The sequence below is a fragment of the Paenibacillus eucommiae genome (genome assembly GCF_017874215.1).
In the GTDB taxonomy this organism is placed as follows: Bacteria; Bacillota; Bacilli; order Paenibacillales; family NBRC-103111; genus Paenibacillus_AI; species Paenibacillus_AI eucommiae.
In genome coordinates this window covers 57,672-115,342 of the sequence record NZ_JAGGLB010000018.1, presented here as the reverse complement: position 1 = coordinate 115,342, position 57,671 = coordinate 57,672, and the positions used below count along the sequence as shown (strand labels likewise).

The window sequence follows — 57,671 nt, the reverse complement described above, 5'->3', positions numbered from 1 at the left end:
ATCCATCTGCCCTACAGGTTGGTGACCAAGTCAAAGTACGCAGCTACAATAATCTCGTTATTTTTGTAGAGGTTGTAAAGCAGGGTGCTGTAAACAACAACTTTAGTGCTGTTGGAACACTCAATGCAACTACGCTGAATACTAACGGTTCAATCGCAACCATTTCCATTACACAAAATATTAATGGCAACAACCAGACTACTTTTTACAATGTAAGTCCGAATGTGCAAATCACTGGCAACCTCGCCCAATTTGTCCAAGGACATCTGATTGAATTGAAGGGCAAGGATCAAGTGGTAACGACGATTGAGGTTAAGTAAGAACAACAAATAGATATCAATATAACAAATATAAGGCATTACTATGAAAATGGTTAGAATCGAAAAGCGCAGTCTCATGCTGTAACAGCATGGGCTGCGTTTTTCTTTTTTTCTCAGAAAATCCATGGTAGATGTATATTTCTAAACCTTTTGCACAAAATAAACAAGTATTAGCAAATTCAATCCCAGTTAGTTTCCTCTTCGATGGGGATTAGCCAAGCGGTAAGGCAACGGACTTTGACTCCGTCATGCCTAGGTTCAAATCCTAGATTCCCAGTTAGTTGGACAATAAAGATAAGCTGATTTCTATGTCTTCATAGAGTCAGCTTATTTTTGTTGATAGTTGTGCTGGTCATGTAACGATTGCTCCTCAATAAGAAAGAGACTGGTCCAGACGGGGACAGAGCATATCAAAAGCAGCTTACGGACAGGAGGTACGTTATCTGTGAGTTTTAAGGTTCTTTTTGGTTTTTACGGGCATGAGGTACGTTAATAACCTTGGCTGGGGGGAAATGGGATCTTTTTTATCCAAATAGAGGATCTGATGTCCGTTAGCTTTCCTAAATAGGAGGAATTACGGCAAATAAGCTCTCTGGTGTCCGTAACGATGAATACCGTACCTTGAATTTTGATCAGTGAATGAGTATACTATATTTATGATATTGATAATCATTATCATTATCATTATGAATAAGACATTATTACCCAAATTTATATCATATATCTAGATACCAATATCAATATCATTACATCATCATCATCACAGTCATCATCACCACAAGTCATCATCCAAACTTTCATGTTAATGATAATAAATAGATGAGGAGCGTTGAAGAATGGGCAGATTTGAGTTGAACGAAATTGAAATAAAAGGCTTGGTGAAGCAGCACTGGAATGCCCGGGCCGCTGAATTTGATCAAGTCCCCCAGCAGGGGCTGCATAACAAAGCCCAGCATCAAGGCTGGTTACATATATGGAATGAATTAACGGGAGACAAGAAGCTGCGTGTGCTCGATCTGGGCTGCGGGACAGGCTTTTTGTCGTTGATGCTGGCTGAGCTGGGCCATCAGGTTACTGGTGTTGATTTCGCACAGGAGATGCTGTCGATGGCCAGGTGGAAGGCGGAGCAGGCGAACCTATCGATTGAGTTTCGCTTCGAGGATGCGGAAAGTTTGCATTTGCCGGACGGGGGCTTCGATCTCGTTGTGGCCAGGCATCTGATCTGGACGCTTCCGAATCCAGCCAAGGCGATGGGAGAATGGTGGCGTATGCTGAAGCCGGATGGAAGAATCGCACTCGTTGAAGGACAGTGGGATCATCAGGATAATAAATCGGATTATGAGCTTATTCGTGGGCGGCTTCCTTTTTATTCAGGACAGCCTAGTGACCAGCTAGCGGCTTTACTCAAGCAGCAGGGCTTTACGAGTGTAATCGTTGAGCCATTGATGGATGCAGCGCTATGGGGGGAGACACCAACACAGGACAGATATATCGTTATTGGCCAAAAGCGAACAAAAAATGTTTGAATAGAACTTTTATTATCTTTTCATAGACAAATTCATGTTTAAATAGTACAATTAAATTGTATCAATCGAACATGAAGTTCGGTTAAAATGATAATGGGAGCGTGTCTGCATGTCTGTTCAACCAAGATTGAATCGTTTGTTTGGCGAGGATGGTAAATGCTTTGATGTTGCGATTGACCATGGTTTTTTTAATGAGTATTCCTTTTTAGCTGGAATTGAAAATATAGAGCAGGCAATCAAAACGATTGTACTGGCTGATCCGGATGCGATCCAGTTAAGTGCCGGTCAGGCTAAGCTGCTGCAAGCTATTCCTGGCAAGAAGAAGCCATCGCTTGTAGTTCGTACGGATATTGCTAATATTTATGGCAACAAGCTGCCATCTCATTTGTTCAGCCAATTGATTAACAACCCGGTAGAGCAAGCTTTAGCCCTGGATGCGGCATGTGTGGTAGTTAACTTGTTGCTTTTGCCAAATCAGCCTGAGCTGTATCACCAATGCGTTCAAAATGTTTGTGCACTGAAGCTGGATTGTGAGCGTTATGGCATGCCGTTAATGGTAGAGCCTTTAGTTATGCTGCCGAATGAAAAAAGCGGTGGTTATATGGTAGATGGCGATTTGACCAAGATTCTGCCTCTGGTACGTCAGGCAGCTGAGCTTGGAGCCGATATTATTAAAGCAGATCCATGCGATAACATAGAAGAATACCACAAGGTTATAGAAGCAGCTTCCGGTAAGCCTGTACTGCCTCGCGGCGGCGGCAGAGCTTCAGATGAAGAGATTCTATCCCGTACTTACACATTGATGCAGCAAGGCGCATCCGGAATTGTTTACGGACGCAACGTTATCCAGCATCCAAACCCGGAATTAATGACGCGTGCATTTATGGCTGTTGTACATGATGGCGCTACGGCTGAGCAAGCACTGGATATTTTGAAAGGGGCGTCAGCTTAAATGTCGAAGAAAATTATCCGCTTTGGAGTTATCGGCTGCGGCTTGATGGGCAAGGAATTCGCTAGTGCTGCTGCAAGATGGTGTCATTTGAATGTCGATTTTGAACCGAAGATTGTTGCGGTTTGCGATGCTAATCCTGAGGCAGCCAAGTGGTTCCAGGAGAAGGTTCCAAGTGTTGTGAAAGCAACAACAGATTACAAGGAGCTGCTTGCAGATCCTGAGATTGATGCTATCTATTGTGCAGTGCCGCATAACCTGCATACCCAGATTTATGTGGACATTATCCGCGCAGGCAAGCATCTTCTAGGTGAGAAGCCGTTCGGTATCGATAAGGAAGCCAATCAAATTATTGTTGACGAGGTTGCCAAGCATCCTGATGTTCTCGTTCGTTGTTCCTCGGAATTTCCTTTCTATCCAGGAGCTTACCGCTTAGGACAGTGGATTCGCGAAGGACGCTTCGGTACGATTATGGAAGTTGAAGCTGGTTTCTGGCACAGCAGTGATCTTGACCCGCGTAAAGCCATCAACTGGAAAAGACGGATCAGCACGAATGGCGAGTATGGCTGTATGGGGGATCTGGGTATGCATGTTATGCATATGCCGCTCCGTTTTGGCTGGAAGCCAAGCAATGTAAGGTCTCTTTTGACAAAAGTAGTGAAGGAACGTCCAGATCATACAGGTAACTTAGTACCGTGTGAAACTTGGGACAACGCCATATTAGCTTGTGAAGTGAAAACGGAAGATCAGCAGTTCCCGATGATTTTATCAACGAAAAGAATTGCTCCTGGTCATGCCAACACTTGGTTTCTGCGTGTAACGGGTACTGATTTCTCAGCAGAATTCTCCACCAAAAATCCGAAGCAGATTGCATCCCTTCCTTATACACCAGGCAGCGAGCAGGCTTGGCATATTACAGATGTACCTTATCAATCAGGCTATTCTACAATTACTGGCGGCATTTTCGAATTTGGTTTCTCGGACTCGATTCTGCAAATGTGGGCGGCTTTCTGCGACGAAATCGTCAATCGTGATGCGATGCAGCAGCCATTTCGCTGTGCGACTCCTGAGGAAGCTTTGGCCAGTCATGAAGTTTTCACTGCCGCACTTGAATCGGAGCGTACGGGTCAGACTGTGACCCTCAGCGGGAGGGATTAGCTTGAGAAAGCCCTCTGAAGCTGATACAGAAGTGATTGTTGCCGGGCATATTTGCCTGGATATTATCCCGAATTTGAAGGGGAATGGTTTGGACGCCTTGCTTATTCCCGGCAAGCTAGTCAATGTCGGTGCCGCTATCACGGCAACAGGCGGAACGGTAGCGAATACGGGAGTAGCCCTGCACCGGCTAGGCTTGCAGACGAAGCTGATGGGCAAGGTTGGTAATGATCTTTTTGGCCGTGCTATCGTCGATGAGCTGAAACGCAATGGACAAGGTCTCGACGAAGGCATGATCGTCTGTGAAGGCGAGCAAAGCTCTTATAGTATCGTCATTAGTCCGGAAGGCGAGGACCGTATTTTCCTGCATTGTCCTGGAGCCAATGACACGTTTGTGGCGGATGATGTCAGCCTTGAGGAACTGGGCAGCGCGCGGTTATTTCACTTTGGCTATCCGCCGCTGATGCAGCGCATGTATGAGAATGAAGGTAGTGAGCTGGAAAGCCTGCTTTCCCGTGTGAAGCAAAGCGGACTCACGACTTCGCTTGATATGTCCAGGCCTGATCCTGCGTCGCCAGCTGGACAGGTGGATTGGAAGCAACTATTAGCGCGTATACTACCTCATGTGGATATCTTTTTACCGAGTTTGGAAGAAATTCTGTTTATGCTCGATCGGGAGCGTTATGATCAATGGACGCTGGAAGGCGATTTATTAGATCAAGTTAACGAGGCATTGCTCGCAGATCTTGCTAAACAGCTATTGGACTTGGGGGCTGCGATTGTTGCGATCAAGCTGGGCGATAAAGGTTTATATGTAAGGACTACAGATGATATAGCCAAAATTTCTGATATAGGCAGATGCGCTTTAACAGCACCTGAGTCCTGGGTTAGCCGTGAGCTGACGGTTCCTTGCTTTGAAGTGAAGGTTGCTGGAACTACTGGGGCGGGGGATTGTACGATTGCTGGATTTTTAAGTGGCTTGCTGCATGGCATGTCTGTTGAGGAATCTATGGTTGCTGCGGTTGGAGTAGGTGCCTGCAATGTTGAGGCCGTGGATGCGACTTCAGGAATTCCAAGCTGGAACAAGCTGCAGGAGCGAATTGCCGGTGGCTGGAAACACTTGCCGGCTTCCCTGCCTTTACCAGGCTGGGTGCGGTTGGGTTCGTCGGCCATCTGGGCAGGACCGCGTGATTCTCTTAACCAACAAGGAGGCTAACGATTATGTTAACCAAAGAGGAATTCAGCCGGGTTCAGGAGCGGACTGCGGAAATGTTCCGTCAATTGGGTGTTGTCTTGACACCTGAGGAAAGAGAACAAATCGAAGTCGCGGATTTCGGGCTTGGCGAGTTGGAGCGAACGGGTCTGGAGCTTGTTACTTATATCAATACGGACCGGTATTGTGCGAAGGATCTGGTCTTGTTCCCAAGACAGACCTGTCCGGAGCATAAGCATCCACCTTTTGATGGCGGGCCTGGCAAGATGGAGACGTTCCGCTGCCGCTCGGGACAAGTATTTCTTTACGTTGAAGGGGAGCCTGCGGAGTCTCCACAAGCAGTAGTTCCAGAGGGCAGTGAGCCTTATTATACGGTTTTCCATGAAATCGAGTTGAATCCGGGTGAGCAGTACACGATTAACCCCAATATTCTTCATTGGTTTCAGGCTGGAGACCAGGGAGCAATCATTTCCGAGTTTTCCAGTACTAGCCGGGATGACCTGGACATTTTCACGGATTCGCGGATTAAGCGACAACCAGAGGTACTGTAATGCGTCCAGGACTGAATGAGCGTCAGCATCAAATCATGGACCGTATCCAGAATGAAGGCGAGGTCAAAGTCAGTGATCTGAAGGATTACTTTCAGGTGACGGAGATGACCGTCCGCCGCGACATGGAGAAGCTCGAACAGCTCGGGCTGATCCGCCGCACCTTCGGAGGTGCGATTCCGGTAACGCCGGATATTTCCCTGAAGGAGAGGGATACGGTCCAAACGCAGGAGAAAATGAAGATTGGCCGGCTTGCTGCTGGCTTGGTGCTTCCTGGACAGGCTATTTTTATCGATGCGGGTACAACAACGTTGCAGGTGGCCAGGTATCTTCCGTCAGGTAGCGGGATCACAGTTGTGACTAACGCCTTGAACGTGGCTGCCGAGCTGATGGAGAAGCATATCCATACCATCGTTGTAGGCGGGCTTTTGCTTGAGCAAACGATGTCGCTTGTTGGCCCTCTGGCCGTGGAAGCTTTGCAGAAAATGGCCTTCGATCAGGTATTCCTGGGGGCAACCGGGTTTACCCTGCAGCATGGCTTCAGCAATTCCAATGTATTTGAAGCGGAATTGAAAAAGAAGGCTATCCAGCAGGCAACTACAGTTAATATGGTCTTAGACGACAGCAAATTCGGGGCCAAGCTGCTCATTTCATTCGCTGAATTAACGAACGTGAGCCGTATCATTTCGAATATTTCACCTGAAGCCTCCTTTATGGAAGCCGCGGCGGAAGCGAATGTGGAGATCGTGGTTTAACAAACAGGATGAGGATCAGTAATTTATATAAAAAACCGTCAGGAGCTTTTCGAATCCTGGCGGTTTTTTTTGAACACAGAAAGTTTAAGTGCTTTTCAAGATTTCCTCCAGAGACTCGTTTCCGTACAAGTTACATAGCCGTTCAAGAGGTTTACTGAAGCTCTGCCAAGCCGTCCAAAGCCAGGCGGGCAGCACCAAGCATACCCGATTTAACCCCAAGCTGAGCTGGAAGCAGCTCAAGAGGCTGTGAGGCTGTTTGCCGGACGGCAGCAAGCAGATGATCCCACCACAGGATGTGGGTATCCATAATGCCGCCGCCGATAACAATCCTTTGGGGTTCGTACAGGTTATTGAGAGAGGCGAATGCTGTACTTAGATCGGTAATAAACTTCTGGATAATCTGGCTGCTTTTCGGTTCGGATTCGGTGTATTTATCCATCAGTATTCGACTGTTCCATTGCGGATTTACTTGCCGTGCAAACAGGTTCAAAGCCGTTCCGGATACATATTGTTCAAGACATCCCCGCTGACCGCAGTTGCAAGGGTGGCCACCTGGATAGAGAATCATATGGCCGATGTCACCAGCGCCACCTTGCGGGCCGGCAATGACTTGCCTATTGTGAATGAGGGCACCGCCAACGCCTGTTCCAAGCGTCACGAACATGAAATGATCCAGATCACACGCGGATCCGAGCCAAATCTCACCAAGCGCCGCTGCATTGACATCATTGTCGACATATACGGGCAGTCTATGTGCAGCTTCAAGCAGCAGTTTCACTTCTGTTCCGGTCCAATTTGGCAGGTTGTCGGTCGCATAGAGCACGCGCCCGGTGGCGCGGTCTATACGTCCGGCTGAACCAATTCCAATTGCTTGAATATCCTCACGCTCTCTGGAAAGCAGCTGCTCAATAATATGATTCAATGCATTGAGGATGCCTTCTCTGCCAAGCTGAGTCGGGGTAGGCACAGCGATGGGCTGTTCCATGTTCCCAACTTCATCTATTATGCCGCCTATTATTTTGGTGCCTCCGAGATCAATGCCGATGACCTTCAAGCTCATTCCTCCTGTAGCTGTCCATTTGTTCAGAGAAGCTTGCCGTAATGAGATGCGGCCTAGTGATTGCCTTGCCTACAACAACAAGGCTGGCCCCAAGCCTCAACGCTTCGACAGCCTGGTCGGGAGTGTTAATTCTGCCTTCTGCGACAATAGGCAGGTTAACCCTGCCGGCGAGAGAAGCGACCAGCTCAAGATCGGGGGCTTCTTGCTGTCTGCTATAGGAGGTATAGCCAGATAAAGTCGTGGAAATATAGTCGGCGCCGAATTCTTCGGCGGCAAGCCCTTCTTCAAGTATAGAAACATCCGCCATTACCGGAATGCCCCTTGATTTAAGCTCGCGTATCGTATCACTCAAGCTCAATCCGTCGGGCCGTTGGCGAGTGGTAGCGTCAATAGCTACTATGTCAGCTCCTGCCGCGTGGACGGCTAGAGCAATTTCCAGGGTTGGAGTAATATAAATTTCATACCCTTCTATATCCACTTTGTTAAGCCCGATTACGGGCAATCCAACTTCCTTTTTGATAGCCGTAATATCGGCTGCCCCTTTTGCCCGAATGCCCACAGCACCACCGATTTTAGCTGATTGCGCCAAGGCTACCATAAAGGGTGTTCCGTGCAAAGGTTCACCTGGGAATGATTGGCAGGATACAATTAATCCTTTATTCGGAAATAAATTAGTCATTTGTGGTCTCCTAATCTGATAGTGATCCTTGTGATGATAGGTGAAGGGCTTCACGAACGCGCCTTCCTGCTTTTTCCATATAGGCTGAAGCCTCTTCGAGGGATAGATCAGCCGACAGCAGCAGGATGCTTAGACCGATATCATTGCCCGATTGCTTATAAGCTTGTGCGGCTTTTTCCGGGCTAGCTCCTGTAATTTGTTCAATCATGCGCAGGGAGCGGATTCGCAGCTTTTCATTGCTGGGAACGAGATGAACCATATAATTGCGGTATACTTTGCCTTGACGTACCATAGTCCCTGTGCTTAGCATATTCAAAACCATTTTCTGCGCGGTGCCTGCCTTGAGACGAGTGGAACCTGATAAGACTTCGGGGCCAACGACTATTTCTATAGCCAAATCAGCAGCTTGCCCCACAGCTGAATGTTTATTGCAGCTTAAGCCAACCGTTCGGGCACCTAGCGATTTGGCATATTTCAAGCCACCTAATACATAAGGTGTACGGCCGCTGGCTGCTATCCCGATTACAATATCGGCTGCCGTTAAATCGTGGCGTCGCAAGTCCCATTCGCCCAATGCTTCGTCATCTTCGGCCTCTTCCGATTGTATAGGATCCTGGATGCCGATTCCTGCACAAACGCCTACGACAAGTGAAGGATCCACTCCAAAAGTAGGTGGAAATTCATAAGCATCAAGAGCTCCAAGCCTACCGCTCGTACCTGCGCCAAGATAAAATAGTCTGCCCTGACCTTCCATTGCCGATGTGATCAAATCGATCGCGGCTGCAATTTCTGGAAGGCATTGTTGCACCGCTTGCGCGACTGTTTGATCCTCCCTGTTCATACTTTGTACGATTTCCAGCGAAGACATCAGGTCTAATTCATCGGTTTGCAGGTTCGTTCGCTCTGTTTCCCAGAGGTTGTCTGTATCATTCACGGTTTCTATTTTCCTCCCATCTTAATTACGAGTTTACGAGAGTTTGTATTCTTGCATTTATAGAAGCTTCTAATAAAATTTAGTCAGAACAGCTCTGGATGTTTTTTCTTTAGTAAGCCGGGTGGTTTCCTTCATTCTCATGGTCAAGCCCATGCATAAAATATCGATAACGATTAATTGTGCGATTTTTGCTGAGAGCGAGCTGCCCTGCAGCGGATTTTCCCTTGCCGACATCAATAAATCGATATCGGAGATTTTGGTAATTGGGGATCTGGCATTGTGGGTGATGCAGATGATTTTGGCCCCCGATTGGCGGGCGATCGTCAAATTGTCTATCGTATCCTTGGTACTCCCTGAAACAGACATCCCAACGACAACATCGTGTTCGGTGAGAAGTGAGGCGCTCATAGCCTGGAAATGTGTATCCCGCGGTGCTTCACAATATTTGCCGATGCGCATGAAGGTTGAAGCGGCTTGCTCTGCAATAATCCCAGAGGAGCCCACTCCGTAAAAAGCAATTTTTCCAGCTTGATCTAGCAGCTCGATAGCACTATACAGCTTGACCGGATCCAATAAGTCTCTAGTTTCTTCAAGGGTTCGGATGTGTGAGGCGACGACCTTATGGGATATTGCCATCTCATCGTCATCATCCTGGATTTCTTTGTCAAAGGAGAGAACTGGTTGAACGACATCCTGGGCGAGAGAAAGCTTGAACTCCTGAAAGCCGCGAAAGCCAATGTGCCGGCAAAACCGCAGCACGGTAGTTTCCCCGACGCCTGCCCTATCCGCCATTTCCGTTATGGATAAATAGATGGCTTCCGAAGCGTGATTCAAGACATAATCAGCAACCTTTTGCTCTGTTTTGGTAAATGCGTTCACCAGACTTCTTATCATTAGCAGCGTATTACCTGCTTCTGTGATTTTCATTGATAGCGATCCTCGTTCCTATATAGAATAGTGCTTAGTATTCCGGTCTGAAAAAGAAAACATCTCCTTTTTGAGTGGAAAGAAGAAATATTTTTTCTTTTATAAAAATATAATGAATATTTTTTCCTTTGTCAATATTATTATTGCTTGCATGCCCTGATAGGGCTGGCGCTCCCAGCAGCCCAATGTTGTCAGGTTAACGAGGGGCAGCGGACGCGAATGGGAAGCCAGTAACTGTAACGGACACCAGCGCTCCTTAGCGCCCCCCAAAAGCCCAGCTGGAATTCTAACGGACATTAGCGCCTCTTACAGCCCTAACGGAGCGTATTTTCCCCCTGTTGAGCGTGTTAAGAGTCGCTGATGTCCGTTAGGATGGGCGAAGGATGAAAAAAACGCGTCTAAGGTGCAAAATTGTCCGTTAGAAATCCGTCCCCTCTCCGCGTGCAATTGCTCGAGCTGCTCGTCGTATCGCCTGAGAAGTTGCTTAACCTGACAACATTGCCCCAGCAGCCCCCCCGGCCACTGAAGGGGGTGATGAGTTAACGATGTTTTTGATCGTTAACGCAAGGATTTTCAGGTGGATCAGCATTTTAATGATGATTTTCATCGCTATGTGAGGACTGAAGGCTCCTTCGGGCTGAAAAAAGGGGGTTTTAACGATGTTTTTCATTGTTAACTCAAGTATATGGAGACGATCCAGCGTTTTAACGATGAAAAACATAGCTAAAGAAGCCGCCCTTCATCCTCCGTGCCCACTCTTGCGCCTTGCCTATGCCCATGCCCATGCCCTTGTCCTCGTCCTCGCCCTTTCCGCCCCGAAAGGGGAATCTCCATCTCCTTCTGCCAAGAGGAAAAATCCTAGTTGGCAGTCCGTTTGAGGTAGCAGTGTTCCTACTGAGCAGGCTGAAAGAGGAAATGGACGATGGGGTGGAGAGTGGTAACGTCCGCATTTAAAGATGGGTTCCTTCCGCTGGTTGTCTACATTCAGGGAACCCATCTTTAACAGCGGTGGAACCCATCGTTCATTTCCTCACTCCGCACAAAACTAGGAACAAGCATATCAAAGGACGCCGCTAGGCATTTTCCAAAAATATGGTCCAGATCGCATATGTAATTGTCCCGATCGACCGCGAAATAGGGTGAGCACTCAACTATAATGAAATCATAATTCCAATAAGCAATGAGGGACAGCTGAAAGGAGTGTATATGAAAACGACAATGAGAATAGGCATATTAGGATTTGCGCACGGGCATGTAAATGCCTACTGTGAGGAGTGGAGTAAGCATCCGGAATATGGGATAACCGTTGCTGCAGGCTGGGACCACGATGCAATACGGTTGGAAAAGGCCCGGCAGGCGTTCTCGCTGAAAGCGTATTCAGATTTGAGGGAACTGCTAGCCTGTGAGGATATTCAGGCAGTCGTCGTGGCTGCGGAAACTTCCATGCACGCGGAGTTGGTTGAACTGGCTGCTGCTAGTGGAAAAGGAGTAATCCTGCAGAAGCCGATGGCATTGACACTTTCTGAGGCTGACCGGATCGTCGCTGCTGTTAACCGGCATCAGATTCCGTTCACCCTGGCCTGGCAGATGAGAGTAGATCCGCAAAATCTGCAAATGAAGCAGCTGCTTGACAGCGGCGAGCTGGGCCGGGTATTTATGGTCCGCCGCCGGCATGGACTTGGCGTTGCCTTGGACCCTGCTTTCGCGGACTCTTGGCATGTAAAGCCCGAGCACAATCGGGACATGTGGGCAGACGATTCGGCCCATCCGATCGACTTCCTTCATTGGCTGCTTGGGGTACCACAGAGCGTCACAGCTGAAGTGGAATCGCTCTACAATCCGCGAATTCCAATGGATAACGGTATTGCCATTTTCAGATATTCACAAGGCCCAATAGCCGAGGTCAATTGTTCATTTACCTGCACAGCTGGCGAGAATACAACGGAAATCATATGTGAACGTGGAACGATCGTACAGAATTTCGGGGATGCTGTCAGCTGCAACATTCCCCGTGCGGAAGGAGCTCAAGGGCTTAAGTGGTTTACATCGGCAAGCGGGAGCTGGGAGTCCAGCGATATCGAAAGTCCGCCAAATCACAGCTTCCGTATCCGCGGACTGGCGAAGCCATTGGCAGATTTTCTGCATGGTGAAGCTGGGCCAATCGCTACGGCAGAGGAAGGACGGACTTCCCTCCGTATGGTGCTGGCGAGTTATGTATCGGCAAGGGAAGGCCGCCGTGTTTCGTTAGATGACCCCGCCATATTCGGGATATAGGCTAAAGATTTAGCCGGGATGTACCGGGATGTAGGGTATTTGTTGAATAGATAAATTTCAAAGCTGCATACATTTCAATTAATGAAAGGAAGGTGAACATTCCGGTGCTTGGTAAGTGTAGGTGTAAGGACCGGGATACATTATGGCGCTTAAAATTGGGATCGTAGGTTTAAATGGGATCGGTAATCATCATGCCCGCTGCTATCAGAATGAGGAGCTGGCGGATCTGGTAGCTGTATGTGATGTCGTAAAAGAAAGAGCCGATGAAGCCGCTGCGAAATACGGGGTTAAAGCGTACTACAGTGTTGCTGAAATGATCGAAGGTGAGCCAGATCTGCAGGTGGTGGACATCACAACAGGCGGAATCGATAATGGCAGCTGGCACTTCGAACCGGCTATGCAGGCGATTGGCTATGGGAAGCATGTCCTTGTAGAGAAGCCGCTTGGTCATGATATTCATGAAGCGAGGGAGCTAGTTGCTTTTGCAGAGAAAAAGAAGGTGTACCTGGGCTGCAATTTGAATCACTATTTCACCCCTCCTGCTGATAAGGCCAAACAGTATGTGGATAACGGAGAGGTTGGAGAGCTGGTTTACTGCCTGCACAAAATGGGCTTTAATGGCGGCGAAGAGAATTATGCCCCTGCTGGCTCGCCAAAAGTGAAGGGTCATCCTTATTTCCATATGAAAGCTTTCTTGACCCATCCATTCAGCGTTATGCGTTACTTCTGCGGTGATATTACGCATGTACAAACATTTTCGGACCGTCCTGGTTTCCGGCGCAGTGCAGGCGATGTTATGGTTTCAATCAACAGCATTCATGTTAAATTCGCTAACGGCGGAGTCGGTTATTTGCTAAGCCAAAGAGGTGACGCTGTTTATGGTCTTGGCGGCTGGTGGAGCTTTGAAATGGCAGGCACCAAAGGGACCTTCACTATCGAGAATTGCGTAGAAAAGGTGTCCTATTGGAAAGCGGCCAAAGGTATTCCTGCGATCAGTGTCCAGCCTGAGCCTGAAGTTACTGATTTTGGAACAAATGATTTCGATCAAACATTCAACAACCGTCTGCATGCTTTTCTGGAGGATATTGAAAATGGAGTTCCTCGCGAGCAGCTGCGGGCTAACGGACGGGATGCACTAGCCGTACTGGAATATACATTTGCGGTTATCGAATCCTACGAACGAGGCGGCGAAGTTGTCAGGCCGCATGCACTTCCGCCACTGCATGGCGATCCGCTTGCGATGAAATAAACAAGAAATTTGATTTGAATTATTTGATTTGAATTAACTTGATCTGAATTATTTGATTTAAAATATTCGATTTCTATTTCGATTTCCATTATTGGAGGGGAAAAAACTGATGATTAAGTTAGGCGTTAATTCTGTCCTATTTAAAGAGTTTGATTTTGCCACTGCGGCCAAGCAAATAGCACTTTGCGGGTATGATGGTGTGGAAATCGCGGCGATTCAAGGCATGTGTGAGCATCTTGACCTGAGACGCTGGAAAGAGCAAAAAAATGAGCTTCAAAGCATCGTAAGTGAAAATGGCCTGGAGTTTTTATCCACAGAGGTTGCATCGTTAAGTGAAGAACGGCTGCTGCCTGCTTTTGAAGCGGCTGCAGAAATCGGGATCCCGATCGTAAACGTGGGTCCTGGCGGAAAGTCGGACTCTGAAGAAGACCTGCAGGCTTCGATCGAATCTTTAGCCAAAATGGCAGAGAGGGCTGCCTCCTACGGAATCACCTTGTGTGTCAAAGCACATGTGGGCAGCTCTATCTATCATACGCCTTCGACATTGCGAGCGATGCAAGAAATCACCTCGCAAGCATTCGGTATCGATATGGACCCAAGCCATATCCACCGTGCTGGCGAGAATGCAGAGGAAGCGCTCCCCGCTGTGCTTAGCAGGGTTAAGCATGTTCATATCCGCGATTGCAAAGGCAGGGCGCAGGGACCTGGGCCGATCGGGCTGCAGGCCTGTGGACGCGGCGATATCGATTTATTCGAATACTGCAAAGCTATGGTTGATGGCGGCTACAGCGGACCGGTAGTGCTTGAAGTGATTGGAGCGGGTCCTGGGCATTCACTTGATCAGGTATCGATTGTGGCAGCAGAATCTTACGGCTATCTGAATGCCTGTCTGAAAAGAATAAATTCCGTGAAGGAAAAGGCAGCCGAAATCAGCCTTACAAGTGCAAAGCTATAGCCGGCCAAATCGGCATAATCTAAGGAGGAAACCTACATGGCACGCAAAAAATCTAATGTTATCTTTTTTGGTATCGATAGTTTACGCAGGGATCATATGAGTTCATACGGCTATTCCAAGCTGACAACTCCGCATATGGATAAGCTGGCAGCCGAGGGTGTTTTGTTCGAGCAGCATTTCAGTCCCAGCATTCCGACTACACCCGCTTATGCGGCGATGCTTACGGGGATGGATGTTTTCGGTACAGACGTAGTAGCGCTGCGTCATGAAGGGCCTATGGGCGATCATCTGCAGACACTTGCCGAGGTGCTTGGCGAGCAGGGCTATAACACAACCTGTATCGGTTTTACTGGAAATCCGTCGTCGAGGGGCTTCCAAACTTATCTGGACTACCAGTCTTGGCTCCCGGATGAATCGGGACGCGCTCCGAAAGCACAGAACTTGAATGAAACGGCCATACCTGAGCTAGAACGTCTGGCAGCTGAAGATAAGCCGTTTTTTCTCTTTATGCGCCATATGGATCCGCACTCCCCTTATTTACCGCCACAGCCGTATGATCGGATGTTTTATGGAAGTGATGAGCTGGATCCGGCTAATTCTTCGATGGAGCCTGTGTATAACTTTAAGCCGTTTGCTGATTATTTCAAGTCATGGATTCCCGAAGGAGTTACTGACTATGAATATGTTAACGCTCAATACGATGGTTCAATAGCGTATATGGATGCTTGTATTCAGAGCATTTTTGCGAAGGTTGAGGCGCTCGGTCTGGAAGAGGATACGTTAATTGTGATCACATCCGACCATGGCGAGACGCTATACGAGCACGATTGTTATTTTGACCATCATGGGTTGTATGATTGTACATTAGTTGTGCCGTTAATTATCAAGTACCCAGGGAAAGTACCTGCCGGAACGCGTAATTCCGATGTTTCTCTGATTCAGGATATTATGCCTACTGTTCTCGACCTGCTTGGTATCAAAAGTGGCATCAAATTTGACGGCCGTTCCCTGACCGGACCGATGAATGGAAAGAAAACTACACGTGTCAGCGAATTTTATATTTCGGAATGCACCTGGATGCGCAAGCATGGCTGGCGGACACCGGAGTGGAAGCTAATTCTTGCGCTGGAGCCCGATTTTCACGACAAACCGGAGGTAGAGCTGTATAATTTAATACAGGATCCGGAGGAAAATGTTAATTTGGCGGAGCAGGAACCAGACGTTGTTGCTTTACTGGAAAAAAGGATGCTCGCTCATATCGCCAAGCGGGAGAAGCTGACCAAGCGCCGCAACCCGATCTACACAAATTTGAACTGGCATGGTAAAAACAAAAACTTCACCTCCTCGAAGGAGATTTACGAGGCACTGCATATTGGTTCCATTGGCAATGCGCGTTCCTTGCAGGAGAAGAAATAGAAGCCGGCTGGACAGTGAGAAAGGAAGGTTACCGATGATCAAAGTAGCCGTTGTGGGTGTGAATCATATCGGGAAAATTCATTGCCAGACCTACCGGAAGCATCCGCAAACTGAGCTTGCAGCTGTGTGCGATCTTATGGGAGATCGCGCTGCTGCGGTAGGTCTTGAGTTCGGGGTGCCAGCTTATACGGATCTTCGTATACTGCTGGACAAGGAAGCTATAGATGTTATCGTTGTTGCAACTGCTGGAGTGGAGAAAGGCAGCCATCACTTTCAGCCTGTTATGACAGCGATTGAAGCGGGTAAGGATGTGTTTGTAGAGAAGCCAATCTCGAACTCGATTCAGGAGGCCAGGCAGATGGTCTCATCAGCTCGGGAGAGAAATGTGCGGCTTGCTTGCAATCTGAACCACCGCTTCACACCAGCTGCGTATCGTGCAAAGAAGCTGGTGGCTGAAGGTGAGCTTGGGGAGCTGCTTTTTATTAATATGCGGCTGACTATTGATAATCCGTCTGAGGAAAGCGAATGGCTTCATATGCGGGCGCTGCACCCTCATTCGATCGATGTCATGCGTTACTTTGGCGGTGATATCAGGCGTGTGCAGTCCTTCATGACTAAAGCGCCTGGACGCAGCTCCTGGTCTACGGTTTCGGTCAATATGGAGTTTGCCTCTGGTGCTGTGGGACATTTGACAGGAAGCTATGATATGTCGATGCGTCATCCGATCGAATACTGCGAGGTAGCCGGGCATACGGGACGCATCGTCATTGATAATGTATATGAAAGCATGACCTTTTTTCCTCACAAATCGGATGATCTTCAGGTCTACAGGAATCCATTGTTTGGAGGCATGGAGGGCTTTAACGATACGTTCCGGCAGCGGATTGGCAGATTTATTGAACAAATAGAAGCGGGTACGGCTCCAGCCGATATAGAAGCGTCTGGTGCAGATGCACTTGCCGCACAAGAGGTTATAGAAGCTGCAATCCGTTCACATCAGCTTGGCGGAGAGCCAGTGGAGGTTATTTAGAACCGATGATACAGGAAGCGAATGCAACAACCAAGAGCAAGAAACAACAGGCAGGAGCAGTGCTTTGGTTTACCGGATTATCCGGAGCTGGCAAGACAACGACGGCTCAAGCAGTGGAGGCACAGCTGCGGGAACGGGGCTGCGCAGTTGAATTGCTGGATGGCGATGTATTGCGGGAAACGATTTGTAAAGGGCTGGGCTTTAGCCGCGAAGAACGGTTCGAAAATATTAAACGGATTGCTTATGTCGCCAAGCTGCTTTCCCGAAACGGGGTTATCGTGCTCGTATCGGCGATTACCCCCTACCGTGAAATGCGGGATTATGTGCGCGGCGAGGTAGCCGGATTTGTGGAGATTTACGTGAAATGCTCGCTTGAGGAATGCGAAAGAAGAGATGTGAAGGGGCTTTATGCCAAAGCAAGAAGAGGCGAGGTAGCCAGATTTACTGGCGTTTCTGATCCTTACGAGGAGCCTCTGCAGCCGGAAATTACACTCTGCACCACCTCATTCCCGCTGGAACAAAATACGGAGGCGGTCCTGAGCTGGCTCGATCAAGCTGCGGCCGGACGTCTTGACGAAAGTGGCTTCACGGGAGGATACTAGATGAAGATCATTCTGATTTCACTCGACACTTTAAGGGCTTCACGGTTAAGCGGTTATGGCTATGGAAAACCTACAAGCCCTTATTTGGATCGGATCGCCGAACAGGGAGTGACTTTTGAGAAAGCTTACGCAGCAGATATTCCAACAGAGGTAGCGCATACCGGTATTTTTACAGGAAAAATTGGATTGTCTACGGGGATTGTATCACATGGCTCTGGCCTTACACATTTGCCCAAAACGACGGCCTGGCTTCCTACTATGCTGCGCAAGGCGGGCTTTACTACAGCAGCTGTGGACAATTTATACCAATTGAAAGAATGGTTCGCCAGAGGGTACCGCTATTATATGAACAGCTCTGGAGAAAAACGATGGATAGACGGGCGTACTGTCAATGATCTGGCTATGCCCTGGTTGAAAGAGCATAAGGACGAGAATTTTTTCTTATTTCTGCATTATTGGGATACCCACACTCCTTACCTGCCTCCAGAGGATTATGTTTCGCGATTTTACGAAAGCGGCCGTGACCCTTATGATTCCCGCCATACAAGTATGGAGGCTGCTTATAATCATTTGGCATACCCCTTCTTCAAGCACCATCATTATGATTTGGTTGAGGGAGTTACGGACAGTGCTTATTATGATGCGCTTTACGATGCTGAAATTCGCTATTTAGACGATCGGCTTCAGGAGCTTGATGAGCATCTGGAGCAAATCGGTATCCGTGAGGAGACACTGGTTATCCTTTTTGGCGATCATGGTGAAAGTCTGACTGAGCATGACATTTATTGGGATCATTGCGGGCTGTATGAGCCGACCGTTCATGTCCCTATCATCATGCGCTGGCCAGGCCGGATGTCAGCCGGGAGACGGGTGCAAGGGCTTGTGCAGCAGGTCGATCTGCTGCCCACTATTCTGGAAGCGGTTCGCCAGGAAGCGCCGGAAGGTATTGATCTTTCCAAGCTGGAAGACCCTGCAGGCTTGGATGGTTTCAGTTTGTGGCCAACGATTCAAGGTACTGCGGATCATACGCATGAGACGATATACCTTAGTGAATGTGCTTGGCAGGCATCACGGGGGATTCGGACGGAGCGTTACAAATATATTCACACCTATGATTCTGGTCCTTTTACCCGGCCTGACTGTGAGCTGTATGATCTGGAAACCGATCCGGAGGAAACCGTCAATTTGGCGAACGAACTGCCGGAGCTCACTGCAAGCTTTGAGCGGCAGTTGAAGGAATGGGTCGCAGCAAAGCTTGATGGACGAGAGGATCCGATGCAGGTACAGCTGCAGGAAGCGGGCCTTCCCTTTCGCAGGCGGATTGAGGAGATCCTGGCCTCTGTGGGTATAACTTGGGAGGAATGGCTTGCGGATCCCCGGCGCGAACGCTTTGACAGCGCTGTAAGGAACAATCATAGTTGACCACCTTCTGGCTAAGAGGGGCAAAATAACGACAGATCTTTTCTGAGTATATTTGCGAAAGGTGGAATATCGGTGTGAAAAGCGTAATAAGCAGCAGCAGCTATATGAAGGAAGAATTTCCATTTTGGGTGAATCGAAGCGTACAGGGGAACATTGAAGAGCACGGCCACGATTTCGTAGAACTCGTCTACGTGGTGCGCGGCAAAGGTATTCATGTGTTTGAAGGTACTGGCTATGAAATACAGACAAGTGATGTGTTTATTATAAACCCCGGAGAAACACATGCTTACTTAGTTGAGAAGGGCGAGCAGATGGAAATTATCAATTGCTTGTTTATGCCTTCTTTTATTCCTAATTCGCTGCTTCGCGAGCTGGAAATTTCGGGCTCGATGGATTATTTTTACGTGCATCCTTTTTTGAAAAGCGATATTCGTTTCAATCACCGGCTTAATCTGCATGGACAGGATGCTGCTTCCGTGCTGTTCCTCTTTGATAGTATGATTCGGGAAAATAGCAACCGCAGCCTCGGCTTTGCAACGATCATCCGACTGCAAATGATTGAGCTTCTAGTTCTGCTCTCGCGCTATTATACACTTTCGCAAACGCAGAAGAGGTCTTCCTCTCCGCGCCAGGCAGACCGGGAGATGACGGCAAGGCGCATCTATGGGTATCTGGAAAGAAATTATGAGAAAAAGATAACGCTGGAGCTGCTTGCCGAGCTTTTTAATGTCAGCATCCGGCAGTTGAACCGGCTTATGGGACAGGAATTCGAGCGAAGTGTAATCGATGTTCTTCATCAAATCCGCATCGAGCGGGCCAAGCATCTGCTTATGGAAACAGACGAGAAAGTCATTGCTGTCGCGACCATGGTCGGGTATGACGATCCTTCCTTTTTCAGCCGTTTATTTCTTCGTCATGTTGGCTGCTCGCCTAGTCATTATCGCACCGGCCTTGAGCTTATTAGACGATAACGTTCAAACGTGCTCATTCCATATACAAATCTCTTCAGAGGACCTGGCATCGGCTTGGTCTTCTTCACTTGTTCAGAACCATAGTCCATTTCCTACCCATGCACCGATGTATGAACAAGCAAATCAAAGGATGCCACAAGGCTCTTTTTTTCTTTCATTTCGTCAACCAATCTTATAGAATGGAAACTAGGGTTCAAGCTAACCCCGTTAACTTGCTGTCAAATTGTGCGCAAATACATGACGGCTAAGAATAGGAGATGTATATACTTATGTCAGCTAACACACAAGTTGGAAACGGAACGCATACTTATGAGGTCGCTACTGGTTGGGCTAAATTGCCGGACCATTTGAAATTCGGATATACGCACGGCGTTGTAGTCGATAAAGAGAATCATGTGTATATATTTCACACGGGGAAACCATCTGTATTTAAGTTTGACAAGGAAGGGAACTATCTCGCATCATGGGGCGAGGAGTTTGAGGGAGGCGCACACGGCTTCTATCTGCACGAGGAGGCAGGCGGTGAATTCCTTTATGTGACGGATACAGTTAAGGGGATAATGGTGAAAACAACCCTGGATGGCGAACATCTGCTAACCCTGGGAGCTCCTGATCATGGAGATATGTATGACGCTGATCGTCAGTATGTGCCAACAGACGTAGCTGTTGCTCCCAATGGAGATATTTATATTGCAGACGGATACGGACAGAGCTGGATTCACCAATACACAGCGGAGGGGATTTACATCCGTTCATGGGGAGGAAAGGGCTCTGAACCGGGGCAATTAAATTGTCCACATGGTATTTCTGTAGATCTACGCGGCAATGAACCCGTGCTGTATGTGGCTGATAGAGGGAATTATCGGATACAGGTATTTACACTGGATGGCCAGTTCGTAAGGATCATCGCAGATGATATGGATATGCCCTGCAGCTTCTATTATTACAAGGATGAGATCTATTTTCCGGATTTGCACAGCCGGATAACCATTTTTGACAAAAACGACCGGCTTATCACTCATTTGGGTGAAGATCAGCAAGCCTATAAGCAGACGGGTTGGCCCAATTTGGCGAAATCGTATTACAAGACGAATAAGTTCAGTTCTCCTCATGGGATTTGTGTCGATTCGGCAGGGGATGTTTATGTGGCAGAATGGATTGTGGACGGAAGGATTACTAAATTAGTACGCAATTAAGTAAAGAGGGTAAAATAACATCATGTTTAAACATTGGAAACCGATTATCAAGTTAGCTTTTCCATCGCTAATTGCTTTTTCAACGCAGACAGTTACAGCAACAATTGGATTAATTATGCTCGGTCATTTAGGTGCGCTGACGATTGCGATCGTTGGCGTGTCTAATATTATTATGTATAATGCTTTTGCGATTTTTTCCGGCATTGGCCATACAGTGAACTACTTGATTGCCCAAAATTTTGGAGCCAATGATATGAAGAAAGGCATAGAGCGTACTTATATCGCTCTTTATTTGAGTGCTGCCTTTGGCATATTTTTGCTCTGTTTAGGCACATTTGGTGCGGAATGGATCATCCGGTTGGTTTCTCCAGAGTTAGTGGAGGGTGGCAGTTTCTATTTGCAGCTCCGCTTCTATGCTATGGCTTGCGGAACCGTTACCTTTGTTTTTCAAGGGTTTCTGCGCGGCGTCAGCCGGACCCGAACTACGATGGTATTGTCCCTGGCAAACGGAGTCACTATGATTTTCTTTACGTATGCATTAACCTTCGGTAATTTAGGATTTCCAGAAATGGGCTTGACTGGTGCAGGGACTGCTGTTCTGCTTGGTGAAGCTGTCGCCTTGCTGGGTGCTTTGTATGTTTACTTTTTTTCGCTTAACAAGGTGTTCCAGACTCGCTCAAAGGTTAAGTTTAATCGTAATGAAGGCAAGCTTATTTTAGTTGAGAGCGGAAAGCTGGGCATGCAGGAGTTTTCGATGAGCGTTTCGATGCTTATTTTCACCATATTCGTTGCCCGCCTCGGAACCAGTGCACTGGCTGCAAATGAGGTTGCGCTCAATGTGATGTCGTTTGGCTTTATGCCGGCATTTGCCTTCGGAGCGACAGCGACGATCCTTGTCGGACAAAGAGTTGGGCAAGGCGATCCGATGCAGGCGAAACGAGCGGGAGTTGACACTGCGATAATCGGGACTCTATGTTTAATCCTGCTAGGTACGATAGAGCTATTCGCCGCTGAACCGATTGCCCGAATGTTCACAAATGATCCTGAGGTTTATAAATTGGCAGCCCATTTAATCATGGTATCAGCCTACCTGCAAATATTTGACGGATTGTTGAATTTCTATGCGGGAGGACTGCGGGGAATTGGGGATACGACATTCCTGCTGCGCGCTTCATTTGTCCTCTGCTGGTTCTTGTTTGTGCCGCTGGCATACCTGATGATTTTCGTTTTTGAATTCGGAAGCATGGGAGCCTGGATTTCCTTCTATACGTTCCTGGTCTTTTTCGGACTGACGGTCATGTATAGATTTCACAAAACTGACTGGATCTCCGTGCGTTTAAAAAACGCTTCGCATGAATAAGCAGTTTAAATGAAAAATTAAAATAAAAGCTGACAGGCAAGTGTCCCTATGATACTATGAAAATTACGAACACATACATCGGACGTGAAGCACACGCCGCTTTCATATTTCCTTCCAGGAAATATGAAGACGGCGTTTTTTGTGTTTGCGGTGTGTTGTATGGTAATTATGGTATAATGGGGGGAGAATTATAACTAAGCAAAAGATGCAGGAGACAGGTCACAGACATGAGAAAATCAAGCTCGACCAAACCTTGCAGCAGTTATTTAAGCTATCGAACAAAGTGACAATTCAACTAATCAATGGGCTGTTTGGTGAGTCTTTTTATGAATTAGATGTCACCGACATTCACTATGAAGATAGCCGGTTTACGCTGGACAATCTGGAACGGCTGGAAGCCGATTTGTATATAACCCTTCGTACCCGTGCTGGCGTGTTTCGTTATCACATTGAATTTCAGACCCTGAAGGACAGCTCGATGATTATCCGGATGTTCAAATATGGGCTTGAGAAAGCGATAAGGGACAGAAATATGGAGATGGTTGTGAAAACCGGAAAAGTTGTCATTAAGTATCCACAGCAGCGTGTGATCTTTCTAGAAGAGAACAAGACGATTTCCGATACACTCTCCATGCATTTGAGATTTGATGATGGGCAGGAACTGGAGTACTGTGTTCCCGTTGTGAAGTATTGGACTTATTCGGCAGAGGAGCTGCGGGCACGACGATTATACGCGCTGCTTCCACTGCAAGTGTTCAATGTGAGAGCGGAGCTGAAAAGGATTCAGCGGAGCAAGCGGCCAGAAGAGGTAAAGAAGCAGAAGATCTTAGAGCAGTTCCAGCGCTTGAAAGATACGATTCATAAGACATTGCATATGCTAAATCAATTATATGAAGAGAACGAGCTACTGTTCAGAGATATGGAGCAGATGATGAAAGCTGCAACCTATATCACAGAGCATTTATATGCTCACTACGATCCATATCCTGAGTTAAGTAAGGAGGTCAATAAGATGTGGGACACACTGATAGATCCCAAAGTCTGGAAGGATGGCGAACGGGAAGGTATGCTGAAAGGAAAGCTTGAAGGAAAGTTTGAAGTCGCGCGAAATATGTTGAAAGAAGGATTAGAGATTTCGATGGTTGCCAGACTAACAAGGCTGAGTGAAGAGGAAGTTGAACGATTGCTTGTTGAGTAATAAAAGTAATTCAATCCGTAAGGACCTTGCCAGGCGGCCAGGTCCTTTTAAGCTTGGTGTTCGTGCGATTGAAGCTGAGAGAGGGAAGGGATGTGGGAGGAAGAGCGATAGCGTCCGCATTTAAAGATTTGTTCCAACCTCCATATCCATTCATTCAAGGGAACAAATCTTTAACAGCGGCTGGAGCCCACATTCCTTTCCTCAGGCGCAATCAACAAAATCGACAACTATCGACAATCATCGACGACCATCGACAGTCTGAATATCACTGTGATACAATAAACGGGAAAAATGGGGAGAGGTTAACTTCGCCAAGGGAGAATGAGTGCCAAGGAGAGAATGACTTATGCAACTGATCAAATATGCCTTATCCCAAATTAATTCCATAGGGAATAAAATATTTTTTTCCATCCTCTTATTTCTAATTATCCCCTTTCTGATCACCTTCAATTTAATCGATAAGCCACTGGAGAAAGTCATTGAACAGAAGATCGGCGAGTCCGCACGAGAAGCGTTAACTTTGATTAATTTCAACGTGGAGATCATTCTGCAGGATATGTTGAAGTCCTCCGTAGAAATATCCAAGAATCCGAACGTGGTTACCTTGTTGAAAAATCCCAACCATTATAGCGATTACGAGAAGCTAAGGCTCAAGGATGAGGTGCTGAACAATATGTTCAGTTCTTTCTATTCGGATACGTATGTAACCTTGACTGACTATCAGGGGAACTGGTATAGCACCAGGTATATCGAGTCCAGCCAAATTCCTAGTTACATTGGTTCACAGTGGTATAAAGACTTGTTGGACAAGCCGAATCAATTAAGATGGATATTCAATTATACAGATTTTATATATATCGATAAAACGCCTATTATTTCACTGATCAAGACGGTTACCGATCATCAGACCAAACAAAATCTCGGACTGCTGATCTATAGTGTGGCGGAAACCGACATCAGAAAATATTTGTCCACGCTGGAGGGTCAAGTGTTCTTGATCGATGAAGAGGGCACCGTAGTTTCCAGTCCGGATAAGGACAGAATTGGTAATAATGTGACTGGCGAAGCGTTTATGACAGGCGTAGGTGAGCGGTCAGAAGGACAGGTTATTGTTACAACAGACGAGACAAAGTGGATCGTCAATTATGATACGGTGGAACAGACGGCATGGAAAATTGTGCAGATCATTCCTTACGACACGGTGTTTAAGCAAATTTTTGATATACGAGAAATGAATATTTGGATTGTTGCTTTGATCTTCCTTATTTTTATGATTATTACACTTACGATTTCATTCGGCATATCCAGGCCGCTCAAGCTGCTGAATAAGCGGATGCAGGGAGCGGAAGCGAAGAATTTTGACAGTATGCTGAGTATTGCTGGTCCCAAAGAAATAGCTACATTGATCGGAACGTACAATAAAATGATTAAGCAGATCAAGGAGCTGCTTATTCGCTTGAAAGAGGAGTTTCAACAAAAGGAAGATATGCGGTTTCAGGCACTTCAGGCGCAAATCAATCCGCATTTTATTCTGAACACGTTGAATAATATTAAATGGATGGCCTATATCAAGCAAGATCGGGAGGTAGGAGACATGCTGTCGAGTCTGGGCATTATTCTCGAATCAAGCATAGGCCGCGGAGGCAGCAGTCTGATTCGGCTTCGCGAGGAAATCCATTATATTGAGAATTATATTTCTTTAATGAAGCTGAAGTATAATGAAAAGCTGTCGGTTCAATACTCCATACCGGATGAGCTTCTTGACTGCGAAGTGATCAAATTTATTTTGCAGCCCATTATAGAGAACAGTATTTATCACGGAATCGAGGCTATAGCAGGGCAGGGGGAAATTCGGATTGAAGCGAAGGTGGAGGAGGGCCGGTTTATTATTTCGGTGTATGACAATGGAGTTGGCATGAGTAAGGACAAGCTGGATCAGGTCAATGATTGGCTGGAGCAAAGATCCAGTGGCAAGCTGCCGCATCGGATCGGCATCAAGAATGTTCATGATCGGATTCGATTGCAGTATGGGGAAAGCTTCGGCATCCAAATCAGGAGTGTGCCAAGCGAAGGAACAATTGTGGATGTACTGCTGCCACTGAAGAAATTGGAGGAGCGAACAGATGAAATTGAAAGTACTTCTGGTAGATGACGAGCTTCTGATTCGCCTGGGTATCAAGTCGATCATAGACTGGGAGAGTCAGGGATTTATTATAGGAGATGCCCCCGATGGGCAGAAGGCACTGGAAATGATGGAGCAGGAACAACCGGACATCTTGCTTACGGATATTGTCATGCCTCGTATGAACGGGCTGGAGCTGATCGAGCATGTAAAAGCGCGTTACCCCCATGTCAGAATCATTGTGCTGAGCAGTCATAACGATTATGAGTATTTGCGCAGGGCGATGAAATTGGGGGTTGACGATTACATCCTGAAAGCATCCATGAAGCCAGAAGAGCTGCTCGAGCTTTTGCTGGAAACGGCAGAGAAAATTCGTGTGGACCAGCAGGAGATGGAACGGCATATGACTAGTCAGCAGCCTGTAGAGGACAGGAGCAAAGCATGGTCAAGGTGGCTTCATCATGTGATAGAGGCGCCTGGTGGATCGGAAGATGAGGCTAATAGCGGCTTGGCGTTATCTAGTGCGAATAGATGTATGGTGCTTCGCATTCACCGCAGCAACCATGTATCCATGGAGCTGGAGCCCAATCAAACGACGCTGCGGAACTTGCTTGAACTGGAGCTGAATAAATGGCTTAAGGGATATGTGATCCCATACCTGGACAACGAGTGGGTCCTGCTCATTCCTGAGGAACGCGATAAAGCTATTCTACTTGAACAAACCAAGCTAATTGCTCAGGATTTAATCAGCGCAGCTAGACGATTTTTGAATGCGTCTGTGAGCATTGGAATAAGTCGCCGGTTTTCAGAGGCCTCATACATTCAAAGCGTTTACTTGCAGACGAGAGATGTTCTCCAGTTATATTTTGTTGAAGGCAAGGAGAAAGTTTTTGCTTGTGAAGAGCATGCCGCGCTTGATCCGTCCGCATTCGTCATTTCCAGGGAAGAGGAGAACCGTCTGAAGACGGAGCTTGATCGTTTGAACGGGGAAGAATTGCAGACGACAATTCGCGCGATATTTGCACGTATGAGGGAAGTAAGAAAGCCTGTCGAAAACTATATTCAGGCATGTCTGAGGCTGCTTCATCTGATCCCAACCTCCAGCTTCGGGGAGGGAAGTCCGCTATACAAGCAGGTACTAGGTTTTGAGGAGCTTGAGGAAGCAAGGCAGTGGTTCGAACGTTTTCTTCAAGACCATATAGAGCGGGCCAAGCAAACAATGCGCGAAACATACCGCGAGGAAATCATGCAATTGCTCTTGCATATGAAGTCACATTATAAGCAGGATCTTTCGCTGGGACAGGCAGCCGGGTTGATTAATATGAGCGAAAGCTATCTTAGCTTCCTGTTTAAAAAAGAAATGAACGTAAGTTTTACAGAATATTTGAATCAGCTCCGCATTGAGAAGGCAGTCGAATTATTATTGGAAACGGAGCTTCCAAGCTATCGGATCGCGGAGGAAGTCGGCTATGAGAACATCAATTACTTCGGACGTGTATTTAAAAAGCAAAAAGGTGTAAGTCCTCAGCAATACCGGAACCAGCATCAATAACAAATTTGTGCTACCTCACCTCAAAAAAATGAACATCATCAAAAACATCCAAAAAATATGAAAAGATAAAGCGGTTTTATTAATGTTAAGATGGCGGGGAGAACGGTATAATCTCATTGTAAGCGTTTCAAAAGACAAGTGAGGTGAACCGGTTGAATGCTTCTCAGACTGCAGCTTCCAAGCGCAGGTCCAATTTACTACCTTTATTGTGGCTCGTTCCGAGCATGCTGCTTATTGCAGTCGTTATTGTTTATCCGATCTATGAGCTTTTTATCATCTCCTTTTCGGAAATTAGCATGTCCGGTATCCGTAAGGGCTATAACGGTTTGGACAACTATCGGGCGCTTTTTGCTGACAAAACCTTTTTTACGGTGGTCAATAACACGTTTGTCTGGACCATCGCCGTTGTCGGCATAAGCACCATTTTGTCCCTGGGCATTGCCAATCTCCTGAATCAAAAATTTCCCGGCAGAAGGCTGGTCAGGTCTGCATTGATTATCCCATGGTCCGTATCCTTGATCATTACATCGGTCATCTGGAAATGGATATTGGATTATAACTACGGCGTGCTGAATTTGATTTTGATGAAATTAGGCTTGATTGAGGAGAATATTTACTGGCTTGCCAAAGCATCAAGTTCCTTTCCAGCTATGATTTGGGTAGGGATCATGGTTACGATTCCATTTACCTCCTTTATATTGCTGGCTGGTCTGCAATCGATTTCAAAGGATTTATATGAATCTGCCGATGTCGATGGTGCCAATGGATGGCAGCGCTTTGTACACATCACCTTGCCGTTATTAAGGAACCCGTTGACGGTGAGTATCGTGCTCAATACGATCTATGTATTTAACTCCTTCCCGATCATCTGGTCCATTACGAAGGGAGATCCGGTCAACAAAACAGACTTGGTTACGACCTATTTATATAAGCTGGCCTTCCAATCGAATAAGATGGGGGAAGCGGCAGCCGTGTCCGTCATCAGCTTTATCATCTTGCTGGTCTTTGCGATCGTTTATGTGTCGTTGTCGCTTAGGAAGGAGGAAGAGAATGAATAAAACCTCCAGATGGAATAAAGGCTTCATTGCTGCAGCAGGTTATGTATTATTTATCGTACTTATTTTTCCATATTTTATTATGCTGATTACTTCGTTAAAAAATAAAACAGAGGTCTACAGCCTGCCTCCGACGTTTTTTCCTACGGATTGGACCTTGTATAATTTTGTTGATATATGGAATAAAATACCGCTGGCGCATTATTTCGTGAATTCTTTGTCGATTTCTGTCGGAACCATGCTGTTAACGCTCATATCTGCTGTTCCAGCGGCCTATATCATGACTCGGTTTCGTTTTTCAGGCAGAAATTTGTACATGTATATCATCATCGTGACCCAGATGTTTTCGCCTATCGTGTTATTGGTAGGGTTGTATCGGGAAATTCACTGGTTTGGCCTTATGGATTCCCTCTGGGGATTAATTATTATTAACACTGCGTTTTGCCAAGCATTTGCGATATGGATATTAAGGGGATATTTCACAACGATCCCGAAAGAACTGGAGCAAGCCGCATGGATCGATGGGTGCACGAGGTTTGGAGCTGTGTGGAGAGTCATCCTGCCTTTGGCCGCGCCTGGCATTATTACGGCTGTTATATTCGTATTCATTATGTCCTGGAATGAGTTTGTAGTGGCGCTTACGTTAATTTCAACAGAAACGAAAAAGCCAATCACTGTCGGGATCTATGCTTTCTTCGGAAAATATGATGTGCAGTGGCAATATTTATTCGCAACCTCCTTAATCGCAACCGTGCCTGTTGTCACCTTGTTCCTAGCTATTGAAAAATACTTGATCGATGGATTGACAGCCGGAAGCGTGAAGCATTAAAACAGCACCGAACTGTTCGGATGAATGCGTAAAGGGGGGATGCCGGGGAAGGTATTTGCAAGTAGCATTAACTTGGCAAGCGCTGACATGTAGACAAATTGAAAGGGGAATTCAAGCATGAATACATCGCAAATGAACAGAAAATCTTTGAAAATATCAAGTCTTGTTTTTGTCATCCTGTTACTTTCTTTCTCGGTTATTGCTGGTTGCTCGTCCGGATCTGGAAAGTCGAAAGAGGATGATAAAGGCCAGATTAAAGAAATACACTTTGTGGCCGCTCAGTATAACGATGAAACAGAGCCTGTCCTGAGAAAGCTTGTAGCTGGTTTTGAGGAAGAGAATCCAGGAGTGAAAGTAAAGCTGGAGGTTGTGGGCTGGGATATGATCGAGCAAAAGGTGAACACCATGGTGACTACACACCAGACTCCTGACATTCTCAATTTGCACCAATTCATTTCCTTCAAGGAGGATGATCTGCTCCTGCCGATGGATGAGCTGATTTCACCCGAATTGAAAGAAAAATTTTATGAATCCCTATATGATGTTGGTGTTATGGATAGCAAGGTATACGCACTGCCTTTTGGTGCAACGATTCGGGCGTTATTCTACAATAAAGATTTATTTGAAAAGGCCGGAGTGAGTGAGCCGCCAGCAACCTGGGATGAGCTGATCCAAACATCGAAGAAGATCAAAGAAGCAACTGGAATTGATGGATTTGGTTTGCCGATGACGACATTTGAGGGTCAAGCTTACTTTTCTTATTTCATCTGGGGCAATGGCGGCGCTTGGAAGAAGGATGGAGAGTGGGTGCTGAATTCGCCTGAAAATGTGGAAGCAGTTGAATTCCTCGCCGACCTGGTTCACAAGCACAAGATCACGAATCCGGAGCCGACGGCCATTAATCGTGATGAACTGCATAAAGTGTTCGGCGCAGGAAAACTCGGTATGATGATTTCTCCGAACTACCTGACAGCTATTTTGAAATCGGAAGCACCCGATCTGAATTATGATTTAGGTGCTATTCCAGTGAAAGAAGGCATAGCTCCAATAAACCTTGGCGTTCAGGATTTTATGATGGTGTTTAAGTCTGTGAAGCATAAGGAAGAAGTCGGAAAGTTTCTTGAATACTTCTACGAGGATAAGAACTATGAAGCATTCATGGTTTCCCAGGGCTTCCTTCCCGGTACCAAAACAGTTGGTGCGAGTATGAGTGAAAAAGATCCGCAAGTGAAAGAGTTTGTCGAGCAGCTTCCATTAGCGAAGTTCTATCCGCTCACAGATCCGAAATTCGCAGAAATGCGTCTGGAAGTCATTCATGCGGTTCAGAAGGTGCTGCTGAAAGAAGCTACTGCCCAGGAAGCGCTGGATGAAGTGCAGAGTAAAGCGATTAAATAATGAGCAGCCGTTCACAGTGAAGGGTGTCCGTTGCAATCATCTGATTTCATCTGATATCATCGGACACTCTCCTGGAAGCGGTATGGGAGGTATTAGGTTGGGGAAGCTGCGATTGGGCATCATTGGCTGCGGCTCGATGAGTGAGACGCATGCGAAAGGCTTTATTGAATTAGCCGGAGTATTGCAAGTTACGGCTGTGGTGGATATTATACCAGAGCAAGCGAGGCATACAGCGGAGGCTTTAGGAAACATTATCGCTTCAACGGATTATAGAGAGATTCTGCCTTATGTAGATGCGGTGTTTATCGTCCTGCCACATGACTTGCATTATTCCGTTACTATGGAATGTTTGAAGGCTGGAAAACATGTGCTAGTGGAAAAACCGATGGCGAATTCGGAAGCGGAATGCTTAGAAATGATTCGCGAGGCCAGAGAACGTAATCTCGTGCTCATGGTCGCGTATCCGAATCGTTATCACCCATTAATTGTTCGAATGAAGGAAATCATCGATTCCAAGCAATATGGTGAATTGTTCCAGATGTCGATATGGACAGAACAACTGACGCAATATGAAGAAGGCCATTGGGCCCGATCCGCGGCACGTCTTGGAGGCGGTCAGTTTTTCAGTCATGGCTGCCATTATGTGGATCTCTTGCTTTGGTTTCTGGGGCGTCCGGTCAAAGGAACACATGTGGGGACGAATACAGGAACCCCTTGGATGGAAATGGAAGGGAGCAGCTTCGCAACGCTCACGTTCGAGTCCGGCGTGCTAGGACATCATGCCGGAACCTGGGGGGCGAGGGGCTCCAGGCTTGGGTACAGCTTCCATGCTCACTGTGAGCAGGGGATGCTGGAAGTGAATTATACGGACAATAAGCTATACTTTCATCAAGGAATGAAAGAAGAGCGGGCAGGCATTCACTTGAGTAGTCCTGAGACGGAAGTGTTAATGGAATTGGAGCAAAGCGAGAAGATTACACATTATGAAATCAGCCATTTCGCTGAATGTGTGCTGGAAGGCAAGAAACCGCTGACCGATGGACCTGAGAGCCTGCAAGGGCTGCGTGTTATTTGGAGGCTGTATGAAGCGGAAGAGAAGGAAGTTGTCGCTGATTTAACGGGACTTGGTCTGGATGAGGAGTGGGATCGCCCTGATCTCGCAGCACTCCCGGCAAAGAAAGGGTAGATACAAATAAAGCACCTTCTAAGAAAAGCTTAGAAGGTGCTTTTGCCATGACAGCGGCTGGAACCTGCAGCCATTTCCTCTGCAACTTGCAGTCCGTTTGAGCCTTTGCTCACTTAACGATGTTTTTCATCGTTAAATTAAGGATAAGGAGCGTGCCTGATGCTTTTAACGATGAAAAACATCGTTAAAGTAGCAGATCCTCTTGGTTGTGCTTGGTCGTGCGCCTGGCGGGGCCCTTCTTCAGTCCCAGCGAATTGGCTCGCGGGAAATCCCCTCCTACCAAGAGAAAAACCCTTGCTGACAGTCCGTTTGAGCTTGGTGTTCGTGTGAATCGTGCGATTGTAGCTGAGAAGAGGGAATGGCTGTGGGCGGAAGAGCGTTAGCGCCCGCCTTTAAAGATTTGTTCCTACCTATTCATTCATTTCATTCGAGGGAACAAATCTTTAACAGCGGCTGGAGCCCACAGCCATTCCCTCCGCAACGCACCCAAGTTCCGAACACGCTCCTCAAAGGACACCGCAAGGCGAGTTTCTTTAGATATGTCGACTATTTGCCAGTTGCAGCGGCTTCAAGATCTTTCACGCCTTGATAAATCAGGTTGAACAGCTCTTCAAGATTAACTTCTTCAATACAGGAGAAGGCAACACGCAAGTCTGTTGTTCCCAGAGCGATCGTGCCGACACCATACTGATCCAGTAGATGTACACGAAGCGCTTCAGCGTCGACAGTTTTAAGCTTAAGACACATAAAGTATCCGGAGTTGAACGGATAGTAGCCCCACACATCGTCAAACTTCCCGCTGTCCAGCAGTTCTTTTGTCCGGTTCGCGCGGCCTTTCATAATTTCATATTTTTCTTGCTTTTGCACTTTGAACTCAGGAGAGTTCAGGGCATGAAGCACGAAGGTTTGCGAAGGGTGTGGACCGCTTGAAATGGTGGCACGGATAATGCCCATCGTCTTTTGCTCAAGAACGCTTAATAAGGCCTCACTTTGACCTGCATAGGTGATGAAGCCGACACGGAAGCCCCATACATATTCTTCTTTAGTAGCCCCATCCACCTTGACAGCGAGCACTCTCGGATGCAGATCGGCCAACTGGCCGAACAGGGATTCCTGCAAGGAATCCTCGAAAAAGAGCCCGAAATAGGCGTCGTCGGTAATCACGACTACATTGATGCCTGCGTCTGCTGCTTCCTTAATCGCCGCAACAATTTCTTTGCCTTCCTGTGCACCAGGCGTGTATCCTGTAGGGTTGTTGGGGAAGTTGAGGACAACGATCGCTTTGCCCTTGCTTTTTTGAGCTAATATGGCTTCTCGAAGCCCTTCCGCATTAAAGGTACCTTGTTCGTTATATAAAGGGTAATTGACTATACGCGCGCCGCGGCGGATTTCGAAGGTAAGCTCATAATTTTCCCAGTTTTTATCCGGGTAAATCACGCTGTCTCCCACATCGGCAAACAGGTCAGCTGCAATGCTTAGTCCATGGGTAAGTGCGTTGGTCACAAGCGGATTGCCAATTAGTTTGTTGTTCAGATCAGGATTTTCCTCCAGCATCTTGCGTTTCCAGGCGCTTCTTAATTCTGGTTTGCCGGCAGGAGGTGCATATTCATAAATATCTTTAGGCGCATACGCAGACAGGGTGTCTTGAATAACCTTGAGATGCATAGGCTGTCCGCCTTCCAGCGCGATACCGATGGTGGCATTAAAGGTTTTGGCTTTGGATTTAGCCTCTGCGGATTGGCTGAGAATGCCTTCCTTGGGGAAATAAATAGATTTGCCAAGCTGGGAAAGCATTTCGTAGACATAGCGATTCTCTCGCTCTAAAGTCTCGTTTAACTGTTTGGCCAGAGGATTCATGCGTTCAATCATTCCTTCCAAAATGTAGCTTTGCATTACAGGCATCATTATATCATTTCCGCCTACTTACGTCACCCAGCTATGTTCGGACAGCCGCTATGTTCTGATATTTTGCTATATTTTGCAGCTATATGCTATATCTTTTGCGATCCCCGGTCATTATGCTATGATAAAAAGGAATATTATAGTCTAAACATTCAGGTAATTAACGTTAGGAGTGAACGTGATGGCAGGTGGAGTTGGCGTGGGAACGAGTATTATTTTACGTTTGGACATGCAAAAGGAGCTTGTGACCTTTGGGCAAATTGCAACTGCGATTGGGGACGCAGGCGGGGATATAGTTGCTGTTGACGTGACCCGAGCCAGTAAAAACTCAACAATCCGGGATATTACGGTCAATGTAAGCGACCAGCATCAGGCGGATTCAATCGTAGTCTCGCTGGGTAGTCTGGCAGGTGTTAAAGTAATCAATGTATCCGATCAAACCTTTCTACTGCATCTCGGCGGAAAAATCGAAGTAACTCCAAAAATTCCGATTAAAAACCGCGATGATTTATCACGTGTGTATACCCCTGGTGTGGCGAGGGTTTGTATGGCCATTCATGAGGACACATCGAAGGCTCACTCTTTGACCATCAAACGAAATACGGTGGCTGTTGTGTCCGATGGCAGTGCAGTGCTTGGACTCGGCAATATCGGCCCGGAAGCCGCGATGCCAGTCATGGAGGGGAAGGCGATGCTGTTTAAGCAAATGGCAGGCGTTGATGCTTTCCCGATTTGTCTGGACACACAGGATACGGAGGAAATTATCCGCACCATCAAAGCGATTGCGCCTACATTTGGAGGCATCAATCTGGAAGATATATCTTCACCACGCTGTTTTGAGATTGAAGATCGGCTTATTGAGGAGCTTGATATTCCTGTTTTTCATGACGATCAGCATGGTACTGCTGTGGTTATTCTGGCTGGGCTGCTTAATGCAGCTAAGGTCGTGGGCAAAAGTTTGGAAAACTGCAAAGTTGTAGTTACAGGTATAGGAGCGGCAGGAATAGCTTGCACCAAAATGCTGCTTGCAGCAGGAGTAACGAATGTCATTGGCGTTGATCGGGAAGGCGCGATTGCGCGTGGAGTCACTTACACGAATCCAGTATGGAATTGGTACGCAGAAAATACGAATCCGCTTGTCCTGAAGGGAAGCTTATCCGATGTCATCAAGGATGCTGACATCTTTATCGGTCTTTCCGGTCCTGGAGTTTTGAAGGTGAAGGATGTACAAAGCATGGCTGGGGATCCGATCGTTTTTGCGATGGCAAATCCATCGCCTGAGATTGCACCGGAAGAGGCAGAGCCGTATGTTCGCGTGATGGCCACGGGACGTTCAGATTATCCGAACCAAATTAACAATGTTCTGTGTTTTCCTGGTATTTTCCGTGGCGTGCTGGACTGTCGGGCAGCAAAAATTACCCAGGAAATGAAGCTGGCAGCGGCCAAAGCTATTGCTTCTGTAGTCAGTGAAGATGAACTTAACGAATATTACATAATTCCTAGCGTGTTTAATCAAGCCGTGGTAGAAAAAGTGAGTGAAGCTGTCATTGCAGCCGCATTTGAATCAGGAGTGGCAAGACGGAAAAGTCAGCGCGAGCCCTCTAAAGAGCATGATTATAAGTAAGCTAGTCTGGTGAGGTGAAAACAGTGCTTGATCTGTCGTCCGAACAATTCGGATTACTGCCAGCCTACGCCAAAATTACTTGCGAACCGAATTGGAAATGGGCGAAGCGGGATTTTCCAATGATGAATTATGATTTGTTTTATGTTTGGGGCGGGCAGGGGGAAGTGGAGCTAAATGGACAGCAGTATGCGGTGCAGGAGGGGAGCTGCTTCCTGTTTCGGCCCGGAGATGTGACAAGCGCGGTGCATCAGAGTCAGAAGCCGCTTGTGCTTACTTATATTCATTTTGCGATCGCTGAAGGGTTAAGGTTGAAGCTTGTTCCGAAGGCATACCGTATTTTAGAAGAAAAGCTGTTGTTTGAAAAACTGCTTTCGCACTATGTTCGTATCAGACTGTCCAAGGTATTTGGGGCGGAAGAGGAGGCACGGCTGCTGCTTAAGCAGCTGATGATCCATTTGCTGCGGGCAGATCGTGAGGAGGAGCAGATAAGTCTGCCGGAGAGCCATAAGCTCTCCGAGACTATTCAGGAGATAGCCAACTACATCAGGCAGCATGCGGCGAAGCCGCATAGCATCCCTGATCTGGCGGCCAGGGCGAATCTATCGCCCCGGTATTTTTCCTTGAAATTCAAGGAATTAATGGGACATTCCGTACAATTTTACCTTATTCAAGCGCGTATCGAACGAGCCGAGCATTTGCTCCACTACGCTGGAATGAGCGTGACTGAGGTGGCAGATGCGCTGGGCTACAGGGATGTGTTTTTTTTCAGCAGGCAATTTAAACAGTATACGGGTAAAAGCCCTTCTGAGTTGAAGTAACTGAATCAAGCTGCAAATAGCTGCAAATAATTGAGCTTCCGGGTCGCTTTATTTAAGAAATACACCCAGAGCTTCTCCCATGCTCACTTTACTTCTGACCATCAAGTCGGCTCGGGGCTCAAAGATTTCATCCTCCAGCAGCAGCACCACAGTAGAGCCGAATTCAAAGTAAGCGAGCTCCTGGCCGCGTTCGAGATGGTCAGGCAGGGGGCTTACATACTGGATGCTGCTTACATTCAGCGCGCCAACCTTGACCACGGCAATTTCACCGGCTTCATGCTGAATGAAGGTAATAAGCCGCTCATTTCGGCTCAGCACTCGGGTCATATGCCGAAGGCCGAATTCATTCACTGGATAAACCTTGCCGGGCACATGTTCCTTCTCCACAATGGACCCCGTTACAGGAGAATGAATGCGATGATAGTCGGTAGGGCTTAAGTAAAGTACAAAGTAAAAGCCATTTTTATAATTAATCGTCCGCGGAGAACGATTGAGCAGCTCTTCAATGGTATAATCCTGGCCTTTGACATTAGCAATTAAACCTTCGCTGATAGGACCCATGCCGGTAATTACGGCATCAACGGGGCTGGTTACAAAGCTGATATTGCTATCTATCAGGCGGATTCCGGGTTTTAACCTTCTTGTGAAAAAGTCATTCAAGGAGGCGTACTCGGAAATTGGCTTTTCAGCATCCTCAATTCGGATTCCATAGGTTTTGGCAAAGCGTGGAATCAGCCAGCGGCTCATCTTGGATTTGGCGAATGCCCCAGTAAGCTGAGAGACCCATTTACGTGAGGAAAGCTCAGTCAGCAGGCGGAACAACGGTTTTGACATGTGTATGTAACTCCTATTCTATTCTAAGCGTTCGTTGCTTCTTCGATTATCTTGCCATAGAATGCTTCAAGAAGCAATTGCAGCTTAAAATTCCCTGCCAAGTTTTATTTAGTTTTATTCCCTTGATGCTTCCCTAATGGGCGAATGTTGGATGCAGCATTGCAAACTTTGACCATGTTATAGTTCATGAGAAAAATGCCCTGCGGGACTGTTGACAAAAGCCAATTTTACGAAAAAAGACTTTTAGATTCCCAGTGTTTATGCGGGTTCTCAAACGTCAATTTCGTCAAAAAGGTAATTTGTCAACAGTCCCCTGCGGCGTCCTTTGAGGAGTGTGTTCGTAATGTTGGTGGTTCGGGGAGGGAATGGATGTGGGCTCCAGCCGCTGTTAAAGATTTGTTCCCTTGAATGGAATGGATGTGGAGGTTGGAACAAATCTTTAAATGCGGACGTGAACGCTTTTCCACCCACACCCATTCCCTCCCTCAGCTACAAAGTGCAGAACAAGCCATACTCAAACGGACAGCTAGCAAGAATTTTCTTGATTGCTGGATATTTCCTAGCGGGCGCAGGCGCTGCAGATGAAAAACGCGATCAGTTGAGGAGGACCTGATGCTTTAACGATGATTTTCATCGTTAAAAGCACCAGTTCACTCAGCAACCTTACTTTAACGATGAAAATCATCGTTAAAATCCCTTTTATCCACCCTGTGAGGCCATCGGTCCTCTTTTAACGATGAAATTCATCACTAACGTGGCTGATTGACCTGAAGCTCTTGCTTTAACGATGAAAAACATCGTTAAGTCGGGCGCACGCTCATTTCGGCGGAGGGCAGGCTGCTCCCGGTAGTTTATCACTGTCAAGCACTTAAATGTTCTTATCTTACAAGAAAAAACAGCCTCTAGGCTGTTTTCTCTACTTAAGCTTATAATCTCCACAGGTTATGCAAGTAGCCAGGTTTACTGAAATGGGCACTAAAGAACCCGCATACTTTGTACAGCGAATGGGGGTTTTTGACGATTCTGAGACGATTTCCGTACAGTGCTTGCAGCTCAATATTTGCTTCATTACATCCTTAAGGAATTCTTGCTTTATTGGAGTGCCATCTTTCATAAAGCCAGCCTCATTTCCATGGGAATAAAGAGATAATGGAGCATAATAACTGCCCTCTGGTAGAGGCTTGTGGATGACTGTTTAACGGGGAGGCTTCTTCTCTATTGTTTACTATCCAGTGCTACTATAGTAACATATCCATAGCGTGTATACCATTGATCATGAGGTATTTCCAGTAGGAATTTGGTCAATGCTAGAGGTTCAGGAGTGATGATGAAGATGACTATTCTTATTTTCCTTTCAGCTGTAGCAATTCCCTTTTTGCTGCTCCTGCTGGCTTGGGGCATGCCAGCTATGAAATTGCTGATTGACGGTATTGCTGTGCTCAGTGGATATGTTTTCGTGATTATTACCGCTCTTGCGGTCTATCAGATTATCCGTGATAACACAGTATTCATGACTAACATCCACAATGTATTTAATAATCCAGCTTTTCTTGCAAGCGGGGCTTATTTAGGTAATTATGGCTTGTACAAGCTTCTGCTTATGTTTTTCAAACAATGGAGAAGGTTGTGAGCGCGTTGAGAAAAAGATCCGTAATTTTGTACTTAGTCATATTGTTGCTTGTTGTATTATCCGGATGTTCAGGTAAGAAAGGCGCGGAAACTCCAATGGAAGAAGCGAGTGCCAAGCCTTCGGCAGCTCCAACCGTGACTGCAGCCCCAAGTCCAGATGTAACGCCTTCACCTGTACCATCTGTAACGCCCTCTCCTGTGCCAACTGTGTCGGCATCTTCTGATCCCGTCCAGAATCAGCTGGAGCAAATGTCTATGAATGAAAAAATAGGGCAGATGGTGCTGGCTGGAATTGAAGGAACTGCGAACAGCGAAGAGGCGAAAAATCTGATCGAGACGTATCATATCGGCGGGATTATTTTATATAAAGATAATATTGCCGGTACCAAACAGCTGGTTTCGCTGCTTAATTCCTTGAAAGCAACGAATGCGAACAACCAGGTTCCACTGTGGCTTAGCGTCGATGAAGAGGGCGGCAAGGTCAGCCGTCTGCCAAATGAACTGAGCAAATTCCCCTCGAATAAGATTATCGGCGAGGCAAATAACGAGAAGTTCTCCTTTGCAGTTGGCAGCACAATTGGAACTCAGCTTAAATCCTATGGGTTTAATGTGGATTTTGCCCCGGTTATGGATGTAAATAGTAATCCGAATAACCCGGTTATTGGTGACCGTTCCTTCGGGGCTGATGCAGACGTGGTGTCACGCCTTGGGATACAAACGATGAAGGGGCTGGAGTCGCAGCATATTTTGCCTGTTATCAAGCATTTTCCGGGGCATGGTGACACTTCTATGGACTCCCATATTGGTTTGCCTGTCATACAGCACGATATAGACCGTTTGAGGAAGCTGGAGCTGGTTCCTTTTGTTAAGGCGATTAAGAGTGGGGCGGATGCGGTTATGATCGCGCATATCTTGTTGCCCAAGCTTGATGTGGATAACCCGGCTTCCTTCTCTAAAACGATTATTACGAAGCTTCTCCGTCAGGAGCTTGGCTTTCAGGGGCTGGTTATTTCTGATGATATGACGATGGGAGCTATTACGGAAAATTATAAGCTTGGTGAAGCAGCTGTAAAGGCTGTGCTGGCAGGGACTGACGTTGTTTTGGTTGCTCATGATTATGACAAAGAGGTCGGTGTTGTGAATGCGCTGCGGCAAGCTGTCAAGGACAAGCGGATTCCAGTTGAAACGATCGATAATAGTGTTGCCCGGATATTGAAGCTAAAGCTTAAGTACGCCATATCCGATAAGCAGGGTAAGGAACCGGATATTGCGAAACTAAATAGCGAGGTAAATAAGCTAGTGAAGACTTATCTTCCCTAGCTTTTTTTTGTATAAAAAAAGCGAACCGAAGCTCGTTCGGCCGCTATGTTAACGGGGTTGGCCCCCATCAATTAAATATTTGGCATAAGCCATAGGCTTCTTATAAGTAGCTTCCCAGACCTCTTGCATATTTGCTTTGAGAAAAGTGTAACGTTGATCCTTGCCATTGCATTCAATAAATAAGGGCTTTCCATCTTTATCTATGCCGATGTCAAGGCCGACATCGGCCAAATGAGGCAGGTTCACACTAAGCTGTTGAACGACTCTTAGTGCAAAAGCATGGATCGCTTCCTGGACCGCAGAGGCATTAAGCTCAGGATATTGTAATAGCACCTCTGGAAGCTGTCTCACCTGCCCGCCTTGTGCTGCGTTCGTCAGGAAAAGCTTGCGCGAAGCAACCTTCGCTACGATTCCCGTAACTCCCCAATTTCCGTCCGCTCCTCTCTGTACAGACACTCTGAGATCAAAGGGGCGTTCATCATAAGCGGCCAAAGGAAGCCGCTGCTGGATAATGTAAGGCACTTTTTTGATATTGTTTAGCAGGATGCGGGGGATTACCTTGCGGAAAAAAAGCCGGTTCCAGACCCGATTCTTCAATTTTAAGTTTTTAGGATAAACCAGACGCCAGCCATCGCGAATACGATCCATTTTCATGACACCGCGTCCGATGCTGCTCTTGTTAGGTTTTATGATGAGGGAATTGTGATTTTTCATCATTTTGGATAAATTTTCCTGTGTTGCCGGAAGCGTTTCAGGTAGATAAGGAAGCAGAGACTCATCTTTCATCAGTTGATTGTGAATATACAGCTTCCCGTAACGGTTCCACCTGTTGAATAGGTTAATTCCATACTCATTCCACGCCTCCAGCTTCAAATAGGATTTGTTGTCCAGATAGATGGCACGATTGTGAATGACAGACGGTAAGGGTATCCATTCCTGTATGAAGCCTTGTTCCTTCTGTACATACGCATGAACGGTGAGCGTATCCATGCGTACGTCTTGTATACGGAAGAAGCAGGGAGCAATTCCAAGCTCTTTGCCTGCCTGCAAATATAAAGGAATTGCCTCATAGGTCTGATGCTGGTTGAGCGGAATACTCGTATACAGAGCATTGTTAACCAAAATGCCTACATAGGGAATGACCATTGTCTTCACTCCTTCTCTATTTTGATAAAGGCATGGTCTTTCTTTGTTAGCTTATGGAATTTTGGATGTTCTTGTGTGGACATGTGCGGGTGAAAAGACAGAAGGGTGTTTATTTCCGCTAAGCAGCACTTTGCAGCAGCATCTGTAGCAGCCCGTCTCCCCCAAAATGGAGTGTGTGCTGCGCCAGCTAGGAAATCTCCACTAATCAAGAGAAAAATCCTTGTGGCTGTCCGTTTGAGCTTGGTGTTCGTGTGATTCGTGCGATTGTAGCTAAAGGGAGGGAAAGGCTGTGGGAGAAAGAGCGGTAGCGTCCGCCTTTAAAGATTTGTTCCTACCTCCTCATCGATACCATTCAAGGGAACAAATCTTTAACAGCGGCTGGAGCCCACGGCCATTCCCTCCTCCTAGCACTAGCGTTTCACGAATACGCATCTCAAATGACGCCACGAGACGTTTATTTTAACCAAGGGGGGGCTGGTATGACTTATCGAATTGAAGTGGACTTAGGAGATCATAAGCTTAAATTATATCAAAACGGAAATTTAACGAAGACTTACCCAGTGGCTGTGGGCAAAATGACAACAAATACACCTGCGGGAACGTATACGATTATCAATAAGGCTCCTGACCCCGGAGGACCTTTCGGCGCATTCTGGATGGGGCTATCCCGCAAGCATTACGGTATCCATGGTACGAATGAACCTTGGTCTATAGGCAAATCGGTCTCTCACGGCTGTATCCGGATGAACAATAAGGATGTGCTGGAGCTGGCTGAGCTTGTCCCGATCGGAACCAAGGTTTCCATTCATCCATAGAAGATGGATGCGAGTAAAAAAAAAAGAACCTGGCCGTGAAAGGCCAGGTTTAAACTATTTTATCGCCGTGTTAAGCAGCCATCATTTGATGACTGAATTCGCTTGCTCCTCGGCAATTTTGCCGATAATCGGGAGCTTGAACCTTTTGCCCATATAGGCCTGATATAACAGAAACAGCCACAGGATGAAGCTCAAAGGCGCAATCAGAAGACTTACCAGCCAGCCGATAATAGGAATAAAACCAAGAATCATATTGAGCACGATAATGGCTGCGGATACGATAATGGATTGCCATGCATGAAACTTCACAAATTTGCTGTCTTTTTCCAGCACCAAAAATAAGATACCCGTAATTAAGCCAAATACGTATGTAAGTAATCCGGCGATATTTTCATCCATTCCTGTGGATGATTTTTTTTTACTTTCCTCTACTTCTTGAGTCAATGTACTCATCTCCTTCATATGAATTCTGTTGCTTTCATATGTATTCGCCATATTTGAAAATATCACTATGGGTAAACGCACAATTTATCGTCTAGACGTACACCCTATATAGACGAATGAATATGTTACATAAGACTATTGTTTTGATGAAGGGGAGGCAACTATGAGCAAACGAAGAAGTAATAAGGCAAACAGCAATAAGCCTCTATCGCCAAGAATAAATGCAAGCATGAATGAATTAAGCTGGTTGGATGATGTGGATAATAAGCCTTCGCCACCATTTGCCGCACAGACTGAAATCAACCTTGCTGTCGTATCCAAGGCTGCGGCTCCTCTGGCCAAAAAAACACCGGAGCTTCCACCTGCCACCAGCAGCAAACCAACGAATGTTAGCGTTAATTCTGTCGCACCACCGCTCCTAATGCTCAATGACCGCAAAACTTCTAAAACCATACAACCTGTTGTATACACAGATGATATTGGAGAAGAAGCGATAACTTCCGAGAAAATAGCGAGTAGGGCGATAGACGAATCGAAGATCAAGGCGCAAAGCATCGGTACGAGAGCAATCAAGGATTACTCGGTAGAGCATACAAAGCTGGCAAGCAACAGTGTAACAAGAGACAAGATTGCACCAGGCGCAGTAGATGAGGAGCATATTTGCAATCAGGCCGTTTCCGGTGACAAGCTGCAAGATCAGTCCATTACAGGCAGTAAACTGGCCGATAAAAGTATTACATCTGAGAAGCTGGCCGATCAGACGATAGATTCGTTTAAATTGGCACCTCGTTCCATTCTTCCTCAGCATTTATCGGAGTTTTCGATTACAACGGAGCTTATCGAGGAACAAGCCATCACTACAGATAAAATTCGCAGCGGCGCTATTTATTCCAGACATCTGGCTAATGAAATTATCGACACCGCAAAGCTTGCGGAAATTTCCGTGACAACGAACAAGGTCAGAGACCGGGCCATTACAGGTGCGAAAATCGCAAATGAAAGCATCGATTCGGACCATATTCAAGCTGAGAGCATAGAAACCCATCACATTGCTTCAGAAGCTGTACAAAGCGGGAACATTGGTGTTAACCAAATTATGGCCAGCCATATTGCTGAGGGCACGATTCAGAGCGTGCATCTGTTCGATGGTTCCGTTACTTCGGAAAAGCTCGGTGAAGGTGCTGTTGGCGCTTATCAGCTGGAGAGAGGTGCCATACGGGAATGGCATTTACCCAGCTTTATCATTCAACAAAACCACTTATCCGAGGAATCGGTAGTTGCCAGTAAAATAGCCAAATATAGCGTAACCCAGGAGCATATTGCCGAATCAGCAGTCTCTGGGGAGCAGCTTGCAGATCTTTCGGTTACCTCAAGGAAATTGGCACAAGAGGCTGTAGGATCTGAGCAATTGGCTATAGCAGCAGTCAAAGCTTTTCATATTGCTCCTGAAACGATTATTTCCGAGAATATTAGTAAAGGTGCAGTAGGACCAGAGCATATTAAGAAAAATTCGATTCATACGAACTTGCTGCAGAATGATTCCATCATTTCCGAAAAACTGGCTTCAGAAGTGATTGATAGCCGGCATATTCGTGAAGAAGCGATAGAAACCACGCATATAGCAGGTCATGCAATTATTACCTCCAAGCTGGCACCTGAATCTGTATCCACAGATAAATTGACTGATTTGTCCGTAAGTACGGGGAAATTAAGTGATGGCAGCGTGACGAGCGAGAAAATAGCCAAAGAGGCCATTGAAGCCGAGCATCTCCAGAGGGGAGCCGTGCACGCCTGGCATTTGACCAACAACGCTGTAAGCAGTGAAAAAATTGAGCTGCTAGCCATTTCCTCGGAGCATATTAACGATGAAGCTGTAAGCAGCGAAAAAATTGCCCCAGTAGCCATCCATGCCAAGCATGTAGCTGAACGGGCGGTAAGAGGAGAGCATATCGAGCTGCTCTCTATCGGTAACGAGCATATTACGGATAATGGAATTGGCCCCAACCAACTCCAGGATCAGTCCGTAACGACTATCAAGCTTGCTGAAGAGTCAGTGACGAGCAGTAAGCTTGCACCGCTGTCAGTGGAAGCAAAGCATTTGCAGGAAGGCTTAGTGGATAGCTTTCATATCAAAAAAAACTCCATTACTTCAGAGCATCTGGTAAGCGGGGCTTTCACCCTGGATCAGTTGTCAGAAAGAAGCATAGAAGGGAAAAAGCTTGCAGCTTGCAGCATTACTTCTGAAGAGCTTGATTCTGCTGCAGTTACTGAGGAAAAACTGGCTTATGGTGTAATTGGAAGCCAGCATTTGCAGGCTGCCTCTGTACTGAGCACGATTATTAAAGATGGCGCAGTGATTTCCTCCAAAATTGCCAATGATTCCATAACGCCGGAAAAGCTGGCGAAAGGCAGTGTGGATGGCAGTAAGCTGGTAAAAGGTGCTGTAAGCAGCGATCATATCGGGGATGGTGCGATAACAGCAGCAAAGCTGGCTGGTGAAAGTGTTAACGGCGGCAAGCTTGCTGCGGGAGCTGTGAACGGAAGGCACTTGGCAGACGGTTCGATCACCGCCCAGAAGCTGGCTGGAAGTGCAGTGGGTGAAGCGCATCTGGACTCTGGAGCGGTAACGCGCGCTAAACTTGCTGCAGGCAGTGTGGATGGTACCAAGCTGGTGGAGGGCGCTGTTAGTGAGATTCATCTTGCGAAAAACGCAGTAACGGGAATCAAGCTGGCTGCAGGCAGTGTGGATGGAAGCAAGCTGACAGTGGGAGCTGTCAATGAAGGACACTTGGCTGACGGTTCTGTGACGGGAGCAAAGCTCACTGCCGGAAGCGTAGACGGAAGCAAGCTGGCCGAAGGAGCTGTGAGCGAAGCCCATTTGGCTGAAGGCACAGTCACAGGAGAGAAGCTTGCCGCAGGCAGTGTGGACGGAAGTAAGCTGACTGCAGGAGCCGTGAGCGAAGCGCATTTGGCTAAGGGGGCTGTTGCTGGAGCGAAGCTTGCTGAAGGTAGTGTGGACGGAAGCAAGTTGACTGCAGGCGCCGTAAGTGAAGGACACTTAGCCGAGGGTGCAGTAAGTGGAACTAAGCTAGCCGTAGGCAGTATAGACGGAAGCAAGCTGACAGCAGGAGCGGTTAGTGAAGCGCACTTGGCTAAGGGCGCTGTAACAGGTGAAAAGCTCTCTGCAGCGAGTGTGGACGGAAGTAAGCTCGCTGGGGGAGTCGTAAGCGAATGGCATTTGGCTGAAGGTGCTGTGACGGGAGCTAAGTTGTCGGCAGCGAGTGTCGATGGAAGCAAGCTGGCTGAGGAAGCTGTGAGTGAAGCGCATTTATCCGCCGGTGCAGTTACAGGAGCTAAGCTATCAGCAGCGAGTGTCGATGGAAGCAAGCTGGCTGCAGGAGCCGTTAGTGAATGGCACCTTATCGCAGGGGCAGTGACAGGAGCGAAGCTGGCCGCAGACAGTGTGGACGGAAGCAAGCTGATGGCTGGTGCTGTGAATGAGGGGCATTTGACCGTAGGAGCAGTAACGGGAACGAAGCTGTCGGCAGGCAGTGTGGACGGAAGCAAGCTCGTGACTGGTGCTGTAAGCCAAACGCACTTAGCTGAAGGCGCAGTAACTGGCTCGAAGTTGGCCATAGACAGTGTAGATGGAAGCAAGCTGGTTGTCGGGGCAGTTAGCGAAGCGCATTTAGCGGAAGGATCGGTAACCGGGGCGAAGCTCGCCGTAGGCAGTGTGGATGGAAGCAAACTGGTGGCTGGAGCCGTGAGTGAAGCGCACTTAGCTGAGGGGACGATAACCGGATCGAAGCTTTCCGTAGGCAGCGTAGATGGAAGCAAGCTGGTGGCCGGAGCCGTGAGTGAAGCGCATTTAGCTAAAGGGGCTGTAACAGAAACGAAGCTGGCCGCTGGCAGTGTGGATGGAAGCAAGCTAACAGAAGGCGCAGTTGGTGAAGTGCATATAGCTGCTGGCGCAGTGACGGGAGCAAAGCTGGCCGAAGGCAGCGTCGATGGAAGCAAGCTGATAGCTGGGGGAGTTAGTGAAGCGCATTTAGCTGAGGGCTCGGTAACAAAAGCAAAACTGGCAGCAGGCAGTGTAGACGGAAGCAAGCTGACGAATGGGGCAGTTAGCGGAACCCACTTGGCCGATGGGGTGGTAACGGGAGCGAAGCTGGCCGTAGGCAGCGTGGACGGAAGCAAGCTGGTGGCAGGAGCTGTCAGTGAGGCTCATTTGGCCAAAGGCACAGTGACGACAGCGAAGCTGGCAGACGGCAGCGTGACGGTCAGCAAGTTGGCCGCGGGAGCCGTAAGTGTAGCACAGCTGGCCGCAGGGGCCGTGACAGGAGCAAAGCTGGCAGATGGCAGCGTGGACGGAAGCAAGCTGGCAGGCGGAGCTGTGAGTGAAGGGCAGCTGTCAAATGGTGCTGTGACTGAAGCGAAGCTGGCTGAGGGCAGCGTGACCAGAAGCAAGCTGACACTTGGTGTCGTGGGTGAAGAGCAGTTGGCTGATGGGTCCGTAACGTCAGCAAAGCTGGCTGAAGACAGCGTAACGGGAAGCAAGTTGGCGCCAGGAGCTGTTGGTGGAGTACAGCTTGCTGATGAGGCAGTGACGGGAGCAAAGCTGGCTGAAGGCAGCGTCGATGGAAGCAAGCTGGCAATCGGAGCCGTGAGTGAAGGGCAGCTTGCTGATGGGGCTGTGACAGGAGCGAAGCTGGCTGAAGGCAGCGTGACCAGAAGTAAGCTGACACTTGGTGTTGTGGGTGAAGAGCAGTTGGCTGATGGGTCCGTAACGTCAGCAAAGCTGGCTGAAGACAGCGTAACGGGAAGCAAGCTGGCAGCCGGTGCTGTAGGCGGAGTACAGCTGGCCGATGAGGCAGTGACGGGAGCGAAGCTGGCCGAAGGCAGTGTGGATGGAAGCAAGCTGGCAATTGGAGCTGTGAGTGAAGGGCAGCTTGCTGATGGGGCTGTGACAGCAGCGAAGCTGGCTGAAGGCAGCGTAGTCGGAAGCAAGCTGGCAGTAGGTGCTGTGAGCGAAGCACAGCTCGCTGAAGGTGCCGTGACAGGGGCGAAGCTAGCAGACGGAAGCGTGGACGGAAGCAAGCTGGCAGCCGGAGCCGTGGATGCAGTGCAGTTGGCCGAAGGTGCGGTGACGAGAGCGAAGCTGGCCGAGGGCAGCGTGGACGGAAGCAAGCTGGCAGTTGGAGCTGTGAGTGAAGGACAGCTGGCTGATGGGGCAGTGACAGCAGCAAAGCTGGCCGAAGGCAGCGTGAATGGAAGTAAGCTGGCGGAAGGGGCTGTGGACGAAGCACAGCTTGCTGATGGGGCAGTGACGGTATCGAAGCTGGCTGAAGGCAGTGTGGACGGAAGCAAACTGGCATTAGGGGCTGTAAGCGAAGCCCATTTAGCTGAAGGTGCGATGACAGGTGCGAAGTTGACTGACGGAAGCGTGGACGGTAGTAAATTGGCTGCAGGAGCCGTGAGCGAAGCGCACTTGGTCAACGGGGCTGTAACAGGAACAAAGCTGGCGATAGCAAGTGTTGACAGCAGCAAGATGGTCTACGGTGCTGTAACGAGCAAGCACATTGCCGATGAATCCGTGACAGAAGCAAAACTGGCTGTGGGCAGTGTGGATAGCAGCAAGCTGGCCAATGGTGCAGTAAGCGGTAAGCACATTGCTGATGATGCGATCACAGGCGTAAAGCTGGCAGATGGTAGTGTAGGCGGTAGTAAACTGGCTGACTTGGCAATTAGGAGCGAGCATGTGACGGAAGGATGCGTCGATACGCAGCATATTGCCGATGGGGCGGTTCAGGCATCGAAACTGGCATTCCCTGTTGTTCAGACCGCTGCATCGAAGCTGGCTGCTTTACAGCAGTTTGGTCTGGTTCCCTTTGAATTTAAACTGCAGGATGAAGCAGTTGAAATTCGTGTGGACTTCGATGAACCTTTCGCTGATGACCAATACTCGCTGGTTGCACTGAGCAATCATCCCGCATGCTATTTGATAGCCCAGCATAAATCTACTGATTTTGCCATCATTTCTGCCATTCGTACTAAATTCTCGCAGGAAATTTCCGGTATTGTCAATTGGATAGCAATTGGATTTAAAGCTTAAAGGCAGCGTAAGCTATTTCTGCCAATTCAGTTATCAGCAGATTGATTCATGGAGAGGCCTCTGAAGTCTGTAGCATACAGATTTTAGGGGTCTTTACTATAGTAAGTGTTTCTAGATGTAAATGTAAAAAAATGCACCGCTTTTTATCCGCTGCGGGTTATTGTCCGTGCCTTTCCATAACAGAAATGCATATGAATACGAAGACAGGCAAAGAAACAAAGCACCGGCAATTCAATATAAATACGAGGGAGGAGTGTGTGACCATGACCTCTTTTGATGATCAAACGGATAGAAGAATGGGAGGCCAATGATCGATCCTTCATTTTGGCAGGGCCGTAAAGTATTTATTACTGGACATACGGGTTTTAAGGGCTCTTGGCTCAGTCTCTGGCTGCAGGACATGGGAGCTGAAGTAACCGGTTATGCGCTTCATCCGCACACTACGCCATCCATGTACAAGCTGTGCAAGCTGGAAAAGCTAGTTTCAACGTATTATAAGGATATTCGTGATATGGAGTCGCTGCGAAAAATTTTGTTTTCAGTAAAGCCCGAAATCATTATTCATATGGCGGCGCAAACGCGGATTAGAGAATCTTATCGGATTCCTTGGCAAACCTACGATATTAATGTGATGGGTACAGCTAATTTACTTGAAATCGTAAGGGAGCTAAGCTTAACTTATTCCTGTGTCAGGGCTGTCATTAATGTGACTATAGATCAGTGCTATGAGAACAAAGCCGGGAAAAAGCATTACCGGGAGAGCGATGCATTAGGAGGTGGCGACCCTTATTCCAACAGCAAAGCTTGTGCAGAGCTGCTGATCTCAGCGTACAGGAGCTCATTCTTTCATCCAGAGTGTTATAGCGAGCATCAAGTAGCGATTGCATCAGCGAGAACGGGGAATGTAATTGGCGGCGGAGATTGGTCAAAGGATCGGTTAATTCCAGATATATTAGATTCTCTAGGGAAAGCTGGAAAGGTACAGATTCATAACCCAAATACGGTACGGTCCTGGCAGCATGTACTAGAACCATTGGGAGGCTATCTGCTTTTGGCACAAAAATTACTTCAGGATGGAAAGCGATTTGCAGATGGGTGGAATTTCGGCCATTCCGATGGCAATGCGAAAACGGTGGGATCGATTGTAAAGCTTTTGTGTTCAGGGTTTGGAAAAATGGCTGCTTTTGACTTGGTAACGAACGAACAGCCTCCTGAGAAGCCTTATGTAAAGCTGAATAGTTCGAAGTCAAAGCTGGAGCTGGGCTGGCAGCCGAAATGGAACGTCAAGCAAGCGATCGATAAAATTTTGGAATGGGATCAGGCATACCGTAACGGCGAGGAAATGAGAGAGGCCTCCTCCCGGCAAATTCGGGCGTATATGGGGGAGGAAGCATAAGCGAAAGCTATTGGAAAGCGGAACTTATCCCCAGCGAAGTATCAAGCCGGCGTGTGTCAGTCCTCCCCCAAAGCCATATAGAAGCAGGCGGTCGCCTTTCATAAGCTTTCCCTCTTTGATGCCAAGGTCGAGAGCAAGTGGAATGGAGGCTGCTGATGTATTCCCATAATAGACAAGGCTGTATAAAGTTTTCTCGAAGGAGATTCCGCTGCGCTCGCAGATGGATTCGATCATCCGAAGGTTTGCGCTGTGCGGGATGAACCAGTCAATAGCTTCTGTGTTCAATCCGCTCTGCTGCAGCAAGCTTTCAATGCCCTGAGGCACAACGGTTAAGGCAAATCTATAAACCTCTCGTCCATTTTGCACAAGCTTTCCTTGACCTGACAACTCTTCGCCGTTCATGATGCTGGATAGTCCGGTTCTATATACATGTTTCCCCCCATGACCGTTGGAGCCGAGTACATGAGTGATAAATGAAGGATAAGCATCGTCCCTTTCTACAAGCACAGCTCCAGCGCCATCACCGAATAAAATGCAGGTAGAGCGGTCGGAATAATCTGTGATCTTGGACAATGTGTCTCCAGCAATGACGAGGATTTTGTTGTGAAGTCCGGAGCTTATAAGTCCGTTTGCCATATGCAAGGCATAAGTAAAACCGGCGCAAGTCGCATTTAAATCAAGAGTGCCAGCAGCCGAAATATCAAAATGCGCTTGAATCAGGCAGGATGTTGACGGAAAAGGAAAATCCGGCGTATGGGTGGCAACTAGAATAAAGTCAATATCGCTCAAATCCACTTGATACCTGTCGACCATATCCTGAACAGCCGCTATACAAAGATGGCTCGTGTATTCATGCTCAGCGGCAATCCGTCTTTCTTTAATACCACTTCTTTGCACAATCCATTCATCATTTGTTTCAACCATCTGCTCCAGATCCTCGTTGCTTAGCACTATGGCCGGTACATAAGTACCAATAGCCGTTACCCGCGCGCTGGAATACATATCAAGACCCCCTCATTCAAATAGCAGGCTATACACATAAAAAGCAGGCAGCACAGAAGATAAATCCATTCGATTACCTACGGAAAAAAGAGAACAAATTTTTAGTATCAAATAATAGTACCAGGTACTAAAATTAGTTTATAACTTTTAACACTTCTTGTCAACGAAAGATATAGGAAAGATACAGCAAAGAAAAATAATATATAAGCGCGTAGCGAAAAGGAGTTGTTACAGCCACTACCGAAACTAACAACAGAATACTAACAATATAATACTAACCGATCCCGGCATGAGTCAGAGGAGTGTAAGGATATGAATTGGCCCGCAAAAAAGTACAAAATTGAACATATATTTGGGCTGCCGCGGCATAAAGTCTGGGAGCTTCTGAGTGATACGAACCACTTGAACAAAATGATTGGTCTCTTTAACGTCCAGATGGTTCTTCCTTCTATAGGTAATGGAGGGCTGCTGCGGGAAATGCTGGCCAAGGTGGGAGGCCTAATTCCGATGCGGTGGAACGAAACTCCCTTTCAATGGGAGAAAAATACCTACTATTCTGTTATCAGAGAATATAAGGATGGTCCTTTACAACGTTTCTATGGCGGGATTGAGCTTAGCGATGCAAAAGGAGAGAATGGTGAACCGGCGACTTTAGTACGGTTGTTCAGCGAGTTTACACCTGCTAATGCACTTGGAGTAGCTGTTATTCCCATAACTGGCGCTGGTTCAATGCGTAAGGTTATTAAATATTTGGAGCAGTATTTGAAGCTTCTGGAGCTAGGAAAAAGTGAGCAAAAGCCACAAGCAGCTCCTGGATCGAGCATTCATACACAAGAACTGGACCGATTAATAGCAGAGCTAAAAAAAATGCCGGTGCATCCCGAACTGACCGAATCTTTGAAGCAGCATTTGCAAAATAGCGGTGACGATGAAGTGGTGGATATGCATCCTTATCAGCTTGCTCCTATCTGGGGCACATCAAGGGAAGAGGCGCTGAGGCTGTTTTTATATGCCACAAAAGTAGGCATTACCAACTTGAGCTGGCATCTAATTTGTCCGAATTGCCGGGTTTCCAAGTCACAGGTAGAGACCTTGTCGAAGCTTTCCGTCCAGTTCCACTGTGATTTTTGTGGAATCAATTATGAAGCCAATTTTGATCGCTATGTGGAGCTTTGCTTTACCGTTCATTCGACTATCCGGAGTGCGAGAAAGGAACTGTTTTGCATAGGTGGACCGATGTTGACGCCGCATATTTATGCCCAGGCTTATTTACAGCCGGGAGAAAGCACGGAAATGGTCTATCCGGGCACAAGCGATCAATATCGTTTAAGAACACTTAAATCGAATCATATCGTCAGGTTTAATAGTCGCCTTTCATCACAAGTATCGCCACCATCACCATCACCATCATCGCTTGGGTCATCCTATGGGAACAATGAATTGTTTTTCTCAGAAACGGGTTGGTCAACCCGGCAGCTGGACGAGCCTGAAGCGGGAACTGTTCTTCAAATCATCAATAGAGGCACTACGGAAATTGCCATTGCTTTGGAGAAGTGTGATTGGACAGATGAGAAAGTAACGGCCGCCAAAGTAACGACGATGCATGAATTCCGGGGGATGTTTTCCTCCGAGGTGCTTGCGCCCGGTCAGCAGGTTGGGGTGGAGAGTGTAACGCTATTTTTTAGCGATTTGCTTGGTTCTACTGCTTATTACGAGGATGTCGGAGATGCGCAGGCTTACGGGAAGGTGAGGCGTTATTTCGATTTTTTGCTAGAATGGATTCACCTGAATCAAGGCACGCTTGTAAAAACAATCGGTGATGCTGTCATGGCTATATTTGAAAAGCCTGAGCATGCTGTGCAAGCAGCATTGGATATCCAGAGGCATGTAGACAGTTTCAATATGTCATTTCTCGATAAGAGTCCTATTGTGATCAAAATAGGGCTGCATCACGGTCCCGCGATTGTGGTTACTTCCAACGAACGGCTTGATTATTTTGGCCGGACAGTTAATATAGCGGCAAGAATTGAAGGGCTCAGCCGCGGCGGCGATGTCATCATTAGTGATGAATGCAGGAATTATGAACAGGTCAGACGGCTTCTTGAAGGCAATCATATTAAGCTGGAGACGTTCTCTTCTTCGTTGAAAGGGATCGATGAGGAAGTCCCATTGACTCGCATCCAAATTATCAAATGAAGCAGAGATGCTTCGTTTTTTTGATTTCAGGGTAAGTAATAAACAAGTCAAAAAAATCATAATTAAGCAAACATTTTAGACGATTGTTTATAATTTTTATGAAAAAAGTTTGCCAAACAAAATTTCTACAAAATGCTAAGGAGGTAATATCCATGAACGAAAAGAAAATTGTTGGCGTGTTTCACACAGAAAATGAGGCCATTAATGCGATCGAAGGTTTGAAGCAGCAGGGCTACAGATCAGAGGATATTTCCGTTATTGCAAAAGATAGAGATGAGGTATCCGCGGTCACCGAGACGACTGGATCTAAGGCACCGGAAGGTTTGGCTACGGGAGCTGCGGCAGGCGGTGTTTTAGGAGGAGTGACGGGGCTGTTGGCAGGTATCGGTGCACTGGCTATTCCAGGGGTGGGCCCTATTATAGCAGCCGGACCTATTGCCGCGGTTTTAACTGGAGCAGCAGTAGGAGCTGGCACCGGAGGCCTGGTAGGTGGATTAATAGGACTCGGCATTCCAGAGGATGAGGTCGAAATTTACAACAACTACGTGAAAGAAGGAAATATTCTGGTGCTTGTGGATTCCCATGCAGAACGTGATCCCCATGCATACAATACGTTCCGGACTAACAATTCATTGAATGCCAGCTCCTATGAATCTTATGAGCCCTATGAGACGGATATTAATACGAATAGAAGACTGTAATAGACAGCTGAAATGGAAGTTATGAAAGATGTGTATAGATATGATAACTAAATAGATAGTTAAATAGTTAAGTAGATCAACAGGACACTCCATTTTGGGGTGTTTTTGTTTTTTGTTATGTTTTTATTCGCGTATAAGTTTTTTGGGGGAAGCTTGGAGGGAGCAGTTTCTATATTTACAGTGGGATTTTGCATTGACACCACTTTACAGTGATATATCATTACAGTGATAAAGTGACCGATAGTGCAATTAATACTCGAAGGAATCAGAAAGGAAGCGTCGTTTTCCCTACCGTCACTATCCCTTTTCCTCAGGAGAGCAACCTCTGCTGGCAGTCCGTATGAGCTGGCATGTCGTGTTCGGCATTTTCAAGCTGAGAGGGAGGGGATTTGGGAGGAAGAATGATAATAAGCAGCCCGCCCACCTCCGAAATGTAGCGTGGGCTTGACTTAACGATGTATTTCATCGCTAAAACGGGACAGATGGCCTTTAAGGGTAGATAAAAGGGATTTTAACGATGGTTTTCATCGTTAAAGTGAGGATGTGGAGACGACCTGTTACTTTTAGCGATGAAAAACATCGCTAAAAGTAACAGATCCTTACAGGTCATCATCCCCGGCTGAAATACCTGCAACTTTACATCTTTTTGGGCCATATGTTCGCTGAAAAGTAATAATTCCTGCACTTATGCAGGCTTCAAACAGTTTGTTTTGCACGCAAAGCTTAGGGGGGCTTGCCTTGCCCAGCCTTATCTGCCTTACCCTGCCTTACCTTAGGTGTCCTGCCAGATACAAAGAAAGTGCAAGGCGGGTAATCTGAATGACAAAGCAGAGCAACTTCTCTTAATTGATCAGCCCAGTTGGCTAGGCCAAAGAACAAAGCTGTTTCTGTCGCGCTCGGCTCCAAGCTGTTCCAAATATTCACGCTGAGGGGCTTCAGTAATTTTGGTTCCATTCCATGCTTCGACCACGATTTTGCGCAGGCTTTGCTGACGCAGGCATAGTTGGAAAATGGTTCTGAGCTCTTCTTGAATATGGAGGGTAGAGGAGTCAGATAAGGCAGATAAATTAGAGAAATTTGATAAGTTAGTCACACGATCAAGATAACCTAGATAATCAAGATTATCTAGGTTATCTTGATTATCTTGCTCCGCGGACGAATCCTTCGGCGTTTCTTGGTTTAACTGATCCATGCGATAAATGCGCCTGCCATTATTTTCGATCCAGTAGATCCATTGGCTTCCCTTAAGAACTAAATAGTTGTTGGCTTTACGGGAGAAGGATATTCCTGTTTCAGTAGGCCAGGGAAGCATCAACCCGAATGGGTTGGCAGGATCTACGGAAGGCAGCAGGATAAGCCCGTCTGTATGGTTTAGTGATGTGGGCTGCTGCAGGGAAGACAGAAATTCCTTGGTAGTAAATTGAAGCTGCGGTAATGTCTCAATGAAAAGACCCCGTACAACGATACCCCACTCCTCGAATTGCTTTAGCACCTGTATGATTGTGTCCCACGAAAAGGGAGAAAACGCCGCTACAAGATCTTTAGTAATAATGCCGTACCGTTCCAGCAGATGATGCGTCCATTTGACGGCGGACTCTTCTGCATTGTAGGCGGGTGTCGGTTCTTCAAAGGCATACCAGCGCCCTAGCCCGGAATGGAATTTATCGTTTTTTTTGTTCCCGCCTTGCGCATGCAGGCGAAGTGGAGAGAACTGATCATTGGCGGCGTGGCCCTCCCATACCAGCTCCAGCAGCTCGCTTAGCAGCAGGGAAGGTTGTTGATCCGTCTCAATAGCCAGCTTGCTCAAGAAGCGTGCTCCGCGCTCACGAAGCAGAGCCAGAAGTGCGGGGTGGGCACTTTCTTTTTTTACTGGTATGAAAGGCTCGAAGAGCAGGGAGCTTTCCGCCAGGAAAAAAGCGATTCTGCCTTCTTTTTCCTCAGGATCTTTACGTCCCACCCAAAAAACCTCACCAGCCGCGCACATTTGGTCGAGATCCTGTTTTTTGTAAGCAGGCATACGTGCCGGAAAAAGTACTGCTTCCCATAAGGAGAGCGGTAGAAAAAATCCCTCCAAATTGCGAATCACATCACGGAAGGAATCTCCTTCGTTTGAAGAACCTTTCAGCGCCGCTCCCCGGGATAAAACAGTTGTCAAACCTTGGCGCAGCAGCAGATGCTGCAAATAAACGAGTGGAGACAGGGCCTCGCGGTTGCGGCGGTATGCCTGAAGGGACAGGCGGATCAGCCGCGAAGCTACTTTCGTGCTTGACCAGAGCGCCTCCGTCTGGGAAATGGCAAAAGGGGCTTGCTGCAGAAAGCCTTGCTCGACCCCGGCTTGAATCCATGCAGTGACAATTTCTGCGGGAAGTCCATATCTATCAGCCAGCTCGGCTGTTGTAAAGGACAGCCTGTTTTCTGTGTAACGTTTGAGAATAAAGAGCCTGGCACTCTCTGAGGTGGAAAGGACTGCATAGAGCTCGGATTCGTCTTTACAAGCATAACGGGTGTCTCCCGGAAATGGCAGTGATACTATCGAATGCTGGCTGAGAAGCTCATTCAGCCAGCCCTTAGTAGGCTCTCCTGCGAAGGAGCGAAGCTCCGCCAGTGACATATCCCCCCGTTCCTTGAGCTGCCTTAGCAGGTCAGCGGGGCTTTGTGCAGGCTGATCAGAGCCCTCCAACCGCTGCTCTTCAGCTTTGATCACTTCGGGATCGACAGCTTGCTTAAGCGCTTCGGTTCCGAACAGCTCACCAGCGATTTGCCGGCTAAAGCCCATCAGCTCCAGCTGCAATTCACGCGTAAGCCCATCAGACTCATACAGCTTGGAGCTTGTGTAATCGAACATGAACTGACCGGCAAGCGGAGACGGAAAGTGATTGCGGTGGATGGCTATATGCGTATGCTTGAGAGCGATGCTGGTAAGTAACTGTTTGACATTCGTAATATCCAAATGCTCTTCGATGCATTCCCGCATCGTTTCCTGCAGCAGTGGAAAATCCTCTTTATAAGGCATTGCTTCCTTCAGCAGCTCTTCGCTGCGCAGGCGCTTTTTCCAGGCAGGCATGCGGGTAAAGCTGCGGGAGAGCAGCAGCGAGGTTTCCGCTAAACGGCGAAATACTGCAGGAAACATCGACGATTCTGCGATGGCATCAATGATTAACCGTTCAGCCTGCCCGGCTGTCAATGAAAGGATCGTCTGGATAATAACATCGCTATCATTCGGAAAAATAAGCTCGATCCCGTTATCCTTGGCGTTCGTGAAGATGGGCGGGCAGTTTTTGTGTCTGAGCTTTTTATCAATGGCCATCAGCCATGTCCGGTTGAAGATGCGCCCAAAAAGGCTGTGCAGCACAACATGTGTCTGGTTGTGCTCATCCGCATATACCTCAATGACTACGGTCTGATCTGTAGGGACTGTATTCACAGCAAGCTGGCTATGTATTAAATTGAGCAGGCTGCGGCCTGCTTCAGCATCAAAAGCATATTCGGTGCTCAGCCATTCCAATGCGTCCAGGTCCCTCTGGGTTCTCGCTGCCGAAGGCTGCCCGTCGCCGCCAAGAGATTCCCCGCTTCCAGCCTGAAGCCGCTGGCTCAGCTCCCGCCACAGCTCGCCGGTTTGCCTGCCGAGCTCATACGATCTGCCTCCGGCTTCCCCGCGCCAGAAGGGGATCTCGCTGTAACGGTTTGCGGATTCGGCGACATAGACGCGGTCATGCCGTATACGGACGATGCGCCACGAAGCGGTACCGAGCTGAAAGACGTCGCCTACAGACGACTCGTGTACAAATTCTTCATCGAGCTCGCCGAGATGAAGACTGGTTTCGTTGTGATGCACGGGGAAGGCCGTGCTCTGA

General features: G+C 47.3%; 46 protein-coding genes and 1 tRNA gene (2 of these 47 cut by a window edge). 35 read left to right on the top strand and 12 right to left on the bottom strand.

What is annotated here, in order from left to right:
- The 8 genes from J2Z66_RS23945 to J2Z66_RS23910 form a co-directional block, all read left to right on the top strand.
- Positions 1–320 carry the 3' end of an S-layer homology domain-containing protein gene (locus tag J2Z66_RS23945; protein ID WP_209975132.1) on the top strand. Its footprint begins 913 nt before the window's first position, so only the last 320 of its 1,233 coding nucleotides appear in the window; the start codon falls outside the window, past its left edge; the stop codon is at positions 318–320.
- A 205-nt stretch (positions 321–525) separates the two neighbouring features.
- Positions 526–597, top strand: a tRNA-Gln gene (locus J2Z66_RS23940).
- A gap of 559 nt (positions 598–1,156) precedes the next feature.
- Entirely contained in the window at positions 1,157–1,846 is a 690-nt protein-coding gene (locus J2Z66_RS23935) for a class I SAM-dependent methyltransferase (protein WP_209975130.1), read from the top strand.
- A 109-nt stretch (positions 1,847–1,955) separates the two neighbouring features.
- Entirely contained in the window at positions 1,956–2,798 is an 843-nt protein-coding gene (locus tag J2Z66_RS23930; protein WP_209975126.1) for a class I fructose-bisphosphate aldolase, read from the top strand.
- The gene (locus J2Z66_RS23925) at positions 2,799–3,953 is read left to right on the top strand and encodes a Gfo/Idh/MocA family protein (RefSeq protein WP_209975125.1); all 1,155 of its coding nucleotides are present in this window, start codon (positions 2,799–2,801) and stop codon (positions 3,951–3,953) included. It abuts the gene before it with no gap.
- Position 3,954: 1 nt separating this feature from the next.
- Positions 3,955–5,166: a carbohydrate kinase family protein gene (locus J2Z66_RS23920; protein WP_209975123.1), complete on the top strand. Its 1,212-nt coding sequence runs from the start codon at positions 3,955–3,957 to the stop codon at positions 5,164–5,166.
- A 53-nt stretch (positions 5,167–5,219) separates the two neighbouring features.
- On the top strand, positions 5,220–5,714 hold the full coding sequence (locus J2Z66_RS23915) for a D-lyxose/D-mannose family sugar isomerase (RefSeq protein ID WP_376774467.1): 495 nt from the start codon (positions 5,220–5,222) through the stop codon (positions 5,712–5,714).
- Complete coding sequence (locus J2Z66_RS23910; RefSeq protein WP_209975120.1) at positions 5,714–6,466, top strand: DeoR/GlpR family DNA-binding transcription regulator; 753 nt, start codon at positions 5,714–5,716, stop codon at positions 6,464–6,466. Before J2Z66_RS23915 ends, J2Z66_RS23910 begins: the two co-directional genes overlap by 1 nt.
- Positions 6,467–6,617: 151 nt before the next feature.
- Here the strand turns inward: J2Z66_RS23910 and J2Z66_RS23905 are convergent, their stop codons facing one another.
- The 5 genes from J2Z66_RS23905 to J2Z66_RS23885 form a co-directional block, all read right to left on the bottom strand.
- Complete coding sequence (locus J2Z66_RS23905) at positions 6,618–7,520, bottom strand: ROK family protein (protein ID WP_209975118.1); 903 nt, start codon at positions 7,518–7,520, stop codon at positions 6,618–6,620.
- Positions 7,501–8,205: an N-acetylmannosamine-6-phosphate 2-epimerase gene (locus J2Z66_RS23900; protein ID WP_209975117.1), complete on the bottom strand. Its 705-nt coding sequence runs from the start codon at positions 8,203–8,205 to the stop codon at positions 7,501–7,503. Before J2Z66_RS23900 ends, J2Z66_RS23905 begins: the two co-directional genes overlap by 20 nt.
- Before the next feature lie 10 nt (positions 8,206–8,215).
- Positions 8,216–9,139 (bottom strand): N-acetylmuramic acid 6-phosphate etherase, encoded by a 924-nt coding sequence (gene murQ, locus J2Z66_RS23895; RefSeq protein WP_312894734.1) that lies wholly within the window; start codon positions 9,137–9,139, stop codon positions 8,216–8,218.
- A 69-nt stretch (positions 9,140–9,208) separates the two neighbouring features.
- Entirely contained in the window at positions 9,209–10,066 is an 858-nt protein-coding gene (locus tag J2Z66_RS23890; protein WP_209975115.1) for a MurR/RpiR family transcriptional regulator, read from the bottom strand.
- A gap of 484 nt (positions 10,067–10,550) precedes the next feature.
- Positions 10,551–10,787, bottom strand: coding sequence for a hypothetical protein (locus J2Z66_RS23885; RefSeq protein ID WP_209975113.1), 237 nt, complete (start codon positions 10,785–10,787; stop codon positions 10,551–10,553).
- A gap of 485 nt (positions 10,788–11,272) precedes the next feature.
- Between J2Z66_RS23885 and J2Z66_RS23880 the strand changes: the two genes are divergently transcribed.
- From J2Z66_RS23880 to J2Z66_RS23795, 18 genes are all read left to right on the top strand, one after another.
- Positions 11,273–12,340, top strand: a complete 1,068-nt coding sequence (locus J2Z66_RS23880; protein ID WP_209975111.1) for a Gfo/Idh/MocA family protein — start codon at positions 11,273–11,275, stop codon at positions 12,338–12,340.
- 142 nt (positions 12,341–12,482) lie between these two features.
- Positions 12,483–13,589, top strand: coding sequence for a Gfo/Idh/MocA family protein (locus tag J2Z66_RS23875; protein WP_209975109.1), 1,107 nt, complete (start codon positions 12,483–12,485; stop codon positions 13,587–13,589).
- 109 nt (positions 13,590–13,698) lie between these two features.
- Positions 13,699–14,544 carry a sugar phosphate isomerase/epimerase family protein gene (locus tag J2Z66_RS23870; RefSeq protein ID WP_209975107.1) on the top strand — a complete coding sequence of 282 codons (846 nt, stop codon included), beginning with the start codon at positions 13,699–13,701 and terminating at the stop codon, positions 14,542–14,544.
- A 36-nt stretch (positions 14,545–14,580) separates the two neighbouring features.
- Positions 14,581–15,960 (top strand): sulfatase family protein, encoded by a 1,380-nt coding sequence (locus J2Z66_RS23865; protein ID WP_209975105.1) that lies wholly within the window; start codon positions 14,581–14,583, stop codon positions 15,958–15,960.
- A gap of 34 nt (positions 15,961–15,994) precedes the next feature.
- Complete coding sequence (locus J2Z66_RS23860; protein WP_209975102.1) at positions 15,995–16,990, top strand: Gfo/Idh/MocA family protein; 996 nt, start codon at positions 15,995–15,997, stop codon at positions 16,988–16,990.
- 5 nt (positions 16,991–16,995) lie between these two features.
- Positions 16,996–17,592, top strand: a complete 597-nt coding sequence (cysC, locus tag J2Z66_RS23855) for an adenylyl-sulfate kinase (protein ID WP_209975100.1) — start codon at positions 16,996–16,998, stop codon at positions 17,590–17,592.
- Positions 17,593–19,014, top strand: a complete 1,422-nt coding sequence (locus J2Z66_RS23850) for a sulfatase family protein (RefSeq protein WP_209975098.1) — start codon at positions 17,593–17,595, stop codon at positions 19,012–19,014.
- A gap of 74 nt (positions 19,015–19,088) precedes the next feature.
- The gene (locus J2Z66_RS23845; protein WP_209975096.1) at positions 19,089–19,985 is read left to right on the top strand and encodes an AraC family transcriptional regulator; all 897 of its coding nucleotides are present in this window, start codon (positions 19,089–19,091) and stop codon (positions 19,983–19,985) included.
- A gap of 269 nt (positions 19,986–20,254) precedes the next feature.
- Positions 20,255–21,181 carry an NHL repeat-containing protein gene (locus J2Z66_RS23840; protein ID WP_209975095.1) on the top strand — a complete coding sequence of 309 codons (927 nt, stop codon included), beginning with the start codon at positions 20,255–20,257 and terminating at the stop codon, positions 21,179–21,181.
- A 22-nt stretch (positions 21,182–21,203) separates the two neighbouring features.
- Positions 21,204–22,541, top strand: a complete 1,338-nt coding sequence (locus J2Z66_RS23835; protein ID WP_209975093.1) for an MATE family efflux transporter — start codon at positions 21,204–21,206, stop codon at positions 22,539–22,541.
- Between the two features lie 205 nt (positions 22,542–22,746).
- On the top strand, positions 22,747–23,739 hold the full coding sequence (locus tag J2Z66_RS23830) for an Rpn/YhgA-type helix-turn-helix domain-containing protein (protein ID WP_209975091.1): 993 nt from the start codon (positions 22,747–22,749) through the stop codon (positions 23,737–23,739).
- A gap of 346 nt (positions 23,740–24,085) precedes the next feature.
- Positions 24,086–25,891, top strand: coding sequence for a sensor histidine kinase (locus J2Z66_RS23825; protein ID WP_245375792.1), 1,806 nt, complete (start codon positions 24,086–24,088; stop codon positions 25,889–25,891).
- The gene (locus J2Z66_RS23820) at positions 25,863–27,413 is read left to right on the top strand and encodes a response regulator transcription factor (RefSeq protein WP_209975089.1); all 1,551 of its coding nucleotides are present in this window, start codon (positions 25,863–25,865) and stop codon (positions 27,411–27,413) included. The genes J2Z66_RS23825 and J2Z66_RS23820 overlap by 29 nt, the downstream gene beginning before the upstream one ends.
- Positions 27,414–27,565: 152 nt before the next feature.
- Positions 27,566–28,471, top strand: coding sequence for a carbohydrate ABC transporter permease (locus J2Z66_RS23815; RefSeq protein ID WP_245375791.1), 906 nt, complete (start codon positions 27,566–27,568; stop codon positions 28,469–28,471).
- Positions 28,464–29,297, top strand: a complete 834-nt coding sequence (locus tag J2Z66_RS23810) for a carbohydrate ABC transporter permease (RefSeq protein WP_209975087.1) — start codon at positions 28,464–28,466, stop codon at positions 29,295–29,297. The genes J2Z66_RS23815 and J2Z66_RS23810 overlap by 8 nt, the downstream gene beginning before the upstream one ends.
- A gap of 117 nt (positions 29,298–29,414) precedes the next feature.
- Complete coding sequence (locus J2Z66_RS23805) at positions 29,415–30,692, top strand: ABC transporter substrate-binding protein (protein WP_209975085.1); 1,278 nt, start codon at positions 29,415–29,417, stop codon at positions 30,690–30,692.
- Positions 30,664–31,878, top strand: coding sequence for a Gfo/Idh/MocA family protein (locus J2Z66_RS23800; protein ID WP_209975083.1), 1,215 nt, complete (start codon positions 30,664–30,666; stop codon positions 31,876–31,878). Before J2Z66_RS23805 ends, J2Z66_RS23800 begins: the two co-directional genes overlap by 29 nt.
- A 206-nt stretch (positions 31,879–32,084) precedes the next feature.
- Positions 32,085–32,261: a hypothetical protein gene (locus tag J2Z66_RS23795; protein ID WP_209975081.1), complete on the top strand. Its 177-nt coding sequence runs from the start codon at positions 32,085–32,087 to the stop codon at positions 32,259–32,261.
- A gap of 163 nt (positions 32,262–32,424) precedes the next feature.
- On the opposite strand, the gene J2Z66_RS23790 is transcribed toward J2Z66_RS23795, so the two are convergent.
- Complete coding sequence (locus J2Z66_RS23790; protein ID WP_209975256.1) at positions 32,425–33,735, bottom strand: aminotransferase class I/II-fold pyridoxal phosphate-dependent enzyme; 1,311 nt, start codon at positions 33,733–33,735, stop codon at positions 32,425–32,427.
- Between the two features lie 226 nt (positions 33,736–33,961).
- Here J2Z66_RS23790 and J2Z66_RS23785 point away from each other — a divergent pair, with 226 nt between their 5' ends.
- Together J2Z66_RS23785 and J2Z66_RS23780 are read left to right on the top strand one after the other, a co-directional pair.
- Positions 33,962–35,404, top strand: coding sequence for an NAD-dependent malic enzyme (locus J2Z66_RS23785; RefSeq protein WP_209975079.1), 1,443 nt, complete (start codon positions 33,962–33,964; stop codon positions 35,402–35,404).
- Positions 35,405–35,427: 23 nt separating this feature from the next.
- The gene (locus tag J2Z66_RS23780) at positions 35,428–36,222 is read left to right on the top strand and encodes a helix-turn-helix domain-containing protein (protein WP_209975077.1); all 795 of its coding nucleotides are present in this window, start codon (positions 35,428–35,430) and stop codon (positions 36,220–36,222) included.
- 48 nt (positions 36,223–36,270) lie between these two features.
- Here J2Z66_RS23780 and asd read toward each other — a convergent pair whose 3' ends face one another.
- Both asd and J2Z66_RS43535 read right to left on the bottom strand, forming a co-directional pair.
- Positions 36,271–37,056, bottom strand: a complete 786-nt coding sequence (gene asd / locus J2Z66_RS23775; protein ID WP_209975075.1) for an archaetidylserine decarboxylase — start codon at positions 37,054–37,056, stop codon at positions 36,271–36,273.
- 559 nt (positions 37,057–37,615) lie between these two features.
- A complete protein-coding gene (locus J2Z66_RS43535) occupies positions 37,616–37,741 on the bottom strand; it encodes a hypothetical protein (RefSeq protein ID WP_281068881.1) in 126 nt (41 codons plus the stop codon).
- A gap of 648 nt (positions 37,742–38,389) precedes the next feature.
- On the opposite strand from J2Z66_RS43535, the gene J2Z66_RS23770 reads away from it, so the two are divergent.
- Both J2Z66_RS23770 and nagZ read left to right on the top strand, forming a co-directional pair.
- Positions 38,390–38,686 carry a transposase gene (locus J2Z66_RS23770; RefSeq protein ID WP_209975073.1) on the top strand — a complete coding sequence of 99 codons (297 nt, stop codon included), beginning with the start codon at positions 38,390–38,392 and terminating at the stop codon, positions 38,684–38,686.
- A 5-nt stretch (positions 38,687–38,691) separates the two neighbouring features.
- Positions 38,692–40,005, top strand: coding sequence for a beta-N-acetylhexosaminidase (nagZ, locus tag J2Z66_RS23765; protein WP_245375790.1), 1,314 nt, complete (start codon positions 38,692–38,694; stop codon positions 40,003–40,005).
- 48 nt (positions 40,006–40,053) lie between these two features.
- Here nagZ and J2Z66_RS23760 read toward each other — a convergent pair whose 3' ends face one another.
- Entirely contained in the window at positions 40,054–41,151 is a 1,098-nt protein-coding gene (locus J2Z66_RS23760; protein WP_209975069.1) for a YheC/YheD family endospore coat-associated protein, read from the bottom strand.
- A 479-nt stretch (positions 41,152–41,630) separates the two neighbouring features.
- Here J2Z66_RS23760 and J2Z66_RS23755 point away from each other — a divergent pair, with 479 nt between their 5' ends.
- Positions 41,631–41,966, top strand: a complete 336-nt coding sequence (locus J2Z66_RS23755; RefSeq protein WP_209975067.1) for a L,D-transpeptidase — start codon at positions 41,631–41,633, stop codon at positions 41,964–41,966.
- A gap of 81 nt (positions 41,967–42,047) precedes the next feature.
- On the opposite strand, the gene J2Z66_RS23750 is transcribed toward J2Z66_RS23755, so the two are convergent.
- Complete coding sequence (locus J2Z66_RS23750; protein ID WP_376774463.1) at positions 42,048–42,410, bottom strand: DUF4870 domain-containing protein; 363 nt, start codon at positions 42,408–42,410, stop codon at positions 42,048–42,050.
- A gap of 163 nt (positions 42,411–42,573) precedes the next feature.
- On the opposite strand from J2Z66_RS23750, the gene J2Z66_RS23745 reads away from it, so the two are divergent.
- Together J2Z66_RS23745 and rfbG are read left to right on the top strand one after the other, a co-directional pair.
- The gene (locus tag J2Z66_RS23745) at positions 42,574–48,522 is read left to right on the top strand and encodes a WIAG-tail domain (protein WP_209975064.1); all 5,949 of its coding nucleotides are present in this window, start codon (positions 42,574–42,576) and stop codon (positions 48,520–48,522) included.
- Positions 48,523–48,829: 307 nt separating this feature from the next.
- A complete protein-coding gene (rfbG, locus tag J2Z66_RS23740; RefSeq protein ID WP_209975062.1) occupies positions 48,830–49,918 on the top strand; it encodes a CDP-glucose 4,6-dehydratase in 1,089 nt (362 codons plus the stop codon).
- A 24-nt stretch (positions 49,919–49,942) separates the two neighbouring features.
- Here rfbG and J2Z66_RS23735 read toward each other — a convergent pair whose 3' ends face one another.
- Positions 49,943–50,920, bottom strand: a complete 978-nt coding sequence (locus tag J2Z66_RS23735; protein ID WP_209975060.1) for a ketoacyl-ACP synthase III — start codon at positions 50,918–50,920, stop codon at positions 49,943–49,945.
- Between the two features lie 312 nt (positions 50,921–51,232).
- Between J2Z66_RS23735 and J2Z66_RS23730 the strand changes: the two genes are divergently transcribed.
- Together J2Z66_RS23730 and J2Z66_RS23725 are read left to right on the top strand one after the other, a co-directional pair.
- Entirely contained in the window at positions 51,233–53,116 is a 1,884-nt protein-coding gene (locus J2Z66_RS23730; protein WP_209975059.1) for an adenylate/guanylate cyclase domain-containing protein, read from the top strand.
- A gap of 152 nt (positions 53,117–53,268) precedes the next feature.
- Positions 53,269–53,817 (top strand): general stress protein, encoded by a 549-nt coding sequence (locus J2Z66_RS23725; protein WP_209975056.1) that lies wholly within the window; start codon positions 53,269–53,271, stop codon positions 53,815–53,817.
- Between the two features lie 850 nt (positions 53,818–54,667).
- Here J2Z66_RS23725 and J2Z66_RS23720 read toward each other — a convergent pair.
- On the bottom strand, positions 54,668–57,671 hold the 3' portion of the coding sequence (locus J2Z66_RS23720) for a DEAD/DEAH box helicase (RefSeq protein ID WP_209975054.1). The gene runs 1,577 nt beyond the window's last position; 3,004 of the gene's 4,581 nt are visible here — the last part of the coding sequence; its start codon lies beyond the right edge, outside the window — the gene reads right to left on this strand; its stop codon occupies positions 54,668–54,670.

Excerpts from the sequence above, each read along its gene's own strand:
- J2Z66_RS23865 (WP_209975105.1), top strand. The coding sequence starts at position 14,581 with ATGGCACGCAAAAAATCTAATGTTATCTTTTTTGGTATCGATAGTTTA.
- J2Z66_RS23755 (WP_209975067.1), top strand. The coding sequence starts at position 41,631 with ATGACTTATCGAATTGAAGTGGACTTAGGAGATCATAAGCTTAAATTA.
- J2Z66_RS23880 (WP_209975111.1), top strand. The coding sequence starts at position 11,273 with ATGAAAACGACAATGAGAATAGGCATATTAGGATTTGCGCACGGGCAT.
- J2Z66_RS23925 (WP_209975125.1), top strand. The coding sequence starts at position 2,799 with ATGTCGAAGAAAATTATCCGCTTTGGAGTTATCGGCTGCGGCTTGATG.
- J2Z66_RS23910 (WP_209975120.1), top strand. The coding sequence starts at position 5,714 with ATGCGTCCAGGACTGAATGAGCGTCAGCATCAAATCATGGACCGTATC.
- J2Z66_RS23735 (WP_209975060.1), bottom strand. The coding sequence starts at position 50,920 with ATGTATTCCAGCGCGCGGGTAACGGCTATTGGTACTTATGTACCGGCC.
- J2Z66_RS23875 (WP_209975109.1), top strand. The coding sequence starts at position 12,483 with ATGGCGCTTAAAATTGGGATCGTAGGTTTAAATGGGATCGGTAATCAT.
- cysC (WP_209975100.1), top strand. The coding sequence starts at position 16,996 with ATGATACAGGAAGCGAATGCAACAACCAAGAGCAAGAAACAACAGGCA.
- J2Z66_RS23770 (WP_209975073.1), top strand. The coding sequence starts at position 38,390 with ATGACTATTCTTATTTTCCTTTCAGCTGTAGCAATTCCCTTTTTGCTG.
- J2Z66_RS23760 (WP_209975069.1), bottom strand. The coding sequence starts at position 41,151 with ATGGTCATTCCCTATGTAGGCATTTTGGTTAACAATGCTCTGTATACG.
- J2Z66_RS23800 (WP_209975083.1), top strand. The coding sequence starts at position 30,664 with ATGAAGTGCAGAGTAAAGCGATTAAATAATGAGCAGCCGTTCACAGTG.
- J2Z66_RS23870 (WP_209975107.1), top strand. The coding sequence starts at position 13,699 with ATGATTAAGTTAGGCGTTAATTCTGTCCTATTTAAAGAGTTTGATTTT.
- J2Z66_RS23915 (WP_376774467.1), top strand. The coding sequence starts at position 5,220 with ATGTTCCGTCAATTGGGTGTTGTCTTGACACCTGAGGAAAGAGAACAA.
- J2Z66_RS23820 (WP_209975089.1), top strand. The coding sequence starts at position 25,863 with ATGAAATTGAAAGTACTTCTGGTAGATGACGAGCTTCTGATTCGCCTG.
- J2Z66_RS23935 (WP_209975130.1), top strand. The coding sequence starts at position 1,157 with ATGGGCAGATTTGAGTTGAACGAAATTGAAATAAAAGGCTTGGTGAAG.
- J2Z66_RS23830 (WP_209975091.1), top strand. The coding sequence starts at position 22,747 with ATGCAGGAGACAGGTCACAGACATGAGAAAATCAAGCTCGACCAAACC.
- J2Z66_RS23890 (WP_209975115.1), bottom strand. The coding sequence starts at position 10,066 with ATGAAAATCACAGAAGCAGGTAATACGCTGCTAATGATAAGAAGTCTG.
- J2Z66_RS23850 (WP_209975098.1), top strand. The coding sequence starts at position 17,593 with ATGAAGATCATTCTGATTTCACTCGACACTTTAAGGGCTTCACGGTTA.
- J2Z66_RS43535 (WP_281068881.1), bottom strand. The coding sequence starts at position 37,741 with ATGATTTTCATCGTTAAAGTAAGGTTGCTGAGTGAACTGGTGCTTTTA.
- J2Z66_RS23745 (WP_209975064.1), top strand. The coding sequence starts at position 42,574 with ATGAGCAAACGAAGAAGTAATAAGGCAAACAGCAATAAGCCTCTATCG.
- J2Z66_RS23835 (WP_209975093.1), top strand. The coding sequence starts at position 21,204 with ATGTTTAAACATTGGAAACCGATTATCAAGTTAGCTTTTCCATCGCTA.
- J2Z66_RS23785 (WP_209975079.1), top strand. The coding sequence starts at position 33,962 with ATGGCAGGTGGAGTTGGCGTGGGAACGAGTATTATTTTACGTTTGGAC.
- J2Z66_RS23930 (WP_209975126.1), top strand. The coding sequence starts at position 1,956 with ATGTCTGTTCAACCAAGATTGAATCGTTTGTTTGGCGAGGATGGTAAA.
- J2Z66_RS23840 (WP_209975095.1), top strand. The coding sequence starts at position 20,255 with ATGTCAGCTAACACACAAGTTGGAAACGGAACGCATACTTATGAGGTC.
- J2Z66_RS23725 (WP_209975056.1), top strand. The coding sequence starts at position 53,269 with ATGAACGAAAAGAAAATTGTTGGCGTGTTTCACACAGAAAATGAGGCC.
- J2Z66_RS23825 (WP_245375792.1), top strand. The coding sequence starts at position 24,086 with ATGCAACTGATCAAATATGCCTTATCCCAAATTAATTCCATAGGGAAT.
- J2Z66_RS23790 (WP_209975256.1), bottom strand. The coding sequence starts at position 33,735 with ATGAATCCTCTGGCCAAACAGTTAAACGAGACTTTAGAGCGAGAGAAT.
- asd (WP_209975075.1), bottom strand. The coding sequence starts at position 37,056 with ATGTCAAAACCGTTGTTCCGCCTGCTGACTGAGCTTTCCTCACGTAAA.
- J2Z66_RS23730 (WP_209975059.1), top strand. The coding sequence starts at position 51,233 with ATGAATTGGCCCGCAAAAAAGTACAAAATTGAACATATATTTGGGCTG.
- rfbG (WP_209975062.1), top strand. The coding sequence starts at position 48,830 with ATGATCGATCCTTCATTTTGGCAGGGCCGTAAAGTATTTATTACTGGA.
- J2Z66_RS23810 (WP_209975087.1), top strand. The coding sequence starts at position 28,464 with ATGAATAAAACCTCCAGATGGAATAAAGGCTTCATTGCTGCAGCAGGT.
- J2Z66_RS23900 (WP_209975117.1), bottom strand. The coding sequence starts at position 8,205 with ATGACTAATTTATTTCCGAATAAAGGATTAATTGTATCCTGCCAATCA.
- J2Z66_RS23885 (WP_209975113.1), bottom strand. The coding sequence starts at position 10,787 with ATGTTTTTCATCGTTAAAACGCTGGATCGTCTCCATATACTTGAGTTA.
- J2Z66_RS23860 (WP_209975102.1), top strand. The coding sequence starts at position 15,995 with ATGATCAAAGTAGCCGTTGTGGGTGTGAATCATATCGGGAAAATTCAT.
- J2Z66_RS23805 (WP_209975085.1), top strand. The coding sequence starts at position 29,415 with ATGAATACATCGCAAATGAACAGAAAATCTTTGAAAATATCAAGTCTT.